This is a genomic window from Bacillus sp. MYb209, from assembly GCF_002975175.1.
Classification (GTDB): Bacteria; Bacillota; Bacilli; order Bacillales; family Bacillaceae_G; genus Bacillus_A.
This window is the reverse complement of sequence record NZ_PCNZ01000018.1, coordinates 1-57,671: the sequence shown is the minus strand read 5'-3', so window position 1 is coordinate 57,671 and position 57,671 is coordinate 1. Positions and strand designations below refer to the sequence as shown.

General features: G+C 32.4%; 45 protein-coding genes and 9 pseudogenes (1 of these 54 running past the window's edge). 39 read left to right on the top strand and 15 right to left on the bottom strand.

The window, feature by feature from the left end; all coding sequences use genetic code 11:
• The 3 genes and pseudogenes from CQZ94_RS21600 to CQZ94_RS21590 all read left to right on the top strand — a co-directional run.
• Positions 1-510, top strand: partial view of a GNAT family N-acetyltransferase gene (locus tag CQZ94_RS21600; RefSeq protein ID WP_105587017.1) — the 3' portion only. Its footprint begins 15 nt before the window's first position; 510 of the gene's 525 nt are visible here — the last part of the coding sequence; the start codon falls outside the window, past its left edge; it ends in the stop codon at positions 508-510.
• A gap of 89 nt (positions 511-599) precedes the next feature.
• Positions 600-689: pseudogene (locus tag CQZ94_RS21595) on the top strand (alpha/beta hydrolase); the annotation flags it as partial.
• 5 nt (positions 690-694) lie between these two features.
• Positions 695-1,114, top strand: a pseudogene (locus CQZ94_RS21590) (DinB family protein).
• Between the two features lie 58 nt (positions 1,115-1,172).
• Here the strand turns inward: CQZ94_RS21590 and CQZ94_RS21585 are convergent.
• From CQZ94_RS21585 to CQZ94_RS21575, 3 genes are all read right to left on the bottom strand, one after another.
• Positions 1,173-2,189 carry a D-alanyl-D-alanine carboxypeptidase family protein gene (locus CQZ94_RS21585; protein WP_105587016.1) on the bottom strand — a complete coding sequence of 339 codons (1,017 nt, stop codon included), beginning with the start codon at positions 2,187-2,189 and terminating at the stop codon, positions 1,173-1,175.
• Between the two features lie 181 nt (positions 2,190-2,370).
• Entirely contained in the window at positions 2,371-3,528 is a 1,158-nt protein-coding gene (locus CQZ94_RS21580; RefSeq protein WP_105587015.1) for a sensor histidine kinase, read from the bottom strand.
• Positions 3,518-4,213: a response regulator transcription factor gene (locus tag CQZ94_RS21575; protein ID WP_105587014.1), complete on the bottom strand. Its 696-nt coding sequence runs from the start codon at positions 4,211-4,213 to the stop codon at positions 3,518-3,520. The genes CQZ94_RS21580 and CQZ94_RS21575 overlap by 11 nt, the downstream gene beginning before the upstream one ends.
• Positions 4,214-4,410: 197 nt before the next feature.
• On the opposite strand from CQZ94_RS21575, the gene yqeK reads away from it, so the two are divergent.
• The 13 genes from yqeK (at position 4,411) to CQZ94_RS21515 (ending at position 16,499) form a co-directional block, all read left to right on the top strand.
• Positions 4,411-5,019, top strand: coding sequence for a bis(5'-nucleosyl)-tetraphosphatase (symmetrical) YqeK (gene yqeK, locus CQZ94_RS21570; RefSeq protein ID WP_105587013.1), 609 nt, complete (start codon positions 4,411-4,413; stop codon positions 5,017-5,019).
• A gap of 13 nt (positions 5,020-5,032) precedes the next feature.
• Positions 5,033-5,707, top strand: a complete 675-nt coding sequence (locus tag CQZ94_RS21565) for a DUF3885 domain-containing protein (RefSeq protein ID WP_105587012.1) — start codon at positions 5,033-5,035, stop codon at positions 5,705-5,707.
• Between the two features lie 24 nt (positions 5,708-5,731).
• The gene (gene mtnN, locus CQZ94_RS21560) at positions 5,732-6,442 is read left to right on the top strand and encodes a 5'-methylthioadenosine/S-adenosylhomocysteine nucleosidase (protein WP_142395895.1); all 711 of its coding nucleotides are present in this window, start codon (positions 5,732-5,734) and stop codon (positions 6,440-6,442) included.
• A 16-nt stretch (positions 6,443-6,458) separates the two neighbouring features.
• Complete coding sequence (locus CQZ94_RS21555) at positions 6,459-7,094, top strand: SDR family oxidoreductase (protein WP_105587010.1); 636 nt, start codon at positions 6,459-6,461, stop codon at positions 7,092-7,094.
• A 14-nt stretch (positions 7,095-7,108) separates the two neighbouring features.
• Positions 7,109-7,849 carry a class I SAM-dependent methyltransferase gene (locus tag CQZ94_RS21550; protein WP_105587009.1) on the top strand — a complete coding sequence of 247 codons (741 nt, stop codon included), beginning with the start codon at positions 7,109-7,111 and terminating at the stop codon, positions 7,847-7,849.
• A 27-nt stretch (positions 7,850-7,876) separates the two neighbouring features.
• On the top strand, positions 7,877-8,725 hold the full coding sequence (locus CQZ94_RS21545) for a GNAT family N-acetyltransferase (protein WP_105587008.1): 849 nt from the start codon (positions 7,877-7,879) through the stop codon (positions 8,723-8,725).
• A gap of 54 nt (positions 8,726-8,779) precedes the next feature.
• On the top strand, positions 8,780-8,935 hold the full coding sequence (locus CQZ94_RS31280; protein WP_181149534.1) for a hypothetical protein: 156 nt from the start codon (positions 8,780-8,782) through the stop codon (positions 8,933-8,935).
• 99 nt (positions 8,936-9,034) lie between these two features.
• Complete coding sequence (locus CQZ94_RS21540; protein ID WP_105587007.1) at positions 9,035-9,514, top strand: SRPBCC family protein; 480 nt, start codon at positions 9,035-9,037, stop codon at positions 9,512-9,514.
• 79 nt (positions 9,515-9,593) lie between these two features.
• On the top strand, positions 9,594-12,764 hold the full coding sequence (locus CQZ94_RS21535) for an ATP-binding cassette domain-containing protein (RefSeq protein ID WP_105587006.1): 3,171 nt from the start codon (positions 9,594-9,596) through the stop codon (positions 12,762-12,764).
• A 476-nt stretch (positions 12,765-13,240) separates the two neighbouring features.
• Entirely contained in the window at positions 13,241-13,582 is a 342-nt protein-coding gene (locus CQZ94_RS21530) for a PadR family transcriptional regulator (protein ID WP_105587005.1), read from the top strand.
• Positions 13,579-14,115: a hypothetical protein gene (locus tag CQZ94_RS21525; protein ID WP_105587004.1), complete on the top strand. Its 537-nt coding sequence runs from the start codon at positions 13,579-13,581 to the stop codon at positions 14,113-14,115. Before CQZ94_RS21530 ends, CQZ94_RS21525 begins: the two co-directional genes overlap by 4 nt.
• Positions 14,096-15,556 (top strand): serine hydrolase domain-containing protein, encoded by a 1,461-nt coding sequence (locus CQZ94_RS21520; RefSeq protein WP_105587053.1) that lies wholly within the window; start codon positions 14,096-14,098, stop codon positions 15,554-15,556. Before CQZ94_RS21525 ends, CQZ94_RS21520 begins: the two co-directional genes overlap by 20 nt.
• A 130-nt stretch (positions 15,557-15,686) precedes the next feature.
• The gene (locus CQZ94_RS21515) at positions 15,687-16,499 is read left to right on the top strand and encodes a MerR family transcriptional regulator (protein WP_105587003.1); all 813 of its coding nucleotides are present in this window, start codon (positions 15,687-15,689) and stop codon (positions 16,497-16,499) included.
• A gap of 103 nt (positions 16,500-16,602) precedes the next feature.
• Here CQZ94_RS21515 and CQZ94_RS21510 read toward each other — a convergent pair whose 3' ends face one another.
• Positions 16,603-17,319, bottom strand: a complete 717-nt coding sequence (locus CQZ94_RS21510) for an SDR family oxidoreductase (RefSeq protein ID WP_105587002.1) — start codon at positions 17,317-17,319, stop codon at positions 16,603-16,605.
• 192 nt (positions 17,320-17,511) lie between these two features.
• Between CQZ94_RS21510 and CQZ94_RS21505 the strand changes: the two genes are divergently transcribed.
• The 5 genes from CQZ94_RS21505 (at position 17,512) to CQZ94_RS21485 (ending at position 21,420) form a co-directional block, all read left to right on the top strand.
• The gene (locus CQZ94_RS21505; RefSeq protein ID WP_105587001.1) at positions 17,512-17,847 is read left to right on the top strand and encodes a winged helix-turn-helix transcriptional regulator; all 336 of its coding nucleotides are present in this window, start codon (positions 17,512-17,514) and stop codon (positions 17,845-17,847) included.
• A gap of 298 nt (positions 17,848-18,145) precedes the next feature.
• Positions 18,146-18,898 carry a class I SAM-dependent methyltransferase gene (locus CQZ94_RS21500; protein ID WP_105587000.1) on the top strand — a complete coding sequence of 251 codons (753 nt, stop codon included), beginning with the start codon at positions 18,146-18,148 and terminating at the stop codon, positions 18,896-18,898.
• Positions 18,899-19,058: 160 nt separating this feature from the next.
• Positions 19,059-19,901, top strand: coding sequence for an alpha/beta fold hydrolase (locus CQZ94_RS21495; RefSeq protein ID WP_105586999.1), 843 nt, complete (start codon positions 19,059-19,061; stop codon positions 19,899-19,901).
• Between the two features lie 95 nt (positions 19,902-19,996).
• Positions 19,997-20,797 carry a VOC family protein gene (locus tag CQZ94_RS21490; protein WP_105586998.1) on the top strand — a complete coding sequence of 267 codons (801 nt, stop codon included), beginning with the start codon at positions 19,997-19,999 and terminating at the stop codon, positions 20,795-20,797.
• Positions 20,798-21,021: 224 nt separating this feature from the next.
• Positions 21,022-21,420: a DUF1259 domain-containing protein gene (locus tag CQZ94_RS21485; protein WP_105586997.1), complete on the top strand. Its 399-nt coding sequence runs from the start codon at positions 21,022-21,024 to the stop codon at positions 21,418-21,420.
• Between the two features lie 34 nt (positions 21,421-21,454).
• Here the strand turns inward: CQZ94_RS21485 and CQZ94_RS31275 are convergent, their stop codons facing one another.
• Complete coding sequence (locus tag CQZ94_RS31275; protein ID WP_181149531.1) at positions 21,455-21,673, bottom strand: hypothetical protein; 219 nt, start codon at positions 21,671-21,673, stop codon at positions 21,455-21,457.
• Between the two features lie 380 nt (positions 21,674-22,053).
• Complete coding sequence (locus CQZ94_RS21475; RefSeq protein WP_105586996.1) at positions 22,054-22,557, bottom strand: DUF3995 domain-containing protein; 504 nt, start codon at positions 22,555-22,557, stop codon at positions 22,054-22,056.
• A gap of 474 nt (positions 22,558-23,031) precedes the next feature.
• Here CQZ94_RS21475 and CQZ94_RS21470 point away from each other — a divergent pair, with 474 nt between their 5' ends.
• From CQZ94_RS21470 to CQZ94_RS21455, 4 genes are all read left to right on the top strand, one after another.
• Entirely contained in the window at positions 23,032-23,739 is a 708-nt protein-coding gene (locus CQZ94_RS21470; RefSeq protein ID WP_105586995.1) for a phosphotransferase family protein, read from the top strand.
• Positions 23,740-23,895: 156 nt separating this feature from the next.
• Positions 23,896-24,492, top strand: coding sequence for a TetR/AcrR family transcriptional regulator (locus CQZ94_RS21465; RefSeq protein WP_105586994.1), 597 nt, complete (start codon positions 23,896-23,898; stop codon positions 24,490-24,492).
• Positions 24,493-24,688: 196 nt separating this feature from the next.
• Positions 24,689-26,068 carry a dihydrolipoyl dehydrogenase gene (gene lpdA / locus CQZ94_RS21460; protein ID WP_105586993.1) on the top strand — a complete coding sequence of 460 codons (1,380 nt, stop codon included), beginning with the start codon at positions 24,689-24,691 and terminating at the stop codon, positions 26,066-26,068.
• A gap of 232 nt (positions 26,069-26,300) precedes the next feature.
• The gene (locus tag CQZ94_RS21455; protein ID WP_105586992.1) at positions 26,301-26,756 is read left to right on the top strand and encodes a cupin domain-containing protein; all 456 of its coding nucleotides are present in this window, start codon (positions 26,301-26,303) and stop codon (positions 26,754-26,756) included.
• 134 nt (positions 26,757-26,890) lie between these two features.
• Here CQZ94_RS21455 and CQZ94_RS21450 read toward each other — a convergent pair.
• The 3 genes and pseudogenes from CQZ94_RS21450 to CQZ94_RS21440 all read right to left on the bottom strand — a co-directional run.
• Positions 26,891-26,974 (bottom strand): annotated as a pseudogene (locus CQZ94_RS21450) (aminoglycoside phosphotransferase); the annotation flags it as partial.
• A 323-nt stretch (positions 26,975-27,297) separates the two neighbouring features.
• Positions 27,298-28,909, bottom strand: a pseudogene (locus CQZ94_RS21445) (M3 family oligoendopeptidase).
• Between the two features lie 17 nt (positions 28,910-28,926).
• A complete protein-coding gene (locus CQZ94_RS21440) occupies positions 28,927-29,865 on the bottom strand; it encodes a DMT family transporter (protein WP_105586991.1) in 939 nt (312 codons plus the stop codon).
• Positions 29,866-29,992: 127 nt separating this feature from the next.
• Between CQZ94_RS21440 and CQZ94_RS21435 the strand changes: the two genes are divergently transcribed.
• The 3 genes and pseudogenes from CQZ94_RS21435 to CQZ94_RS21420 all read left to right on the top strand — a co-directional run bounded on the left by CQZ94_RS21435 (position 29,993) and on the right by CQZ94_RS21420 (position 33,354).
• On the top strand, positions 29,993-31,363 hold the full coding sequence (locus CQZ94_RS21435) for an aminotransferase-like domain-containing protein (protein WP_105586990.1): 1,371 nt from the start codon (positions 29,993-29,995) through the stop codon (positions 31,361-31,363).
• A gap of 251 nt (positions 31,364-31,614) precedes the next feature.
• Positions 31,615-32,031 (top strand): annotated as a pseudogene (locus CQZ94_RS21430) (VOC family protein).
• Positions 32,032-32,475: 444 nt separating this feature from the next.
• Positions 32,476-33,354 carry an SDR family oxidoreductase gene (locus tag CQZ94_RS21420; protein WP_105586988.1) on the top strand — a complete coding sequence of 293 codons (879 nt, stop codon included), beginning with the start codon at positions 32,476-32,478 and terminating at the stop codon, positions 33,352-33,354.
• Between the two features lie 82 nt (positions 33,355-33,436).
• On the opposite strand, the gene CQZ94_RS21415 is transcribed toward CQZ94_RS21420, so the two are convergent.
• Positions 33,437-34,090: a CPBP family intramembrane glutamic endopeptidase gene (locus tag CQZ94_RS21415; RefSeq protein WP_105586987.1), complete on the bottom strand. Its 654-nt coding sequence runs from the start codon at positions 34,088-34,090 to the stop codon at positions 33,437-33,439.
• Between the two features lie 424 nt (positions 34,091-34,514).
• Between CQZ94_RS21415 and CQZ94_RS21410 the strand changes: the two genes are divergently transcribed.
• Positions 34,515-34,718, top strand: coding sequence for a hypothetical protein (locus tag CQZ94_RS21410; protein WP_002119629.1), 204 nt, complete (start codon positions 34,515-34,517; stop codon positions 34,716-34,718).
• Between the two features lie 35 nt (positions 34,719-34,753).
• Here the strand turns inward: CQZ94_RS21410 and CQZ94_RS21405 are convergent, their stop codons facing one another.
• Positions 34,754-34,996, bottom strand: a complete 243-nt coding sequence (locus CQZ94_RS21405; protein ID WP_105586986.1) for a hypothetical protein — start codon at positions 34,994-34,996, stop codon at positions 34,754-34,756.
• A gap of 118 nt (positions 34,997-35,114) precedes the next feature.
• On the opposite strand from CQZ94_RS21405, the gene CQZ94_RS21400 reads away from it, so the two are divergent.
• The 4 genes and pseudogenes from CQZ94_RS21400 to CQZ94_RS21390 all read left to right on the top strand — a co-directional run bounded on the left by CQZ94_RS21400 (position 35,115) and on the right by CQZ94_RS21390 (position 36,935).
• Complete coding sequence (locus CQZ94_RS21400) at positions 35,115-36,041, top strand: zinc-binding dehydrogenase (RefSeq protein ID WP_105586985.1); 927 nt, start codon at positions 35,115-35,117, stop codon at positions 36,039-36,041.
• Positions 36,042-36,123: 82 nt separating this feature from the next.
• Positions 36,124-36,273, top strand: a pseudogene (locus CQZ94_RS32585) (NmrA family NAD(P)-binding protein); the annotation flags it as partial.
• A pseudogene (locus CQZ94_RS32425) lies at positions 36,267-36,374 on the top strand (NAD-dependent epimerase/dehydratase family protein); the annotation flags it as partial. The pseudogenes CQZ94_RS32585 and CQZ94_RS32425, both read left to right, overlap by 7 nt.
• Positions 36,375-36,437: 63 nt before the next feature.
• Positions 36,438-36,935, top strand: coding sequence for a DUF421 domain-containing protein (locus CQZ94_RS21390; protein ID WP_105586983.1), 498 nt, complete (start codon positions 36,438-36,440; stop codon positions 36,933-36,935).
• 537 nt (positions 36,936-37,472) lie between these two features.
• Here CQZ94_RS21390 and pdxR read toward each other — a convergent pair.
• Positions 37,473-38,903, bottom strand: a pseudogene (gene pdxR / locus CQZ94_RS21380) (MocR-like pyridoxine biosynthesis transcription factor PdxR).
• A 148-nt stretch (positions 38,904-39,051) separates the two neighbouring features.
• On the opposite strand from pdxR, the gene CQZ94_RS21375 reads away from it, so the two are divergent.
• Positions 39,052-39,969: a DMT family transporter gene (locus tag CQZ94_RS21375; protein WP_105586982.1), complete on the top strand. Its 918-nt coding sequence runs from the start codon at positions 39,052-39,054 to the stop codon at positions 39,967-39,969.
• A 203-nt stretch (positions 39,970-40,172) separates the two neighbouring features.
• Here the strand turns inward: CQZ94_RS21375 and CQZ94_RS21370 are convergent, their stop codons facing one another.
• Both CQZ94_RS21370 and secY read right to left on the bottom strand, forming a co-directional pair.
• A complete protein-coding gene (locus tag CQZ94_RS21370) occupies positions 40,173-40,616 on the bottom strand; it encodes a carboxymuconolactone decarboxylase family protein (RefSeq protein ID WP_105586981.1) in 444 nt (147 codons plus the stop codon).
• A gap of 81 nt (positions 40,617-40,697) precedes the next feature.
• Entirely contained in the window at positions 40,698-42,002 is a 1,305-nt protein-coding gene (gene secY, locus CQZ94_RS21365) for a preprotein translocase subunit SecY (protein WP_105586980.1), read from the bottom strand.
• A gap of 280 nt (positions 42,003-42,282) precedes the next feature.
• On the opposite strand from secY, the pseudogene CQZ94_RS21360 reads away from it, so the two are divergent.
• The 5 genes and pseudogenes from CQZ94_RS21360 to CQZ94_RS21340 all read left to right on the top strand — a co-directional run.
• Positions 42,283-42,470 (top strand): annotated as a pseudogene (locus CQZ94_RS21360) (M4 family metallopeptidase); the annotation flags it as partial.
• A 487-nt stretch (positions 42,471-42,957) separates the two neighbouring features.
• Complete coding sequence (pulA, locus tag CQZ94_RS21355; RefSeq protein ID WP_142395894.1) at positions 42,958-45,528, top strand: type I pullulanase; 2,571 nt, start codon at positions 42,958-42,960, stop codon at positions 45,526-45,528.
• An 873-nt stretch (positions 45,529-46,401) separates the two neighbouring features.
• Positions 46,402-47,379, top strand: a complete 978-nt coding sequence (locus CQZ94_RS21350) for a SagB/ThcOx family dehydrogenase (RefSeq protein WP_142395893.1) — start codon at positions 46,402-46,404, stop codon at positions 47,377-47,379.
• A 32-nt stretch (positions 47,380-47,411) separates the two neighbouring features.
• On the top strand, positions 47,412-54,422 hold the full coding sequence (locus tag CQZ94_RS21345) for a non-ribosomal peptide synthetase (RefSeq protein ID WP_142395892.1): 7,011 nt from the start codon (positions 47,412-47,414) through the stop codon (positions 54,420-54,422).
• 55 nt (positions 54,423-54,477) lie between these two features.
• On the top strand, positions 54,478-55,932 hold the full coding sequence (locus CQZ94_RS21340) for a pyridoxal phosphate-dependent decarboxylase family protein (RefSeq protein WP_105586976.1): 1,455 nt from the start codon (positions 54,478-54,480) through the stop codon (positions 55,930-55,932).
• A 147-nt stretch (positions 55,933-56,079) separates the two neighbouring features.
• Here the strand turns inward: CQZ94_RS21340 and CQZ94_RS21335 are convergent, their stop codons facing one another.
• Positions 56,080-57,036 carry an alpha/beta hydrolase gene (locus tag CQZ94_RS21335; RefSeq protein ID WP_105586975.1) on the bottom strand — a complete coding sequence of 319 codons (957 nt, stop codon included), beginning with the start codon at positions 57,034-57,036 and terminating at the stop codon, positions 56,080-56,082.
• Positions 57,037-57,671 lie beyond the last annotated feature (635 nt).

Genomic DNA, 57,671 nt, shown 5'->3' with positions numbered 1-57,671 from the left:
TACTTTACTAGAAATGATTTCAAACAATTAATAAATTGGATTGATTCCGAAGAATTTTTAATACAATGGTCAGGAAATGCATTTACGTATCCGCTAGATGAACAGCAATTAGACAGTTATATAGAGAGTACAAATTATGAAAATGCAAATACACTTGCTTTTAAAGTAGTAGATGAAGAGACTAAAAAAGTTATTGGTCATATTTCTCTTGGGCAAATAGACTATATAAATATGTCTGCCAGGATTGGAAAAGTATTAGTCGGTGATACAAATATGAGAGGACGTTCTATAGGAAAGCAGATGATGAAGGCTGTACTAAATATTGCATTTAAAGAATTAAAACTGCATAGAGTTACTCTTGGTGTTTTTGATTTTAATACTTCAGCCATTACATGTTATGAAAAGATTGGATTTGCAAAAGAAGGATTGTTAAGAGAGGTCAGGAAAGTAGGAGATACGTATTGGAACTTATGGGAAATGAGCATGTTGGAATATGAATGGCAAGAATAAATAATAAATGTTTATTATAATTATATTATGTTAATTAAAATTAAAAGGGTTTGGTGGGAAATCATGAATAAAAAACAAAAATAATTACAATTGCAGAAAATAGCGGTCATTATATTCAAAAAGATGAGCCGCATTATGTAATAGATGCTGTGAATTGGATTATAAACGTCAGGGAGTGATAAATGTGCGGACTTTAGTTTAATACAATTGGCAAGTAAGAGATGATCGGTTTAAATGGTGTGATCAACTTACAGAGGAAGAATTACTTCGCAAACGTGTTGGAGGCGCTGGGAACATTTTAGAAACGCTATTCCATATTATAGATGTAGAGTATAATTGGATCGGTGATTTGCAAGGAAAAGAAGATAAAGAGCCAAAGTTTAAAGATTATAAATCACTTCAAAAAGTGAAAGCGTTATCTGATTTATATAAACAGAAATTAGATGATTTTGTGCAATCATGGACGGATAAAGATTATAGGTATGGTGAAGTGTTACGACATGTAATTGTGCATGAAATCCATCACATTGGTCAGCTATCTATATGGGCGAGAGAATTCAACCTTCAGCCCATTTCAGCGAATTTAATTGGAAGGGGATTATAAATACAGGGGGAGACTTACAAATGTATTTTTAGTTAATTGTTATATAAAAGAGGATCTCTTAATTGAAATCCTCTGATTTTTTTTGTCGTATATGTATAAACATTAAGATTGTAATGATGAAGAAAATCATAATCGTTTGTATAAATAAATTTTCAAACTGACGCAATGTTGTCCAAGATGTAACAGCGTCTTTAAAAGCTTGGAGTGCAGAATAGGAGGTAGGTTCAAAACCGTATTGAAGTAACTTTTTTGTTTCAATAAAAGAGGTGCTTTCTTCATTGGCTTCTAAAATTATAGAAATAAGTCTTTTATCTCCTTGTTTTGCTGTACCAACAAAACTATAATTACCGTTAGTTGAAAAACTAGTTTGTAAGCCATCAACACCTTTGAGCTTAATGTTTTCATCAAGGGAATAAATCATTTTATTTGTGTTGAAAACTTGAACATCTTTGAAGGTAAATCGGTAAGAGGGTAGTTTAGTAATAGTTAATACATCTGGATAATCTTTTATTAATTGCGCTGCTAATTTGGATGCGTCTACTGCAGTAGTAATGGAGTGTTTATTCTTATCTCCATTTATTCCAGTAGAATTTATAAATGGAGATTGCTGAGATAACTTAAGTTTTTCTGCTTTTTCATTCATTAACGTTGTAAAATTATCCTCATTTCCAGCAATGTGTTCTGCTAGTGCAAGTGCAGAACGATTGTTTCCTGTTAATAGTAATGCATGAAGTAGATCACGAACGGTTGTTTTATCCTTTGATGTTACTTGAATAGGGCTCGTTTCTGTTTGAAAAACTTCGTTACTTATTTTTACAGGTTCATCTAATTGTATTTTGCCGTCATGAAGTTGTTCCAATACGATATACTCCGTCATTAATTTAGTTAAAGTGGCTGAATGAATAGGCGTACTTTCATTTTTTTTATAAACAACTTCACCTGAAGTAGCATCTATTAAAATAGCTGATTTAGCTTGAGTAATTGGTCCATTTACATAAAGATAAAAATATAAAACGATAAGCGCAGTGATAAGAAAAGATAAAAATAAAATTGCTATTTTTTTAAAGAATTGCATAAACGATCCTCCTACTATTACATCAATATTACTATTGTAAAAAGGAATACTTAATTAGGAAGAAAGAAAAGGTAAAGAATTTCTAAAGAATTTCAAGGAATTATTAAATTTTGGACATTTATGGAAAACGAAAGGTTCAATTTCTTATATGCTAAGAAATTGAACCTTTCAATGTGTCGTATTAACATTTGTATGGAAGTAACTTCACAGTGAAAGTTGTTTTTTCATCATCACTATATACTTCAATCGTTCCTTTATGCAGTTCCACAATACTTTTTGCAATCGCTAATCCGAGTCCAGATCCACCCGTGTTTGTGGATCGTGATTTTTCGACGCGATAAAAACGTTCAAAAATATGAGGTAAATCAGTACTTGGAATAGGTTGTCCGTAATTTGTTATATCAACAGCAATCATATTATTGCTTTCGTAAGCAGTAATGTCAATATGATCTCCATCATTTCCATAAGTAATAGCGTTTATGATTAGATTTTCAAACACACGTACTAACTTATCTCCATCAGCTAGTACCATTAGTTTTTGAGGTGGGAAGGAAGGGCGACATTCAATATTAGCTTCTTGAAGCTGTATCCGAAATTGGACAGTTAATTGTCCTAGCAGTTCTACCATATCAATGGGAACAGAATTTAAACTTAACTCTTTGTTTTGAACACGTGTATACTCAAACAAGTCATTCATTAATGCGTTGAGACGAGTTACTTTATCGTAAATGACTTGTATGTAATGACGTAATTCAACTTCATCTCTATAATTATCATGATGGATTAAATTTACATATCCAACTATAGATGTAAGAGGCGTTCGTAAGTCATGTGATACATTCGTAATCAGTTCGCTTTTTGCTTGTTCCGCCTGTCTTTCTTCATCAATTGATACTTTTAACTGTTCAACAATTTGATTAACGCCAGTTGCTAATTCTTCTAAATAATGATGGTGTACAATAGAAACTTTATGATTAAAGTTTCCACTCGCAACATATCGAATTTCTTCAATCATTTTTTTAATACAAGTTTCATAGTAAAGCTTTCTTTCATGACGATAAAAAATGTAAAGGTAGGATGAGAAAATAGAAAATAAAAACAAATAAGAAACGATCATCATCCATAAAGATTCCTTTATCCCTCTATACTTTTCATAACCAAAAATTCGAATAAACTCTTTACCTAATTCGCTTAGAGTAAGTGAACTCTCAACTACACTCGTAACGAGACGATATATAATTAATTCGGTAATAGGGGTAAGTGTAATGGCTAATATAAGCCAAAAAATAATTTTCCATTTTGGAACATCTTTTAATATATCAAATGCTTCATTTCTCAATTTTATAGCCTACCCCCCAAACAGTATGAATAAATTTATCTCCATTCATTACAGTTTCAAGTTTATCTCGTAAATTACTAATGTGTACCATTACCGTTTTATTAGAACCATAACCATCTTCATTCCAAACGCGTTCAAATATTTCTTCAGAGCTAAATACTCTTCCAGTATTACTCGCGAGCAAATACAAAATATCAAATTCAATAGAGGTGAGCTTAATATATTCACCATTTACTTTTACAGTATGATTATGTTTATGTATTTCAACTGTACGAATACGAATAATACCATCTTCATTCTTTTGTGTAGCGGCGTTTTGGAAAGAGGATCTTCGTAACAAAGCTTTTACTCTAGCGACTAATTCTAATGGATTAAACGGTTTAATCATATAATCATCTGCGCCAGTCATAAGTCCTAATATTTTATCCATATCTTCAGCCTTAGCACTAAGCATAAGGATAGGTACAGTGTTATTTTCACGAACTTCTTGACAAACTTCTAATCCGTTACGTTTTGGCATCATAATATCCAAAATCATAAGGTCAACTGCATATGTAGAGACCATTTGTAATGCTTCATCACCATCATAAGCTTTATAGATGTTGTAACCTTCATTTCGCAAATAAACTGCAAGCAATTCTACGATATCTTTATCATCATCAATTATTAATATATTCTTATTCATTATAAAATTAGTTCCTTTCCTTACAATTAATCAACATTACTATAATAACAAACATTTAAGTATTTTGTAGTAAGGATTCCATATAAAATTTCATGTAACGTAATAAAAAGAAATAAAACCATTTATAACGAATACAAAATAAGAGGGATATTTAAATTCTATATTATAATGAAAGTTAGTTATAAGGAGAACTTGCGATGCTGTATAGTGATCTATATTCATTTACTTCAACTGGAAAAATAGAATATGATATAAAAGCTTTTCTTTTAAAATACAATAAAGAAATTACATATAAACATTCTATTCGTGTGGCAAATGAAGCACGGGAAATTGCGGAAATGTTTCATGAAAACGAAGAAAAAGCAGCGATTGCAGGGTATTTACATGACATTAGTGCAATCTTTCCGAACGAGGAGCGGATTGCAGTTGCTGAAGAATTTGGAATCGAAATACTACAAGAAGAACGGAAATTTCCAATGATTATTCATCAAAAATTATCGAGAGTAATTGCAAAAGAGATATTTAGAATAGTAGACGAAGAAGTTTTAAATGCAATCTGTTGCCACACTACTTTGCGTAAACATGCAACGAAGATGGATTTAGTATTATTTGTTGCTGATAAAATAGAATGGGATCAAATAGGAACACCATCATATTTAACTGAAATAAAAAAAGGATTAGAAAAATCTTTGGAACATGCTGCTTTTGTATATATTTCATATTTGTGGGAAAGAAAAGATACTTTAAAAGTCATACATCCGTGGCTAGAAGAAGCATATTGGCATTTAAAAGAAATTGTAGAGTAGAAAGGATATAAAAATGCAATTAAGAGAATATATGAATCAAACATTTCCAAGAGTTACATTTGTACCGTACATATACTTTCAGTGGGAAAATCATCTGCATTTTGATTTTGGAAAAGATAAATATCAAAATATAGAAGGAACCGACGATTTAAACATGGAATACTTCTCTCAACTATATACATGTAATAAATACTTATTTGAAGATATATTTTCAAAAGAAGATACCGTCTTTTTGGTCACAAATGTTTATCGATTTAAACAGGAAAATATAAAAAACCCGCAGAAAATAAATGTATATAATAGATTTATTAAAAAGAGGAATTTAAAGTTTCATATAAGACAAGAAACATTACCTTTTCTATTTGAATATGAAGAAGCCGACTTATATTGTACATATCAATTTTCTTTAAAATGTCTTGCGGAAGATATTAAATATGAACCGCTTATTGAAGCTGCTAATCATAAAGATTTCCCAGATCTACGTCCACGCCTAGGACGAAAAAAAGAAATTTCATATCCAGATGTATTTTTTATAAATGTAACAAAGGATATTATCATGTTTATTTATGATGATAGAGGATGTGAAGTAATCGCGAAGAATAAAGAAATGATACGGAATTTATATGAGAAGTATAAAGAGTGGATACCAGATTATGAACGAGAAAGTATAGCTGACTTATTTAAATGAAAATAGGAGGAAGTGAAGTGTGTAATGAAAAGGATAGCAATTGTATCTGCATGGGAACCAGAGCTTACGTATTTACATCAACATTATCCAAGTGAGCGTGTAGAAAAAAAAGCAGCTTGGGAATTTCATTTTCATTCTATTAATGAATTAGAAGTTATTTCAGTCGTAACTGGTGTCGGTAAAGTAAGTTGTGCTAGTTGTGTGCAACTATTAATAAGTGAATTCCAGCCAGACCAGTTATTTATGACAGGAATTTGCGGGAGCCTATCAGATAAAGTGAAAAATGGACACATCGTTGTAGCTCTTAATACTTTACAGCATGATGTTACAGCGGCTGGTTCAGGAGAAGATAGTTTTAATCTATATGATGGTAGAACAGCACCTATTGAAACAACTAAATCACTTGTAAAACGAATGAAGAAATTGCGTTCGTATGACCCAGTTCATTTTGGTACCTTTTTATCAGGAGATCAGCGTATTCGTAGTTCAGAAATGAGGTATTTACTGCATACTGTTTACGGTGCTTTAGCCGTTGATCAAGAAGTGGCAGCATTCGCTTATGTATGTCGTATAAATAAAAAACCATTTCTATGTTTAAAGGCTGCTTCAGATCAAGCGAATGATAAAACGAAAGTAGAACAAAAGATTTTTAAAATGTTAGCATGTGAGCGAGCATGTGAGCATTTAATTACTTTTTTACGTGTTTATGAGATTACTGTAGTTAACAATGGATAGTTAGAGGGTTCTAATAATGGAAAATACAAATAAAATAGCGATTCTTGGTGCGAATGGAAAAGCCGGACAATTCCTAGTAAATCAAGCGTTAGAAAAGGGCTATCAAGTACGAATATTAACGAGAAATTCTAAAAATATGACGATAACTAATGAAAATATAGAGACTATCAGTGGAGATGCCCGTGATTTTTCAGCCATACAGGAATTACTTCAGGGGTGTAAAGCTGTGATTAATGCGGTAGGTCAGCCGAGAAATGAACCTTATATTTTTAGTACAGTTACGAAGCATATTTTAAAAGTAATAAAGGAATATGAAATGAAGCGCTATATTCTTATTTCCGGAGGCTCCTTAAATGTAAAAGGAGATCAGAAGGGAATTATAAATAAAATAGGGGCTAATTTGTTTCGATTTTTTCTTCCAAAGATGATGCAGGATAAATATAAAGAATTGCAAAGTATACAAAGTAGTGATGTAGATTGGACAATTGTTAGATTACCATTTGTTATAGAGGGGAATAGTATTGGAAATATAAAAGAAAGTTTAATAGATATGCCAGGAATCAAAATTAAGAATGGAGATATTGCACCGTTTGTTATAAAACAAATAAATAGTGAGACATATGTAGGGAAATGTCCACTTATTTCAAATTGAGAGGTGAATTACAATTGCTTACGTATTATGGTGAACTTTGTACAAAGATATATGAAAGTGATAAATCAATTGCGAGTGGAAAAGAATTGGATTTTTATCTTTCTTTTGCAAAAGACAAAAACATACAAGTGTTAGAACCAATGTGTGGAAATGGTAGAATGTTAATTCCTTTTATGCAAAATGGTGTGAATATAGAAGGATTCGATATTTCGAAAGATATGCTTAAAGTTTGTAAAAATAAAGCAGAAAAATTAAACTTAAAACCGGTTGTGTCACAAGGAAGAATAGAAGAATACTATAGTGATAAAAAATACGATCTTATTATGATTCCTATAGGTTCATTTTCACTTTTACCAGATAATTTAGTAGACATTAGTCTTCGAAATATGAAAAACAACTTAAAGGAAAATGGAAAATTACTTCTTACTGTTGTACAAGGCGGAAGTGAAACAGAACAAATTCTAGATTGGATAGAGACAAATAGAAAAGAAATTAACAATGAATTAATTGTTGAGTATAGAAAAGTATCATATGATGAGGCGCAAAAGCTTTTAAATATGAAATTGAAATATGAAATCATTCATGATGAGAAAATAGTAGAAACTGAGGTTATGGATTTTCCTATAAGACTATATGAATTAAAAGAATTTGAAAATATACTTATTGCTAATGGATTTAGTCAAATTGTTGTTCATGAAATAAAGGATGGATATGGTGAAGGGAATTCATTTCATGTGTTTGAATGTAGTATATAACTAGTCAAAGCGGAGGATTATACTTATATGATTCAATACAAAAGATGTAGTGAAGTGAGTATAGATTTAGTGTACGAAGCTTTTAAGGATGGATTTTCAGATTATATTATTAAAATGGATGTTTCAAAAGAAGATTTTATAAAAAGGTTTTTTGGGCCAGAAGGCAATTTGTTAGAACACTCCTTTCTTGCTTTAGATGGTGATAAATCTGTTGGTGTAATACTTGGTGGTATAAAAGTTTATGAAAGTATAAAAACAATGCGCTGCGGAACGTTAGCGACCCATCCTAATTATCGCGGTGTTGGTATTAGTCAAAAGTTGTTTGAACTGCATAAAGAAGAGGCGATTCAAAATGGATGTAAACAACTTTTTCTTGAAGTAATTGTTGGAAATGATCGAGCAATTAATTTCTATAAAAAACTAGGTTATGGAAAAATATATGATCTTTCTTATTATAATTTAATAGAATTATCAAAAATGAAAGTTGGAAAATCGAAAAATATAGAAATAAAACAAATTGATTTCCAAGAGTTTAAAAGTAAATATAAAGATTGCTTTAGCTTTCATATTAATTGGCAAAACGACTTTGATTATATTGAAAAAACAAATAATATATTTTACGGTGCATATGTCGATAATAATTTAAAAGGATCTGTATGTGTAAATGAACATGGGAAAATTAGCTTTATATTTGTAGATAAAGAATACAGAAATAATGGTATTGCGACGAAATTATTACATGTAGCAAGTGAAGAATTGAAGTTATTAAGTTTATCTATTAGTTTTCCTAATAATGGGTTACTTCAGGGGTATTTGAAGAAATGTGGGTTTGAAAAAAACTCTTTAGCACAATATGAAATGTACCATTTATTATGAAAGTAGCAGAAAGAATTCTTTCTGCTTTTTATTTTGTCAGGAGGAGAATATAATATGGAATCTGTAAAACAGGTAGCATTAACATGTATTATTCATGATCCAAATGCGAGTTTATTATCTACAATAAAAGAACTAAAAGAGGAATTGCTAAATTTAAATTATAACCAGAAATATATAACAATCAATTTTGGAGCTAAAAAAACTTTTTGAATTAATTGGGAGGTAATAGAGATTTCTTTTTCAAATGAAATCATGTAAAATGAAAGCAGAACATATATTCGTTTCAGGTGAAAAGGAGGCTAATTAATAATGTTAGCTGTAATAAATAAACAAAGTAATGAATACGTAGTACAATTTGATCGTCATCTTCCATATTCGATAGAAGGAGTTTGGTCTGTATTAACAGATAATAATAAGTTAAAAAAGTGGATGTCTAACTTACAAATAGAAGACCTTAGGACAGGTGGAATTATAAAGTTTGATATGATGGATGGTACATTTATAAATATTGATATCTTAGAATGTCAAATAAATTCAGTTTTAGAATTCACATGGGATAAAGATCGTGTCCGATTTGAAATACATAAAGAGGAAAATGGTTCACTTTTATTACTTAAAGAATTTATTCATGAATTAACAGATCATACACCGAAAGATATAGCGGGTTGGCATATTTGTTTAGATCTTTTTTCTTCTGTTTTAGAGGGAGCAGAAAAAGAATTTTCAAAAGATGAGTGGGAATATTGGTTTGATAAATATAAGGTTAAGATCGATGAGTTAAAAGGATAGTAATGATATAATTGATATTTATTGTATAATTATTATCTTATAAAAACGATTTTTAAGAACGATAAGAATAGAGGTTAATATGAAAGTAAATCAATTAATTGCAAACAATATAAACAAATTAGACGCAGAAATATCAGTAAACAAATCATTTGGAATTGCCGGTTTGTCTGGATCTGGTAAAACAACTTTTTGTCAAACAATTGGTGAGGAATCAAAAAAGCGTCTTGTTTCATTATTACCAAAAGCTGAATATCAGTATTTATTTCCCAATATTATGGAGACCAATTTCAGTGCAGTTAAGATTGAAGAGATGCCTTTAGTTCTCTTTTTAGGGAAATCATCAATTTCTTCCAACCCGCGTTCTACAATTGGTACCCATACGGGCGTATTTAAAGAGATTCGTGAGAAACTTGCTGAAAAATTCAATCTTTCCCCAGAGGTCTTTTCATTTAATAATCCATTAGGGTGGTGTCCTGGTTGTAAAGGCCGAGGCACAACTAAAAATATTGAGTGTAAAAAATGTGAGGGCAGACGTTATAGTCAAGAGGTTGAACAATATACAATTGAATTGTTTGATAAACCACATACTATTTCTGATATTAATGATTTAAGTGTTGAATTTATTCTTTCATTAGCAGAAGTTTTAAATATTAGTGAAGCGAAGCAACATATTCTTCAAAACCTTATCAATATGAATATTGGTTACTTAACTTTAAATCGAATAATGGGTACATTGTCAGGTGGAGAAGTAACACGACTTTACTTGGCGGAATTTATGGCAGTAAGTGAAAATACTGTAATTATTATTGATGAAATTTCAGTAGGGCTCGATCATCAAACGTTATTGAAAATTTTAGAAGAGATTAAACAATTAGGGTGTAAGAATCAAATTTGGCTCATTGATCATTCAGATACAGTGCTGGATACAACTGATGAACAATTGTTCTTTGGGCCAGGTAGCGGGAAATATGGCGGAAAAATTGTTGAAGAATCACCAAGGCCAGAGCCAATACTTTGGGAACGGAATCAGAAAATACCAATAGAATATTATTCGTTCCATGATTTATATTGCCGCAATATTCAAATGGATGAGTTCCAAATCCCTAAAAATAGACTTGTAACTGTTACGGGTGAATCCGGTTGTGGTAAATCTACACTTGTCAATGAATGTATAGCTAAAGATTTCTTGAAACGATATCCAAAAGATAAACTTGTTATGGTAGGTCAAGATCGAAATCAATCAATTACAAGTCGATCAACCGTTGCGACTTTTCTTGATATTAAAAAGAAACTTACTAAATATAGTGAAGATATAGATGATATTTTTGAACGCTCGATTGAGGATATCATTGATGAACTTCCTAATGAAGATATCGCTTATAAACGCTTGAGCCTACTAATCAAATTAGGGCTTGGCTATTTAACATTAGAACGAAAAACACAAACTTTATCAACAGGTGAGTTTCAATGTATACATTTAGTTTCGGAGTTATTTGCAAACTCAAGAAACCCACATACACTATTTATTTTTGACGAGCCTTCAAAAGGTTTATCACAAAATATTTTAAATCAATTTATTGATAGTGTTAGGGGTATTTTACAAGATGATTCAGTCTCAATCGTAATGATTGAACATAACGCTTATATGCTAGAAAGCTCTGACTTTATCGTTGATTTTGGTAAAAGACAGCTTGCATCTGTAGAACATCTTGATATTGTGAGTCATGATGAGTATTATCGTCAAAAAAATGATATAGATAAAGTTGGTCCATTGCAAATTTCTTCTACTCTTAATCAACAAAATGGAATTCACTATTTAGAAGAAAATCATATTGCTTATTTTAAAAATGCAGAAAACATCTATAAGGGTGGTATTTTAAAAAGTTTATCTTCAATGGCACGATTAATTTACGGTGAATTCGAATCTGAAACTATTGCACCGGTTGTTGCTATTGATCTTGAAAGACATTTGTATAGTCAGTATAGTTTCCTGTATGAGATTGGTGGATTGATTAATCATATTGTCGCTGCTCATCCGACTAATAAAGATACGAGAAGTTTTGATTTCTATTCACAGGATAATCATTGCCCATCTTGTTCAGGACGCCTTAAGATTGAAATCTTTGATAAAGAGATTACGATCCAAGATAAAAATGTTCCATTTTGGGATGGTTTATTCTATCCAGAAATCATGAAAGTATTAAAGTTTTATCAGTATGAAAAAATAGAATTTCTATTTGAAGAAATTAAAAATGAGCTTGGTCATGATTTGTCAAAGAGCTACAATGATATGTCAGAAGAAGAAAAACATACATTTTGGTACGGATATTTTGAAAAATCATTTTATGATAAAAAAGGGAAGACACGTAGAACGTGGGTAGGATTTAATACGATCATTGGTGGATATATTGTTATTTCAAAAGCAGCTATTAAAGAAGATATTAAGACTTCTAAAGAAATGATGACATGTCCAATTTGTGAGGGAACGGTTTTAAATCATCATAAACCGCTTAAATTTGAAAACTCAGATATTCGCGAAATAATCAATCAGCCTATAACTGAAGTGTTGAAAACAGTTGGTGATTTACCAGCACTCGTTAAATTGAAATCTATTGTTGGTGGCGATATAAGATTGACAGAAGATGTTTCTTTATTGCCAAGAAAAGTACAAGTTGCACTGAAAATGTTCGAATTAGAACAAGCAAGCTTTTCAAATTATGAAATGGTGTTACAAAATGTTTTACCATTTTGGGATGAAATAAAAGGAAATATAGAATCAATTAGCGTCAACAATCAAGTAACTATTTGTGATTTTCCGCATGTTTATGAAACGAGAGAAATCATTATAGATAAGTATTTCACAAATGGTAAATATAAAAAACTAACATATGTATACGAAGCATTTGGTTACAAAAAATTAGTTACCCAAATTAATAAAATTAAAAAAAGCAACCCATGTCCATTCTGTAATGGAAAGAAAGTTATAACCGAAGATAATCTGCATGATGGCGTATTTAAATTAACAATTCCATGTGTAACTTGTAATGCAAGTGGTATCAATGATGAAGGACTTAAAGAAATTGTTGATGACATAGACGTGCAAACATGGTTGACTGGAAAAGTAAGTGATGTTGTGGATGAAAGCTTACGAACGGAGGATGTTGCAGACATTCTAATATTTAATCGAATTCGTGAGTTGAATAAACGAGAAATGATGGCGGTTTATGAATGTCTGGAGAAAAATAGTTAAATTAAAGAAGCTAGTCATCAGTTAGTGATAAAAAACTCATTTGCAAAAATCTGCAAATGAGTTTTTGTTTTGAAAAAGAACTTGTTTGTTTTAAAATGTTGATTTAGTGAGACAAAAGATAAAAAAATCTACTCGTAATACTAAAAAAATCATTCTTAAATTAACAAAAGATTAGTTGAAGCATATAGCAGGTGGGCATATATGTTTAAAAAATTTTTTACTAAGCCTTAGTTGGAAACTATTACGCTACCCTAAATCGGTGAGGTGGAGTGTTAATAGTTTAATAATAATAATTTATTATATAATTATTATTGTATAAAAATAATTTTTCAGGATGATAAATACAACACTAGGTATGATTGTGAATGAAAAGAATCCGAATGTTTTTTGGAGTAAGAATTAGATTTTTTCTGATTTTTTAAATTTAACAGAAATATATACTTGAATGAAGTATATATTTCTGTTAAATTTACCCTATGGATAGAACAAGTTTAATTAAAGGTCATTTGGAAATGTGTGTATTGTCTATTTTGTCTACAAAGAAAAGTTATGGCTATGAAATTATGAAAGAGCTTGAAGTGCACAATTTAAAATTGAAAGGAGTAGGAAGTATTTATCCAATTTTAACTAAGTTAAAAAATCAAGAGTGGGTTAATACTTATCAAGAAGTAACAGATAGTGGTAAGGTTAGGATTTATTATGAAATTAATGAAAATGGAAAGGTACGTCTCGAGAAAAAAATTAATGAGTGGTTAGAATTGCAATCTGATATTCAAGCATTATTAAAAATCGGTTTGAAAGGAGACCTTTTGAAATGAGGAATGAATTAAACGGTAAAGAACAGCAATTTTTAACTGAAGTACTTAAGGAATTAAAGCAATACGATATAAATATAGAAGAAAGGGAAAATATTAAACAACAAATATTAGAACATATTCAAGAATGTCGTGAACATGGTGAGGATAGTATAAATGATCTAGGAACGCCTCAATTATTTGTTCAAGATTTTTTGGAGATTAATGAAATTGATCTGCGAGTAAAAATGAAGCAACTTCAAAATGTAAACGAAAAATCTAGTACATTTAGCTTAAGTGGTATATTCATCGCAGTTATTACTTACCTCATCTCTCAAACTACACTTTCAATATTTTTAACTGAATCATTTAATCCAACTAATAGTAATAATACATTTAATTATAATCTTTTATATCGAATAGCAGAGAATCAGTGGTGGAATTCTGTATTAATAATGATTAGTTTATCTATTTCTGTATTAATACCTATAATCTTAGTAGTTTATAAAAAAAAAAAGTTATCCGATGCAAATTATGATGAAAATATCAAAATATAAATTGTTTCTAATTTGTATCGTTTGTAGTGTATTCATGTTATGCAGTGCATATCCGAAAGTTTACGCTCAGCAAAATGTTAAAGTTACTTTAGATAAGTATATTGAAAAATTCATAAAGGAACAGAACATTCCTGGAGCTTCTGTTGCAATTATACATAATAAAGATGTATTTTTCACAAAAACGTGGGGGATTACTGGAGAGTCTGAAAAAAAGGTAACTAGTAAAACACCATTTGCAATTGGCTCAATAAGTAAATCTTTAACAGCTTTAGCTATTGTAAAGTTAATAGAAGATAAAAAAATTAAATTAGAGGATTCAGTTCAACAACATCTCCCTTGGTTTAAAGTAAAAGATACTCAATTAACCTCAGATATAACAATCCAACACCTACTAACTCATACGAGTGGAATAAGCACATATGAAGGCTTAGCATTATCAGATAAACAATCAAAAATTTCTACAGCATTAAAAGAAAATGTAATGAAACTTTCAAATGTAAAATTAACTGCTCCGCCAGGGCAAAAGTATCAATATAGTAATGCAAATTATATCGTTCTTGGTGCTATTATTGAGGAAGTCACAAAAGAAACCTATTCTTCATATATGGAAAAGTATATTTTTAAACCTTTAAAAATGAATGGTGCAGCGGCAAATAATGATAGTGCATATAAAAAAGGATATTTAACAGGCTACCAATCTTGGTTTGGCATACCAAGAAAAAGTGTAGTGTCCTATGACAATGCTGGAGCACCATATGGTTATATTACTGCAAATTTAGAAGATATGATTCAATTTATTATGTTTTTGAATCACAAAGAGCATACGCAATTTTTAAATAAAGATAGTATGGATCTTTATTTATCACCACTATATAAAGTAGATTCAGAAAAATATTATGGATTTGGACTGAGGACAACAAATATAAATGGAAACGAAAAGATGGTTTGGCATTCAGGGTCAACTCCGGATTCACATGCAGAAATATTTATTTTAAATGAAACTGGCTGGGGTGGTGTGATTTTAACGAATAAAAATCATATTTTAGAAGAAACAGCACTGCCAGCACTGAAAAAAGGTATTATTAATATTTTGAATGGTGAAGAAGCTGTTGGTATACCCAAAAATATACCAATAGTTCAACTTGTTATGTCAATAGTAATTTTCACACTTTTCATTACAGCAATTATGTTAATAATAAAGTATAAATGTAAGAAAATCCGTGAAAAAATGGCTTGGTTTTTTCTAGGGAGTTTGTTACTAATAGTATCTATTATTTTAATTCCACTTCTTATTTATAGTACAAATTCACCGTGGCAGACAATTAAAATGTTTGCTGCAGATGTAGCTTTACTCACTAGTATTATAGTTATGTTATTGACCGTAAATGGATTAATATCAATATGTATTGCGTTGAAAAGTAAATTGGTAAATAAAGCATAAGGGTTTTTAATTATGTAAATATAATATATTAAATAATCACTTAAATTGTTATAAATAGTTGACTCTCACATAATGTCATTGTTTAAGCTTAAGTTGAGCTTCGAATAATTGTAATAAATAGGAGGAACTAATGTTCAAAATAGGGGATTTTTCAAAACTTTCTTCCATTAGCATACGTATGCTGAGACATTACGATAAAGTGGAATTATTACAACCTGAAAAAGTAGATGAACAAAATGGCTATCGCTATTATTCCGCTGCACAATTAAAGAAAGTAAATCAAATTCAAACGTTAAAAGATATGGGATTTAATATTGCTGCTATTAAAGAAATAGTAGAGAGTGAAAATATTGAAGTAATAAAATCGCAATTTGTAAATCGTAGTGCTCAAATAAAGGAAGACATGCACAACCTCAAAAAACAATTACGTTTCCTCGAAGATTTACTGAAAACGATGAGAGAGGATGTTGTTGAGATGAACTATTATGTTTCGTTAAAAGAAATTCCAGAAAGAAAAGTAGCAAGCTTTAGAAAGGTTATTCCATCTTATAATTGCGAAGGAGATTTATGGAGTATTTTAATGCAAGAAATTAATGCGAAAAATATTAATATAGCTAATCCGAGTTATAGTATTGCTATCTTCCATGATCATGAATACAAAGAAAATGATGTAGATGTAGAAATACAGCTACATATTTTAGGGGAGCATGAAAATACAAAAAATGTGTATTTTAAAAAGATAGAGCGATCCCACGTTGCTTCTATAACTGTTAACGGAAGTTATGAACAAATGACAGCTGTAAATGAGGCTGCGGCAAAATGGATTGAAACGGAAGGTTATGAACTAGCAGGACCGATGTTTAATATATATCATGTTAGTCCAGCGATGGAATCGGATCCTACTAAGTGGGTTACAGAGGTTTGTTACCCTATTGAAAAATAGGTAATATGGAAATTAAATAGTGAGATGTAATAAATATAGATATAAGGGGTAATATAGCTTCCTTAATACAAGTTAATATAGGATGGCATTAAATTCCTATAAATCAATGATATGTGTATCCTCCATCGGGAAATAATACATTACCTGTAGTAAAACTATTTTGCATTAAATACATGACAGTATGTGCAATTTCATCATTACATCCAGCACGCTGCACAAGAGAAAGAGATTTATAACCTTCATAAGCAGCTAGTCTTTTTTCGTTTTGTTCATTCTCTCTTTGTATCGCTCCAGGAGAAACAACATTAACTCTAATCGGAGCTAATTCAACAGCTAAAGCTTTCCCTAAGCTTTCAATAGCACCATTACAAGCGCCATAGGCAGCCCCGCCTTTAAGCGGTCTTTGACTAAATGCACCAGACATTAACACGATAGATCCTGAGTTTGAGAGAAAAGGAAGCGCATATTTAACTGCATAATATTGTGGCCAAAACTTTCCAATAAAGCTACTTTCAGCGATTTCGTCAGTAGCAGTTATTGGCCCAAGTGTGTAAGAGGCTCCTGGTGTGAATAAATGATCAAAATTCCCGACTTCCTTGAAAAAATCTTGTAATTGATTTTTATTTTGATTATCCAATACATAAGTTTGAAGGCGATTGTTATTTATTAATTCTCGAGCATCCTTTAATTTTCCCTCCGATCGCCCTGCAATAATAACATGTGCACCTTGTTCAATTGCTTGTTTTGCTGTAGCTAATCCAATACCAGAACTTCCACCAATAATAACGATGCGTTTATTTTTTAATGCAGTAAAAGACATGATTGAGTCTCCCCTTAATATAAGATTTATAATAAAACTGTGTGCTTTTATTATTCTTTAAAATATAACTATTGAAAAGTACGCATTTCATATGTACTTAGTCGCAAATTTCGTACTAATGAAGGGATGTATGGGGAAATTACATGGAAAATTATTTACTATGATTTATGATGTGATGGGAGAGGTGAGAGAATGGATTTACAAGAACCGAAATTAAAAGGAATAATAGCGACATTACAAATAATTGGTAGTAAATGGAAACCGCTTATTTTATTTATTTTGCTAACAGATGGAACGAAACGTTTTGGTGAATTAAAGCGACTAATACCAGATATATCTCAAGGGACATTAGCGAAGCAACTTCGTGAATTAGAACAAGATCAACTAATAAAACGTGAAATTTATCAAGAAATACCACCTAAAGTGGAATACAGCTTAACAGAACATGGAAAAACGGTAAGTGTTGTGTTAGATAGTATGTGTGGTTGGGGAAGAGGCCATTTAGAATTTATTAATAAAAATAAATAGATTATAAAATTATTATGTAAACTAAATTTAGTACTTGGAATTAGTTGTTTTAATAATTTGTATTTTAAGATATATAATTAAATAGTGTTACAGGGTATAATAGAGATAATCTTTCAAATGAGGTGAAGTCGATGTATTACCGTTTTGTTCGAAGTAACTAGTTTCTCGGGCTGGAAAAAACGCGTACCAGCTATCAAGGGAAAAGTATGCCCTTTTTTGAAAAAATCAACTTTGAATTTATTACGGGAATCATCATAATTCGAAATTTAATCCTTTTTTGAAAGGTGGAAATTACAAAATGAATGAATTAGAGTATAAAAATTTTTATAATAAAGTGGGACGAGCAAACGGGTGGGACTTTAGTAAACTGAAGTGTGAAACTGTAGGTGACACTTGGGACTTTTATGGCGAAGTGCAAGAAAGATGTAAATCATCGGATATTTTACTTGATGTTGGCACAGGTGGAGGAGAGAATATATTAAAAATAGCATCTTCAGCTGCATCACTGATTGGAATAGATAATTCTAATGGAATGATCAAAACAGCACATTCTAATTTGAATAAAGCAGGTGTACAAAACGTTGAATTTCTTCAAATGGATTCTGAAGCTTTAACGTTTCCGCATGCTCATTTTGATATTTCTTCAAGTTGTCATGCGCCGTTTGTAGCATCAGAATTAGCAAAAGTAATGAGAAAAGGTGCTTTTTTCTTAACACAACAAGTTAGCGAACATGATAAATTAAATCTCAAAGAAGCATTTGGAAGAGGACAATGCTTAGGCGAAAGAGATGGGACTTTAAAAGAAAAGTATATGAGTGAACTTATTAGTGCAGGCTTTGAGCTTGTGCAAGTACGTGAATATGATGTTACTGATTATTACAGTACGCCTGAAGACCTCATTTTCTTATTAAAACATACGCCTATTATTCCTAGATTTGGAGAAGAGGAAGAGGATTTTAATATTTTACAAAAGTTCATTGACGCTAATAGTTCTGAAAAAGGGATTCGTACGAATTCAAAAAGGTTAATGATAATTGCTGTTAAATCTTAATTACAAATTACATTTATATTTAAAGCTGATTTTCTTTCAAGAGAATCAGCTTTTTTCGTAGAAAAGAATAATTTAGTTCATGTAAGGCAGGAAACGTTTGATAATAACAGAAATAAGTACAGTAATAAATCTGAAAATCAAAATATGGAGGATAATTATTATGAAACGTTACTTCATTAACAATGACTGGATAAATGTACATATTACTGAATGGGGGAATAATGACAAGCCTGTTATTTTTTGTCTACATGGATTAGGTAGTACGAGTTTAAGTTTTATAGAAATTGCAGAGGAATTAAAAGAAGATTATAGATTTATTTCTATTGATGCACCAGGACACGGTAAAACATCTCCATTTGAACGAACGGAAGATTATGAGATGCAGAATTTAGCGCATTGGCTAAATGAAATTGTAAATGCACTTGAAATTGAACATTTTTATTTTCTTTCTCATTCTTGGGGGAGTTTCGTCGCGTTATTTTATTTATTAAATAATCCAGAAAAAGTATTAGGAAGTATTCTTATTGATGGAGGATATCAAACAAAAAGACTTCAAGAAGAAACGCTTCAAGAGGAAATCGCGCATTATGAAAAGGACTTTGATGAATATGTTTTTAATAATTGGGACGAATTTTTTAAAAGTGAAAAAGAAGCTTATACTAGGTGGTCTCCATTATTAGAACTTGCAGTAAAGGACCTTGGGATTGAAATGAATAATAAAATATGTTGGCATGCGAGAGGGACAACAGCTAGAAATATAATAAGAGGTATGCATAGGGATGAAACGATAGATATATACGAGAAATTGCCATCCTATATTGTATTACTTCGAGCTACAATTCCACAAATATGGGATGAGTATAGAGATAAGACAGTAAATATTTTTAAAGAGAAAACTGACAGTGTAGTTAAATTAATTCCTGATACTACAAACATGTTGCATTGGGATAAACCAGAAGTTGTTATAGAGGAAATAAAAAAACGATTCATACTAAAGTTGTAGTTTCTATATGGAAAATCCATCCTTCAGTTTGATTTCATCTATTTATAATTGTAATACAATACGAATAGATAATATGAAATAGAGGGGAATGTAAAGTGATTACACATATATCAGATATAAAATTACAAACGGTTTCTATAGAAGGGGTAAAACAAGTTTATAAGGATATATTATCTTTACCAATAAAAAAAGAAACAGCATCATTTATTCAATTTGAAGTAACACCATACACAACAATTAGTTTCCAGGAAGTATATGAACCAATTGCACCCGCACATTTCGCTTTTGAGATTCCATATTCAAAATTTCATGAAACAGCAAGATGGCTTGAAGGGTCTGGATTACTCATTGCGAAATGGAAAGATGGTCATACAATTGATGAGGAGAGCGGTCTTTTCAATTTATACTTTAGAGATGGCGATGGAAATCTTCTTGAAATTATCGCACATAGCTATGTTGAGGAAAATGTATTAGTTCCACATTCACCGTTAAACATATTATGCGTAAGGGAAATTGGTCTTCCAGTTAAAAGTGTACCCGTATTTACGGAATGGTTGAAATTAAATCTAGACTTGAAAACGAAGGAAGATAGGGATATTTTCAACTTTGTTATTGGTGGGACTGCATATATTGTTGCAACTTGTTGGCAGCGAGCTTGGATTCCAATTGCACTGAAAGCTTTACCACCGAAAGTACATGTATCTTTCGGAACACCGGATTGCACATTTTTAGAAGAAATTCAAAATAACTTTAAGAATAATAGTGTTCCATTTGAATGTAAACATAATGAAGTATCATTTCTTCAGCAGGGATATTCATTTTCTGTTGTGTATACGCCAGAGTTTCATTCTGATATTCCAAGTAAATTAAACTTACCACTTTCTATTATAGGATAGAAAGTGGTAAGTTTAATTTGATTTAAAAAGCTACATTTTATGCATCGTTGACTACTGATAATGAATATTATATACATCATTTAAACGCTGGTAACAATTCATATGATCAAGAATAATTGTGCTAACAGATTTCGTTAGTTTACCATCATCTTTTTTGTAACTGAATAGATTCATTACTGTTTCAGATCTATGTATTAATTCATAACCTAACAGTAAAAGGGGGGATGATTGAAGGTATGGCGATTAATGATGAATCAATTTGTCAACAGTTTGCAAGAATTATCGGCGGCCAAAAAGGATTCGCCGGTGGGAAATGCGTGGCAACAATAAATCGGGATGAAATACAAGCAACAATCTTGGGAAAACGTTTCAGAGTAACAACTTCTTTCTCATTCGAATCAAGAGATAATAAAACTGGACGGGCATTATGTCTAGGCCGGGTAGCACTCTTACAAAAGGAAGTCACTGAATTTGTTGCTACAATTATTAAACAAGGAATAATAGTTTCGTCTATACACAATGAGTGGTTATGTGATGATCCAAATTTGATTTACGTTAATATCGAAGACGTTGATGATCCACTAAATTTTGCAAGAAATGTCAGAAGAGCGTTAAGAAACTAACGAATTTCTTAAATTAAATGAGCGATTATGTTAATTAGAATATTTCAGATTGTTGAAGAGTATATTTGGAAAATAGGTTTAAGTTGATGATTTTATAAAATAAAAGAAGGCGTTCCATATTTGGAATGCCTTTTCTTGCGCTTAAGAGATATGGGATTGCTTTTTTAGAAGGTAACTTTCTTTGATAAGAACCTTGCATTGCAAATTTTTGTCCTTCTATAAGCTCGTGTTGTAGCTCCTCTAAACTACTCATTTTAAATAGCACCTTTGAATGATATAAAAAATGATATATCTTTAATGAAATTTCACTTAGTTTTCTACCATTTAGTCTAATACTTTCTTTTAATACAATCCATTTTCTATTCATAGGAAGGTATCTAGGACCTTGCTATACTGAGGAAGCACCTTCTTGAACAAGGAACACAACTTTTATAATTGTAGCCTTGAAATAAAGTTTGATTAAAAATACCTCACAAACCCATATTTTACAGTGAAAAAAGAATCCAGTTTAAAAAAGATTGATCAAAATGGATTCCACTTTTGAGATTGAATATTTATCTTTCATAAAAAAAGTTTAATTATTTTTGTGATCTTTCCTCCATGAAAGCGCCCGTTTCTTGAATAACTATAGGTTTACCTCATATTTATCCCGTCCTGCTTTATTTTTTTTCCATTATTGGAGGTATAAATATAAAGAAAAGCAAGAAGTCCATATAAGATTCCTCCTAACAAGAAAAACGGTTCAACAATTATTAATAGTAAAGAAAGTGATTCCGATTCCAACAAGCCTTGGATTATTCCTACACTACCCCGCAAACCCAAAACCACACACGCTCCCCATGCTAACGTGAGCAACAACCAGGATGGAAACCTTCGTCCCCATGCTTGAACAAGTGCAAGTGCAGTAAATGCAGCAATTATACATAGGACAATTGCAATCAGATTAATGATGAATAACACTTCGCTCATCGTCCTGCCTTCAAATCCTAAAGTTCCTCCTGCAGCCCAGTAAATGTGGATTAACCCGAATAGAGTCGACCAAACAAAAGCTGCATAACCAGTAAAAACCAACCACTTCTCGATTTTGTTCAAAGGATGACGATTATTATTGTTTTTGATTGTAATAACTCCTTTCATTATAAGGGATAACAGAAATCTTTTTGAATTACGTATAGTTTTATATATTGTTTCATTTTATAAGTTATTATTATTAAATCCAATGAAAATTTCACGAATATTATGATTATGTTCGTTAAATCAGTTACTACATTGTTTTAAAGCCGCAATAATCAATTCGATTTCATCAATAAACAATGAAATCGAATTGATTGAAAATCCAAGCTATCTATCAGAAGGGGAGAAAGAGAATAGAATAAGGAATTATCATATTGTACTAGAAAATAATACCTGTTATAAAATAAAAGTAAAATTTATGTCCGAATTATTAAAGAGCGCAAATATTAAGCTACTCTATAAAAGCTAAAATGCGAACGAATTCATTTCATAACAAAAGGGAATTGATGAGTGAGAAAAATAATGAAAGTATCGTTTGCAGTGAATTTAAAACATGGGGGTCAGGAGTATTACTATATCTTTTAAGGAGGAAAAAACTTGAATTTAGATGAGCCGATAGCCAAGGGGAATACTGCGAAGATATATCTTTATGAAAATAAAATTATTAAATTGTTTGAGGAATATCTTCCAGATACAGAATCTATTAATGAGGCAAAAAAACAAAAATACGCTTATTCATGCGGACTACCAGTTCCAAACGTATTTGAAGTGACAAAGGTACAAGATAGACAGGCTATTATTATGGAATATGTAAAAGGGGACAGTATTGGTAATCTCCTGCTTAATAATCTAAATGAGGCAGAGTATTACATAAGTATTTGTGTTAATGAGCAGAAAAAGATTCATGCTATATGTGTGAATACAGATGAAATAGAATCAATGAGACAAAAGTTAGAGCGTCAAATTAAATCTGTACATAAATTGGATGAAAACCAAAAGAAAAATGTATTAAAACAATTAGATTCAATCATATTTGAACCTAGATTATGTCATGGTGATTTGCATCCGTTTAATTTAATTTTAAGTAATGATAATGTGAAAATTATAGATTGGGTTGATGCTAGTTCAGGTGATATTCGTGCAGATGTGTTTCGGACATACTTATTATATTCACAGAATTCAGTGGAATTAGCTGAAATGTATTTACATGTATATTGCAAAAATACAGGTTTATCAAGAGATGAAATTTTCCAGTGGGCTCCTATTATTAGTGCGGCTAGATTGGCAGAGAATAAATTCCTGTAAATAAAAGATGTTTTCATGTATTTATTCTGCCTCCTATTAGGATAATGATTCATTTATTTTGTACTCATTGGTTTTCACCATTAATTTTTCTTGCTAATTCTTTTCGATTTGTCATATACTTAAAAGAGACCAAACGTTTTCTTTTAGGAGGACACTATGCGTAAAGGTGAATTAACAAAAAGAATGATTCTTGATCGTTCCTCTGCTCTGTTTAATGTAAAAGGGTATAGTGGTTCTTCAATTTCTGATATTATGCAAGAGACTGGGCTAGAGAAGGGTGGCATCTATCGTCACTTTAAAAATAAAGATGATTTAGCTATTCAAGCCTTCCAGCACGCAACTTCACAAATGGGAGTGCGTTATGTCGAAGAGATAAAAAAAGCATCCAATACGTTTGATAAGTTAAAAGCTTTTATTTCAGTTTTTACATCGCTCGTTCATAATGATCCTCTTCCTGGAGGTTGCCCAATCATGAATGTAACGTTAGAAGCAGATGATTCCCATCCTCTCATGGCAGAACAAGCACAGATAGCAATGAATCAATTACTCGGAATGATTGAAAACATTATTACAAATGGAATTGAGTTAGGAGAGTTAAAATCAGATACTCAGGCAAAGCAGATTGCTATTGTCTGGATTTCTTCTCTTGAAGGGGCACTTGCCTTATCACGCTTGTATCAAGATACAGTCTATCTTGATACAGTATCTTCTCAGCTTCTTGCGGAGTTAAAAAAACAAATTACGGCCAAGTGAGCCGTAATTTTTATTACAAAAAAGAGACCGTTCGGTTTCTTTTTTTGGGGGGTGATCACTTAATAGAAATTCTATGATGAAACTATGAAAAAACAGATGAGAAAAGAATGGTACTTTTACAAAATTGAAAAATGTGTAGAGTATGAACGAATTTGGCATACTGTTTTCCAATTTTTTGAGGAGTGTGAAAAGGGATATGAGAGAGATTGAAACAATCGTAATTGGCTCTGGACCTGGAGGATATGTTGCTGCAATCAGAGCTTCACAATTAGGGCAACAAGTGGCAATTATAGAAAGAGAAAACCTTGGAGGTGTATGTGCTAACGTCGGCTGCATTCCATCAAAGGCACTTATTTCTGTAGGTCATCGCTATGAGAAAACAAAGCATTCAGAAGATATGGGTATTTTTTCTTCCGGTGTAAATGTTGACTTCACAAAAGTGCAAGAATTTAAAAACAGCGTTGTAAAAAGATTAGTAGATGGTGTAGAAGGTTTATTAAAAAGCAATAAAGTAGATGTGATAAAAGGTGAAGCCTATTTCATAGATGCTAACACTTTACGGGTAACCAATAAAGATGCAGTTCAAACATATACATTTAAAAATGTAATTATAGCTACTGGCTCGCGCCCAGTTGAAATTCCAACATTTGAATTTACAAAACGTGTGATTAATTCTACAGGTGCACTTAATTTAACTGAAGTTCCAAGTAAATTGGTTGTAATCGGTGGCGGTTACATTGGTACTGAATTAGGCTCTGCTTACGCTTCCCTTGGTTCTGTAGTAACAATTATTGAAGGAGGTAAAGACATTTTAACTGGCTTCGATAAACAAATGACTCAAATTGTGAAAGAAGACCTTATAAACAAAGGTGTTACAGTAGTAGTAGATGCATCCGCTAAAGGTGTTGAAGAAGCTGAAAACGGTGTAATTGTTACCTACGAAATTGGCGGTGAAGAAAAGAAAGTTGACGCTGATTATGTATTAATAACAGTTGGTCGTCGCCCTAATACTGAAAATATGGGTTTTGAAAAAATCGGCATTGAATTTTTTGACTGCGGTTTATTAAAAGTTGATCAACAATGCCGTACTAACCTTCCGAACATTTTTGCTATCGGTGATATCATTGCTGGTCCGCAGCTTGCACATAAAGCATTTTATGAAGGAAAGGTAGCGGCTGAAGCTATCGCCGGTCAGATCTCATTTGTTGATTACTTGGCAATTCCAGCAGTTTGCTTCACCCATCCTGAATTAGCAACAGTTGGTTATACTGAAGAGCGAGCAAAGGCGGAAAGCGTGGAAGTGAAAGTGGTTAAGTTCCCATTCTCAGCAAACGGTCGTGCACTTGTATTAAATGAAGAAAAAGGGTTTGTGAGGCTATTGGTGCGCAAAGAAGATGGTGTATTAGTAGGTGCTCAAATGGTGGGAAATGGTGCATCAGAAATAATTGCCGAAATGTGCTTAGCAATCGAATCAGGCATGACAGTTGAGGACATTGCTTTAACACCTCATGCTCATCCAACTTTAAGTGAGCTTGTGATGGAAGCTGCTGAGGCCTTAATTTACAAATTAAAATAGATACTAATTAATAAAAATTTTATTGCTTCGCTTTTTAGAAATTCTAAATAAAATATAGAGACAGATGAAGATGTAACAAACAATCTTTAATAATAAGCTTCTAACAATGGCTAATTGAGCCGTTTTTTTACCGCAAAAAAGAGACCGTTTGGTTTCTTTCGGTGAGAGGATTTATTCATTTATTAGAGATTACAAAGTGAAATCATGAAAAATAAATGAGAGGAGAATACAAATGAGTCAATTTGTTAATTCAACAATAGAAGGTAAAAATTTTAGTGCTGTTCAAGTAGGAAAGTGGGAGGATCTGCTCCAATATAAAAATGGAAATCCATTTAAAGCCCCTGGAAAAGTCTTTCTTAAAGATGACTTACAATGTACAGGGATGGAAGTTTCACTTAATGTTTTTCCTCCAGGTATTTCAATGCCTTTTTATCATAAGCATAGAGAAAATGAAGAGCTATATATCTTTGTCAAGGGACAAGGAGAATTCAAGATTGATGATGAAATCCTTGAAATCAAAGAGGGCACTGTCATTAGGGTAGCTCAAGAAGGGGAAAGAATTTGGCGTAACAGTTCAAGCGAACCTCTCTATTTTATTTGTATTCAAGCTAGGGCGAATACTTTGGAAGAAAGCAATATTGAGGATGGCATTAGGCTAGATAAATCCGTTGAATGGATTGGAAAATAGGGGCCACTGTACGGTTAAATATTGTCTCGTTACTTATATATTGTCTTTTGGAGAAAATTTAATTATAGAAAAGTGCCCCCAGATTGTTAGACTATATCTAACAATTCGGGGCACTTCATAGGAAACTGGCTGTGTTATATGTTAATTAAGGAATGGTTTTTTTCAATCTTTATTCTATAAAGATTCATTATCCGTACTTGTTCCTCAGTTAATTTTTGAATCGCTTTCGATAGTTTATGATTCAGTAGCTTGGAAAGTTAAGTGAATATATGACAAAATAAGATAGCTGAAAAAATATGAAAATAAAAGTTACATATATTATTTAAGGGTTTTTGCGGATATTTAATGCTATAAATCACAAGAAATATCAAAATAAAGAAATGGATACCTCTTATAATTTTATTGAGGAGTGAAATAAATAAATGAATGAACATATACAGCTAATGATTGATTGGATTGAAGATAATATAAAAAAGGAGTTTTCATTAGATGAATTATCTCATTAAAAAATGCACCTATAAGGACAGATGCATTTTTTTATTTATATTTGTTCAAGTAATTCCAATTCCTCTTCTACAAATGCCATTAATTCTTTTATTGTCTCACTAGAAAAATCAAAACGAATGCCCGCTGCTTCATATACTTCTGTTAAAGATTTAGAGTTACCTAGAGATAATGCTTTTTTATAATTTTGTAGTGCTTGTTTAGGATTCTCTTTATATTGTTTATACATTTGCAATGCACCAAGTTGCGCGATTGCATATTCGATATAATAGAATGGTATTTCGAAAATGTGTAGTACAGGTAACCAGCCAGTTGCTATCCAATTTTCATAACCTGTAATATTTACCACGTTCGATTGGTAAGTGTTATGTAATTCTAAATGTTTTTCATTTCTTTCTTTAGCAGTATGATTAGGATTTTCATACATCCAATGTTGGAATTGATCAACGATAAGCATTTGTGGTAAATACTTAACAATATCTTTAAAGAAATCTAATTTTGCTTTTATAAATTCTTCTGTATTCTCATAAAATGTATCCCAATACTCCATCGAAAATAATTCCATTGTCATGCTAGCTAGCTCAGCTGATTCTGAAGGGATTTCTAAATATTTTTGTAGCGCTAGCTGCTTCATACATTCATTATGAATACTATGGCCCATTTCATGGAGGAAAGTAGTAACATCATAATGTGTATGATTGAGATTCATAAAAATAAAAGATAATTGAGAAGCAGGTAAGTGTTCGCAAAAACCACCAGCTGCTTTTCCTTTACGACTTTCTAAATCTAAGCAATCATTTTTATGCATACGGCTCAATAATGCAGAAAATTCAGGGTCTAGTTTGTGTAAAATATGAGAACTTTTTTCGATTAAATCACTTTCGTCTTCAATAGGTTTTAATACTTTTTGATTTGGTGCGGCTGCTTTTAGATCCCACGGACGAAGTGTATCTACTTGAAGTTCAGCTTTTTTCTCATTAAATATATTATCAATAAGTGGTACAACGTATTTACGAACAGATTCTGCAAGTTCATAGCAATCTTCAGCTGTATAATCAAAACGTTCATATTTTTTAAACATATAATCACGATAATTATCTAATTGAATGTTTTTTGCCTTTTGGTGACGGATTGCAATTAATTCATTTAAAATATGTTGTAAATTATTTTCAACAGATAAGAATTTTTCAGAAATGAGCGTTTTTGCTTTTTTTCGTATATCACGATTCGGATTTTGTCGGTTACTAATTTGTCTTCTTTTACTTCTAAATCAATGTTCTTTTCACAAAATAATGTTTGCGCATTCTTTATTTTTTATCTAGTAAGCTATAAGTTTTTGGATCAAGTTGCATTCGAAATGGTGACTCTAAATATTTATTATCAAATGAATTTTGATAACGTTTCAAAAGAGGCCTTACATATTGTTGATCATATTCAAACGTATCTTTTATTTCTTTGTTATCTGTATTACATTGAAAGTTAATATAGTGTGATCTTAATTGTTCTTCGATTTCCCATATTAATTTCGACTGTATTTTCAGCCGATTTTCTAAATCTTCTCCTGAAGAAATGTGTTTACTTAATAAAGTAGACAATTCGTTTTCTAGCTCATGTATATTACGGATATCGATCGTATTAGAGTTCTGCATTATTTACCCCTCACTTTTTATTTACTTAAGGAGGTATTCTTCTTTTTCGCTATGATTCCTTTTTTACCCAAAAAGTTTGTACCTATTACTCCAAGAACAATCATAAGTGTACCGATAATATGATAGTAGGCAATTTGCTCGTGTAAGAATACAACGCCTGCGATAATGGTAATAAGTGTAGATAAGTTACTAAAAACACTTATTTTAGCTGCTTCAATATAAGATAATGAATAATTTAATAACAATGCTGTCAGTAAGGATGATAGTAATCCTAAATATAAAATGGAGATAAGAAATGTGCTGTTCGTAAATGGCTTAAAGTATACAGTTATTGTGCCTTTGTTTATATGGCTGGCGATAGCGATTAAATTAAAACTAATAAAACCAATTGCTGTCATTGTGTAGGTTAAATCCATTAACTTGAATTTCTTTGTCATTTTTCGAGCTAATACATTGTAGCAAGCAGATGATAATGCCGATAACAAAATGAGAATAACGCCGATGAAACTAGTTTCATGAGCCCCTATACCATTCATGATAAATATATATATGACACCGACGACAGAAATAAATACAGATGTTTTTTGCCATGTATTGGTATACTCTTTTAAAAAATATGAAGCGAGTATCATTGTAAATATAGGGATAGCAGCCTGTATAATTCCAGCTTCAGATGAACTCGTATATACTAGACCAAATGCTTGGAAAGCAAAGAACAGTGCTGGATAAAATATTGCAAGTGGTAAAAGGGTAAGTATGTTTTTGAATGATATATTTAACTTTACAAAACCGAAAATAATCGGAATGCTTGCTGCTATGAAAGCAACTGTAAAACGATGAGCCAGAGTATCAAGAGGGCTCGTAATGGTTAGTGCTAGTTTCACAAACATAAAGGAGAATCCAATAATAAATGAATAGAGTAATGCTGATAAATATGCTTTTGTTGTATTTTTCATAATTTCACCTCATAGTAGTTAATTTCTTACTGGCCAGTATACGTACATAGTAATCTTTCTGATCTAGTGCTACAATGTGAACAAATACAAACTGTACCGGTACAAATTAAATATTGGGGTGGTAATGATGTATAAGTATTTACATGTTTTAAACGATTTAGAAAGTATGATTCAAAATGGAGAGATAAAAGAAGGAAAGAAATTACCGTCTATACGGTCACTCGTTACGCAATATGAATGTAATAAGGCGACTGTAATACGAGCGCTGCATGAATTAGAAAAGCGCCATATTATTTATTCTGTACCTCAAAGTGGATACTATGTTGTTAAGAAATCTGGGAGTTACATAGAAAATAACGAGATGATTGATTTTGCTTCCTCAGCGCCAGATCCAGATGTTTTTCCATACTTAGATTTTCAACATTGTATTAATAAAGCGATTGATACATATAAGAATGATTTGTTTATATACGGAACACCGAAAGGGTTACCATCTTTAATTTCGGTTGTGCAAAAACAATTAGCAAACTATCAAGTTTTCACTAATGAAGAAAACATATTTATAACGTCAGGTGTCCAGCAAGCACTTGCTATACTAACTTCTATACCATTTCCGAATGGACATAGTACGATTCTAATTGAACAGCCAAGTTACCATTTATATATAGAATATATAGAAACATATAACATTCCTGTAATTGGAATAAAGCGTACACATGAAGGGATAGATTTAAATGAACTAGAGAGGATATTCCGAACAGAAAAAATTAAATTCTTTTATACAATACCGAGATTTCATCATCCACTTGGAACTTCGTATTCTAAAAAAGAGAAAGAGAAGATTATTCAACTTGCGAAGAAATATAATGTATTTATAGTGGAAGACGACTATTTAGCAGATTTAGAAACTGATTCAAAAGTAGATCCATTTTATAGCCAAGATAATTGTAATCATGTTATATATTTAAAAAGTTATTCGAAGATTATCTTTCCAGGCTTACGAGTTGGTGTTGCAGTCATCCCGCAATCTATTGCAGATGCCTTTTATAAGTATAAGAAGATATTAGATATCGATAGTCCTATGATTTCGCAAGCTGCTTTAGAAATTTACATTAAGAGCGGGATGTTTGAGCGACATAAGTATAAAATTAAAGCTTCGTACTACAATAGGTCAAAGAAATTAGCAGAAGTAGTAGAAGGTATTCAAAATGAAAATCCGCATTTGTTTATTTATAGAGCAGTAGATCCCATTGGAATACACACATGTCTACAGTTGAAAAGAAACATAGTTACGGACACCTTTATAAAAAATTTAAGCAAGAGTCAAATAAGCATAGATTCTATTGATAAAAATTATTTGAGTAATTTTCATAAAGGGATCTTGTTAAAGTTGAATGTATCTAATGTAAAAGAAGACAAGATTGAAGAAGGGATTTGTAAGGTGATTGAGGAGATAAAACGAATGAACCGTGTGGATTTTCAGTTTAAAAAAGAATAATGTTTATTAAGAGGTTTAATATGCAAGGAAAAATAATTGCCTTGTTTGTTTGTATGTACTGCTCTGGTTGAGTCACAATAATATTGTTTAATTACAAAAAATCGTTACATTCATGATATGCCATTAAAAGTTCATTTTCTTGAATATGAATAAGTGAAGGGGTTATTTATATGTGAATGAAAGGTAATTCAGAGGGTGTTATTTCATTTAGTATGAGGAAGTATTACTCAACATTATGGAGGAGATCGATTATGAGCGATACATAGACATTACGAGGGCTAACCACAGTTAGTTTTTGGACAGATGATCTAGCAGCTGCGAAGAAGTGGTACGCTGAGCTATTAGGAAGCGTACCATACTTTGAACGTCCAGGATATGCCGAATTTCGCATTGGCGACTACCAACACGAGCTAGGTTTAATCGATAGTCGTTATGTGCCAGCTGGTTCAGTGACTGGCCCAGCTGGCGCTATAGTATACTGGCATGTTGATGATGTAACAGCGACTTTCAATAAGCTACTGGCTATGGGAGCGAAAGAGTATGAGGCACCTACAGAGCGCGGCGTGGGATTCATCACCGCTTCCGTAGTTGATCCCTTCGGAAACATATTAGGCATTATGTACAATCAGCACTATTTAGATGTGCTGATTTCCAGTAGAAAAACGTGAACCTCGCTGTTGCACAACGAGGTATAAGGTGCAATACTAATCAAATTTAATTAATATTATTTTAACCCCTTCTTAAAATCAGAACGGGGTTATGCTTATTTTAGGTTCTAAAATTAAATAACTGTACTGTCATTTTACAGTTGAAGTAATTAAAGTGATTAAAATTATTACATATAATAATAATAAAGTAGCGAATGTATATCGGATGTTATTGTAAATCAAAAAACAACCCCATTTCAGGTGAGGAAATATACGAAGGCGCGATTAAAGCTAAGGAAATCGCTATATCAAATATGCAAGTCGAGTTTCAATTTAATAGTGGAGTTTGTGGTAAATTTACTTTAAAATTTATTACTCTAGATGGGAAAAGTTTTATGAAGAATTATGATAGTTAGAGTGTGCCAAAAATAATTAAACTTGATCATAACAAATAAGGAGAATCACATGAAACCATTACAAGGTAAAATAGCAGTTGTAGCAGGGGCAACAAGAGGTGCTGGAAGAGGAATTGCGATGATGCTTGGTGAAGCCGGCGCAACTGTATATGTAACAGGAAGAAGTACAAAAGGGAATTTATCCTGTATGGGGAGAACTGAAACGATTGAAGAAACTGCAGAGCTTGTTACAAAGCAAGGCGGAATCGGAATCGCAGTTCGTGTTGACCATACAATAGAAGAAGATATTAAAGCTTTATTTACAAAGATTCAAGAAGAACAAAATGGACAGCTTGATATTTTAGTAAACGATGTTTGGGGCGGCGATCCTTTAACGGAATGGGAGAAACCTTTCTGGGAACACAACTTACATAACGGACTACTCATGCAACAAAGAGCTGTGCATTCTCATATAATGACAAGCCATTACGGTGTACCATTAATGGTAAATAATAAAAAGGGACTTGTAATTGAAATTACAGATGGTGTCGACTATAAATACCGAGGCAATTTATACTATAGTTTAACAAAAATCTCAACAATTCATTTAGCAGAAGCAATGGCTAAAGATTTAGAACAACATAATATTACAGCAGTAGCAGTTAGTCCAGGATTCCTTCGTTCAGAGGCGATGTTAGATATATTTGGTGTAACAGAGGAGAATTGGCAAGAAGGAGCTAAACAAGATCCTCATTTTATCGCATCAGAAACTCCTTTCTTCGTTGGAAGAGCAATTGCAGCTTTGGCGGGCGATCCAAATGTTCATGAAAAAACTGGACGAGCGCTAAGTTCATGGGAATTAGGAAGAGAGTATGGATTTACAGATATGGATGGAAGACGACCAGATTGGGGAAAATATTTTGAAGAAAATGTTTTAAATCAAAATTAATATTTTTAGAGCACTCAATAGCTGAGTGCTCTTGTTCTTTATACAGTACGCAAATAATAAAGTCCTCTTAAAAATAAAATAGTTATTTAAAAAGCATTGGTACAAATGAAATACAGTCAAAAATAAAGTGACAAATCCAACTTACCCAAATACTTTTTGAATTTTTCCATATATAATTTAGTGCTAATCTAACTGGGATTATAGTTATTAATAACTGCAGGGGCACAAAACCATAAGCTGGAATATGCCACAAAGCGAACAACACACTACATAGTAATGATGCCGTGCCGAATTTTAATCCTAATTTTTGTAATGCGATAATTATATTAGTGCAAATCAACTCTTCACCCATTAACATAAAGGGTACACGGAATAAAATCATAGAAATACTTATTACTTCAGCAACGGAATTTTTAGTTGCAGGTTCAAAAATGTAACTGTATATTAAGCTGGAACCAATACCTACGATAATTGTTAAAGGCAAACCCCAAAGTAATGTCTTAAAATTAAAATGTTTAAATTGCTCTAACGATATTTTTCCTAAAAAATAGTATCCTATAATTCCACATAATACAAGATTCCATAAAGCTTCAAGAATCATTCCTAATACTTCAGGTATAGTATCTCCTAAAACTGCGAAAAGCTGATATACAATCCCGGAAATAATTAATAATCCTAAAGCCAAAAGAGATTTTGAATCAATTTTCTTCTCTGTTTCCATAATCTTTGTTTCCACAACAAACCCTTCTTTCTTGTTTTTGTTAATTATGAATATATAATAGCACATTGCTCTCCAAAATAATGGTGATTGAGACGGGCATAATAATCTTATTTTTTCAAATCAGTAAGTCCGAGATTAGGAGATTCCTTGCAAGAGTCATTTACACCAAAACCTATTATTGATATCGTGATTGAATAAAAGAATTTTGAAAATGGTGTGAAATAAAGCAATTATTAAACAAAAATAATAATCGCCCATCAAATTTGTGAGTAGGCAATTATTGTATTTCTAAGAACTAAATTAAACAACTTTATTATCTCTGCACATATCCTACATAAAACATTTTTAAAATTCTATTAAAAAAACAGGAAAACATTACCAAATAGATGATATCCTATAAAGTATAGTTTTTATTTTGTATGGGAGGGTGATGGAGTCTATGGCGGTACGTATAGTCGATGATTTACAACAATTATCTTTGTTACTTATGTTTTTGAGTACATTAATATTTTACAGATACTTAAAGAAGATTAAACGAGAGAGAAAACTGACTTTTTTCGAATGGACAATGTATTTTGTCACTCAATTCGCGACTTCCATTTGGGCAATTACTTATTTTATTAAATTCTTGTCTGAATCGTAAGTTACATTAAACCATTTTAGTTTATTAGGTTATTGTTATCTATTAGGGATATAAATATAGTCCGTGTCTAAATCAATGACGACATCGCTCTTAATGTCTTCTTGTAATGACTTTGGAATGTTTTCAAAATGATATCGTACACAAAATAAACTTACAAGATCCTCATTAGATAACTCTTCATTTTTCACGTTAAAATACATTGTTTTTAACTCGCTAATAGAACAGTTATGGCCAATAACATACTCATTAATTCCATATCCATCAAATTCAATTATCATATTATCACTGTTGAGTGCTAGCCAACATTATAGCTTTAATTTTGGATGAACCTTTCATATTGATTATTATAGCTTAAAGTTTAGTGTGAATATATTTTTATAAAGTGAGAGGATTTCAATGGAACAATATAAATTAGTTTTAGAAGGCTCTAAACAGTTGAAATGGGAAACGGGTGAAATTAGGCCCATACAGGATGATGAAATTATCGTTAAAACAATCGCAGGTGCAATAAGTATTGGGGCAGAGTTACCACAGTATAAAGAATCGGACATTTCAGATGTTAATCCTTTATATCCGAGAGAAACTGGATATGAAAGTTATGGTGAAGTTATTCAAGTTGGGAATAAAGTAACAAATTTAAACGTAGGCGATAAAGTAGTTTCTTTTTATGGGCATCAAACGATAGGAATAGTTAAGGGACATAAAGTAATTCGAGTACCTAGTTATATAAAGCCTAAAGTTGCCTTATTATCCATTCTGTCATGTGATGCTGCTAAAGGAGTATTAAAACTAAACCCACGGCAAGATAAAAAGGTACTTATAACTGGAATGGGAGTTATGGGGTTACTCGCTTGTTATTTCTTAAAATACTATGTAGGCGTGGGTCATGTGGATGTTGTTGAACCTAATAGAAATAGAAGAAAATTTGCAAAGAAATTTGGTGCAAAAAACATATATGATTCAGAAGAGCAAATAATAGAAACATATAATTACGGTCTCGAATGCTCTGCTACAAATAGCGGATTCGGTACATTGCAAAAAGCTCTTAATAGTAATGGTGTAATATGTATACTTTCAGATGGTAATAAAGTAGAACTAACATTAACCGCCGATTTTTATCGGAAAGAATTGCAAATCATTGGGTCAAGTGACGGATATGATTATCAAAAACATGCAGATTGGTTTTTTAGAAAAATAGAACAAATACCATTTATAGAAGAAATTTTTCAACATGAAATACATTATACTGCATTCATACAATGTTTTGAGGAATTGAGTCAAGGGATAATTAATCCTTTAAAAGTATACGTTTCATATGAATAATGAAAAAACTAACCAAATATTTGTCACATACCTTATATATGTTTTGTCTCAATTATGATATTTAAAATAAGAAGGAACACATATGAAAATTTTTGAAGCAGGTGTAACTGGTGTAATAGGACGTTCTTTATTGCTAATGTTAATAAGAGAAGGTCATACGGTGTGTGAAATGATTCGTAATGAATCGCAAGTAGAAGCAATAAAGAAAGTTGGTGCTATACCAGTAATAGCTGGGAAAGAGGTGCTTCAAATAATAAAGCACGTAAAGAGTATGGATGGATACCTTTACATCCTTCATGGTCTGAAGGGTTTAAAAATTTGATGGGTGTGTGAAATGTCATAAAAATCCTTTAATGGCAATACTAGTAACATTCACAATTAAAGGATTGGACTGTAATGAATATACTTTTTGAAAGCATTATTTTAATCCTCACTGGAATTATTGTTTTAAAATTAACAGGTAGTAAATCTGTTAGCCAAATGACTAGAGCTGAAATTATTATCGTTGTTTCTATAGGTCGTATTATTGTAGAACCTGTATTAAGTAGGAAAGTAGTCCCATCTATTTTTGCTGCCATTATATTTTCAATCATGCTACTTATTATTCATTTCTTAGAATTGAAATCACGAAAGGTGGAGCAGTTTTTAAATGGAAATAGTATTGTAATTGTTGAAAACGGAGAGATTTTGAAAAATAATTTGATGCGGGCAAAAATGTCGGAACAACAACTATTTATGCAATTAAGAGAAAAAGGAATTCAGGATATAACGAGTTTACAGCAAGTAACCGCTGAACCGAATGGGCGTATTGGATACCAACTAACTACCAAGGCACAACCGATCACTTCTGAAATGTTAGAAAAGCTATTAGAACAATACAATCTGAAAAAATAGTTATAGACTGAAAAAGTCCCTTCAGGGTTACTGAAGGGACTTTCCATTTAATATTCAATTAATGACGAGATAATCTCTCCAAAACATTTATTTAAAAACTATTCACGATTAGTCTTAATTTCGATTTCTAGTATAATGTGTTCCTCTTATTACAATAGTATTTGTATTTTCGTCCTGTCCACGCTTAAGGTTTCTTGTAAGCTTAGCCATAATGAGTTGGGATTCTACATCATCTGCACCTTCGATTTTATATAAAAATTTCTTTGCATTTTCACCTGTAAGTATTTTTTATAAGCTTATCATACCAATAAATAAGGACCTTAGCGTCTTTTTTAACATCATATGAAAAAAATATATCTTGATTTTGATTGTTACCTTTATCGAACATTGCTACTCCATTCCTTTCGATTATAATTATTCATACTTTAGTGGGTGGTAAATAACTTTCTATTGTTAGTTTTTATTGTCGTATTCATTAGTATATAAATTCGTAATATCTAACCAAAATCCTTCACCATGATACAATAGGGAAATTTATTAAATAAAGTTCCCTATTGTATCATTTAATTTCTCTAAACCAATCAGCATATCTTTTTCATTTAACATTGAATAACTAATTCGCAAGTGATTATATTGTGTTTCATGGTTTAATAGACAAGCTGTTCCGGGTAAAAAAGAAACATCTACCTCATTTGCTTTTTGTAATAATGTAAAAGGATCGATTGACCGAGGGAGTGTAACTCATAAGTTAAATCCACCATTAGGTATTATAAATTCTAATTCTTTTAATGGAGATAATATATCAATTGTTAAATCACGTCTAATTTGTAAAGCTGTACGTAATTTTTCTGAATGATTTTTCATTCGTTCCGCCCGTAAAAAAGGAAGTAGTGCTTTCTGCGTTAATAAAGGGCTACCAATATCCATCGAAGCTTTCACTGCATATAACCATTCAAAAATAGGACCTTCAGCTGCAAGCGCCGCGATGCGAAGACCTGGTGCTAACGTTTTACTAAATCCTTTTAAATATATAACATGACCATTTGTATCAAAGCTTTTTATGGAGGGAGGTACTATAGCATCCTCAAAATAAATTTCTCCGAAAGAGTCATCCTCAATAATAAAGAAGTTATATAACTCTGCTAGTTCTACAAGTTCTATTCTTCGTTCTTTATTCATCAAAGTACCTGTCGGGTTCTGAAAAGTAGGATTCACATATAACAAGACAGGATTTTTCCTTTGACAAATATCATCGATTAAGTCTGAGCGAATTCCATTGTTATCAAGACTAACAGGGACAATTTGAACTCCTTTATTAACAAATACATCAAGCGCCGCTCCATAACATGGACTTTCTACTAGTACTATATCTCCAGGCTTTAATAATGTTTGGGCGATTAAATCGATTCCTTGCTGGGCCCCACTTGTAATTAATAATTGGGAAGAATCTATAACTAATTGTTGATGCTCTTTTAAATAGTTTGTTATTTCAATTCGGAGTTCGTTATCACCTTGAACAGGTCCATAAGTTGCCAGTATCATTTGATCTTTATTAAGTAATTTGTGCATTTCATCTGAAAGAAATGGATTTGGTAATAATCGTGGATACAGAATTGCTTGTGAAAAATCATAATATTTACGGTGTTGATTTATTACATATTGTGAACGCATAACGTTAATGGATTTCGTTTGTTGCCATTGATACGGAGTCTGTTTGGAATTCCCCCGCGCCTGTTTGTGTATATAGGCACCTTTTCCTTGCTCAATGCGTATATAACCTTTCGTTTCTAATTGTTTATACGCTTTACGAACGGTTAATAAGCTAATTTGCAAATCATCGGCCATAGAACGTAAAGAAGGGAGGTAATCACCATATAAAAGCATCCCGCTTTGAACTCTCTCAACAATTTGCATATATATTTGTTGATAATAGGGTATGTTGGATTCTTTACGTAGTACGATCTTCATAGATTCACCTTTTTTTCTTTTTAATTCAATTAAAGCGAAAAATAAGCAAGTAATCAACTACATATTTGTATAACTGTTATACACGTAGATACACTGTTATACACCATATCCTCTATACTCATTTCAAGAGTAAAAAGGAGGAAATAAAATGGTCATTTTTAATTATGTTTTAGTATGTATCATCTTTGGAACAACATTTTTAACGATAAAAATCGGAATTGAAGCAGGTGCACCGCCTTTATTTTCAGCTGGAATTCGCTTCTTTTTGGCCGGTCTTATTCTCATTACTATTTTTAGGTTAAAGAAAAAGCGTGTTATGCCTTATTTATTATCAAAGCGTATTATGTATTCTGGCTTTTGTTTAACATTTATGACATTCGCAACGTTATATTGGGCAGAACAGCACATTTCCTCTGGATTAGCAGCAGTGCTTTCTGCAACAGCCCCCATGATGATTTTATTACTACAATCAAAGAGAAATAAAACAAAGTTACAACGTGAACAATTTTTTGCTTTAGTTATAGCACTTACAGGAGTTTTGTTTATATCTTTACCTGGCATGCATCAAGAACTTACTTTCATATGGAGTATTGCATGCCTTGTCATAATAGTTGGGCAACTATTTTACGGAATAGGTTCTATTTATTCAAAAGAAATACTTTCAGATTTACCGGACGTATCACCATTTCTCATTAACGGTATTCAAATGTTTTATGGGGGAATCCTGCTATTAATTGTATCTATTGTAATGGAACAGCCTAATCTAACAGTCTTAACATCTTGGAAAGTACAATGGCCAATTTTATATCTTATATTTGTAGGGTCTATTGGTGGACACGGTTTATATTACTGGCTTTTATCAAAAACAAATCCTGTATTTCCATCAACGTGGTTGTATGTGTCTCCATTAATTGCTGTTATTGTAGGGTATTTTGTATTAGGAGAACCATTAAATCCTACAATGGGAATTGGTGCTTGTTTATGCTTAATTGGTGCATTTTTAGCAAATCGTACTACACTTGGAGTTTATTTCAAGCAAGGAAGGTTGTTAAAAAAAGAGATGTAGTTAAAGTTTAATGATGTGGAAAACAGCGAAAAACGTATTCAAACTTTAGAAGAAAAAATAGTTAATTAAAAGAAAATGATTAACACATTAGAGATAGTAAAATTTAAAACACAGTTGGGGAAATAACCAACTGTGTTTTTATATAGGGTGTATTTAATTTTACACTTAACTAAATCGATCGCATATTGTTTGGTGGATGAGTGTTATTTTTTTATTACGGTATTACCCATCGCAATAGAAATGCGATTCCAACTGTTTATTTGATTAATGATTAACACAAAATCAACATATTGTTTTTCGTCATAGTATTCACGTACTCGGTTGTATAGATTTTCAGGAACTCTTTTAGTAGGAATGAGAGTAATATGTTCTGATAGTTCCAGAGCAACTTTTTCTTCAGGAGTATAAAAATCACAATCATCCCAAGCATTTAAGCAATAAATTCTTTGCTCGGTTTCACCTAATTTTCGAGCGTCAGAAGTATGCATATCGATACAATAAGCACAACCATTAATTTGAGAGACTCTAATTTTTATAAGTTCTCTAACAGCACGATTAATTGAGGATTTCTTCGTGTATTTCTCCATATCCATCATGATTTTCATACCATCAGGCGAAATATCATAGTAGGCAATTCTTTGACTCATAAGACAAAACCTCCATTATTATAAGTTTTTATAATAAAAACACACTAGGTCGCTATTGGGAATTCTAGTGTGTTTTCGTAATTAATTTACTTTTTTAATAAACCCTTTATAATGACGTTTCACAAGCTGACTTTCAAGCGTCTTCATTGTTTCTAATGCTACACCTACAATGATTAGTAAGCTTGTACCACCGATTTGAGCAGAAGGTGGTAATGTTGCAATTTTCGTGAATACGAGCGGTAATATTGAAATTGCGCCTAAGAAAATGGCACCGATAAATGTTAATCGGTATAAAATTTTTGTAACATATTGTTCAGTTGATTTTCCTGGGCGAATACCAGGAACGTATCCGTTTTGCTTTTTTAAGTTATCAGCCATTTGTTCAGGATTTACTTGAACGAATGCATAGAAATATGTGAAAGCAACGATAAGACCTACATAAAGTGTCATTCCAAATGGATGTGCAAAATCAAGATTCGCAATTATCCATTTAGATACGCTTGAATCAGGGAAGAGCTGCGCAATTGTACGCGGCGTCATTAAAAAGGCAGAAGCAAAGATAACAGGAATTACACCTGCACTATTTACTTTAAGAGGTAAATGAGTATTTTTTGCTCCTTGATATTGATTGTTTCCTGAAACAGCTTTTGCATATTGAATCGGTATTTTTCGAACAGCTTGTTGGATGTAAATAACACCAACAACAATCGCTAAAACAACAAGTCCAATTAAGACAATTTTTATGATGTGCATAAATAATTGATCGCCTGCGTTTTGGAATTGTTGTAAATAAATTTGATTTGCAACATTCGGAATCGCTGCAACAAGTCCTGCGAAGATAATCATTGAGATTCCATTACCAACGCCGTTAGCGGTGATTTGTTCACCTAACCAAAGTAAAAATGCAGTACCAGCAGTTAATACTGTCGCAATAAATAAGTATGTAGTCCAGCTTGGATCCGTTATTAATTGTCCGCCTGCTATATTATTAAAGCCATAAGACATCCCAATGGCTTGTATGAATGCGAGAATGATTGTAAAGTATCGAGTAAATTGAGCTGATTTCTTGCGGCCCATTTCTCCTTGCTTTGCCCATTCTGTAAATTTAGGTACAACGTCCATTTGTAGTAATTGTACAATGATAGAAGCTGTAATATATGGTGTGATACCTACAGCAAAGATTGAGAAGTGTTGCAGTGCTCCTCCGCCAAATACGTTCAGCATGCCTAAAACGTTGGCTTGATCTTGTACTTTTAATACCTCTGCGTTAGTATGAGGTACTGGAATAAACGTGCCAATTCGAAAAACAATTAACATCGCTAATGTAAATAGAATTTTATTTCTTATCTCAGCTACTCTCATAAAGTTTGAAATCGTACGAAACATCATGTCGCCTCCTGTATTTTTATCAGTTCAATAAAACCGATTATTATATCCCGATGAATAAACCACAAACCTCCTTCCGCATTAAATTCATTTGACAAATGGAATTTCATACATTTTGTAGTTTTCACGGATATATAAATACATGAGTTTTATAAGCGATAGATTATCTTCGTATTCCTTCAATACCCATAATATAACTAATAAATAAAGAAATGTACATACATATGCATGTGAATTAGAAGAAAAGAGTGACTTTTTACATTTTTTTAACGTTGAATTTGTCAAAGGAATTGGTGAAGATAAAATGTTTGATATTTTCTATTGTGCAAATACAGATGAATTAAACATGACTTCTAATTTCAAGGAATTGAAATCAGCATGTATACGAGTGGCAACTAATAAATATGGGAGAATACAACTGAAGTTCAAGCAGTTCAAAAGGCATTTGATACAGCAAAAATTAAGTAAGTTAGAAATATAATTCTTATTCATATATTAATACGTTACAAAAAACAGCTAATATCATATTAAGATATTAGCTGTTTTTTGTAACGTAGCAAGGCATTAGTGAAAATAAACTTATTAAGCAATATTCACGCTGTCTATCTTCAATAAGTTGCGACAAATATATAAGATTTAAAGTATATAAAAACAGAAAATTAATAATATATTGACCTCTTAATAGTAAGTGCTATAAAATGAAAGCGATAACAAGCGATTGCTTTAAAATGATTTCCCTGATCTTTTAGTATTTACAAATATAATAAGGTATAAACAAATCTATTTTTTTAACCTTTAATGCAAACGTTTTCGTATTGAAAAGATCATTGAAATACATACGTAAGAATAGCCAATATGGAGGTGAAGTAAAAGAGATTCCCAGATTAAATTAAACCGTGTTTCGTAGTATGAGCATAATAAATTGTTCGTAATATTTAAAGAAAGGGTGTATGTGGTGCAAATTACAAAAAAAATAATTAACAAATCGTTTTTATTACTTACCATAATCGTTATGTTATCATCTGTTTTTTCTTTTCAGAGTGTGAAGGCAGTTTCAAATTCGAAAATAACCGAAATTATCATTCATTACAAAGAGAAGTCTGGAAATACAAAAGACTGGAATCTTTGGATATGGGGTGAGAATTCGAATGGTAAATCGTATGATTTTACTGGAGAAGATGAGTTTGGGAAATATGTTAAGGTGAAATTAGAAGGTGACTATAATCGCGTAGGATTTATAGTTCGTACGAATGAATGGGAAAAAGATGGTGGGGATCGCTGGATTGAAAATATAAAGGACGGTCGTGCTGAAGTGTGGATTCTTTCGGGTGATGAAAAAGTATACAATTCTAAACCTTCCTCTAACCTGTCTATTCAGAAGGCTACCATTGATAGTTTTAATGAAATTATTGTAACTACCAATGTCCCATTCAATATTAAGGAACAGAAAATTGAAATTGAAGGCGTTAAAATTAAGGGAATTAGTCCTTATGATACAAATGGTGGAGATATTACTAATAAGGTTAAAATAATTACGGAACAGAAACTTGATTTAAAACAAACATACAAAATTAAAATGGAAAATTACGTTGAAGCTAATACTGAAATTGGAAAAGTAATTCGTAGCGAGGAATTTGATAATTTATTTTATTATGGTGGTAATGATTTAGGAAATATATATACCCCACGAGAAACAAAGTTCCGTGTATGGGCTCCTACTGCGAGTGAGGCAAAGTTGGTTACATATAAAAAATGGAATGATGAAAAAGGTACTGAAATAGACATGGAACAAGGTGAAAAAGGAACTTGGATAGCAGAACTTAAAGGAAACCAAAAGGGGCTCTTTTATACATATAAGGTGAAAATCGGTGATAAGTGGACTGAGGCGGTTGATCCGTATGTGCGTGCTGCTTCTGTAAATGGGGATAAAGGTGTAGTCGTTGATTTAAAAGAAACAAATCCGAAAAATTGGAAAGTACACAAAAAACCGAAGTTCAAAAGCCCGGAAGATGCTATTATTTATGAATTGCATGTACGCGATTTTTCCATTCAACCTGAAAGTGGTATTAAGCATAAAGGGAAATATTTAGGGGCAACAGAAAAAGGAACAAAAGGACCTGAAGGTGTAAAAACAGGACTTGATCATATTAAAGATCTTGGTGTTACTCACGTCCAGTTTTTACCGATATTTGATTATGCTTCAGTAAATGAAGAGACTTTAAATGAACCACAATATAACTGGGGATATGACCCGAAAAATTTCAATGTCCCAGAGGGCTCATATTCTACAAATCCATATGAGCCGACAGTTCGAATAACTGAATTAAAACAAATGATTCAAACACTGCATGATAATAATCTTCGTGTTGTGATGGATGTAGTATATAACCATATGTATAACGCTGCTGAATCTAATTTTCATAAGTTAGTTCCAGGTTATTATTATCGTTACAATGAAGACGGAACACTTGCAAATGGAACTGGAGTAGGAAATGATACCGCTTCAGAACGAAAAATGATGAGGAAATTTATGGTGGATTCCGTCACATACTGGGCAAAAGAATACAATTTAGATGGGTTCCGTTTTGATTTAATGGGTATTCATGATTTTGAAACGATGAATGAGATACGTAAAGGTATTAATCAAATTGATCCTTCTATTATTCTGCATGGAGAAGGCTGGGATTTAAATACGCCTCTTGCAGCTGAGTTGAAAGCAAATCAAAAAAATGCAGAGAAAATGAAAGGGATTGCTCATTTTAACGATAATATACGTGATGGATTGAAAGGCAGTGTATTTGAGGATAAAGATAATGGTTTTGTAAATGGAAAGCAAAACATGGAGGACCGTATTAAAAAAGGTATTACGGCAGGTATTGACTACGATACAAATTCGGCTACCTATCAAGATCCGGAGCAGGTGCTAACTTATGTGGAAGCACATGACAATCATACATTATGGGATAAACTTGAGTTGACTAATCCAGGTGAAAGCGAAGAAGTGCGAAAACAAATGCACAAATTGTCTTCTTCGATTTTATTAACATCACAAGGTATTCCATTTTTACATGCAGGACAAGAGTTTATGCGCACAAAATATGGTGATCATAACAGTTACAAATCTCCTGATTCAATTAACCAGATGGACTGGTTGCGCCGTGCAGCATTTAATAATGAAGTAGATTATATGAAGGGCTTAATAGATTTACGCAAAAAGTACTCAGCTTTTCGAATGACATCTGCAGAGCAAATTAAAAAACATGTATCTTTTATTGATGCGCCCAAAAATGTTGTAGCTTATGCAATAGATGGAAAGGACAATGGGAATAATAGCGAATACTTTATGGTGGCTCACAATGCAAATAGAGAAGCCGTTGACATAACGCTTCCATCGAAAGGTCCTTGGAAAGTACTAGTAGACGGTAAGCAGGCGGGAAGTAAAACACTTTATGTAGTCCATGAAAATAAAATTAAGGTTCCTGCATTAAGTTCATTTGTTTTAAAATCAGAAAAGCCGATTAAATAAAAGCAAATAATGTGAAAGTATATACTGAATTGAGCAAATTGAATAAGGATTGCAAATGTAAAAAGCGAAGTGAAGGTTGTTTTCACTTCGCTTTTAAAGTTAATGTAATATAATTTCACATACTGTAATTATATTACAATTTAATAAGGGAAATAAACAAGAGATTATTGCTATTGTAACAGTAGGGGGAGAAAATATCTTTGCATTTATTTATAAAATTATCTGAAATACATTCTTAATTTATATAATTTTTATTATACATTCGAACATTTAACGAGCTAGATGTTCGAGTTGTATTAATTCCTACAAATCGTTTAAAAAATAGCAAAGGCGTAAAAGTATATGGAATTAAAATAGAGAAAAGGCACCTTAAATGGTGTCTTTTCTCTATTTTAAATACGATATGTTAGTAACTCACTTGTATGTAATAGTATGTTACATTTTTACACTAACTTCTAAAGAAAAATTTTAAATTCTTTTCTTAATCTATATGTAATAAATCTCATTAGAAAATTTTATCGCTATAACAATTAAAACTTTCTCAATATTATTTTGTTTAATAACTATATCCATCTGCTTTCCAATCCATTACAATAATTTCACATTGTAAATACACGAATATTCTCAATGTTCTAAATGGTTTATACCTTATAGGATTACTATGGGAAAGGATGTGAAATATCTAATTAAAAATCATTTTTTATGATGAAATAAAAAATTTTAATGAAGAAAAAGTTATTTCATTATTCTCAGGCTTCGTTGAAATACATGTATTTATAATCACTATGAGACAAGGGGCGGAATCTAAAAATTATTTTTTGTAGATTAGAAAACTGTATTTTAAAAATAAGTTAAACGTTTATGGAGGGTTATATGAGCGAGCAAATTTATTACTGGTCTCCTATTAAGCATTGGGAGAAGTTGCATAATGAAGTTTTGATAGGGGAAACGAGATTTACAGGCGTTCTGTCTGAGTGGTTTCCTGAGTTTTATTTTTTAACTCAAAAAGGTGTGAAAATTAGTGAACTAGTAGAGCGCTTTTCGTTAGGAAATGTAGAAGAGACACAAAAAACAATAGAGCTTATGATAAAAAATCGTGTGTTAGTAAGTAACATATTACACTCAAGAGAAGTATTTTCCACACAAGAAAAGATTTTTCCGAATCCATATAGCAACCAGATTCGCTTTTCTAAAGAAGATTTAGATAAGTATATGAGTGAACAATTGAATCGAACACACCATGCTGTGCGGTCAACCGAAATTCAACTTGAAACAACAAATGAGCTACCCGCTATAATCAAGGAGCGTAGGTCTTGTCGCCAATTTGATATGAAAAAACATATTAGTTTTTTAGAATTTTCCCAATTCATATCAACTCTAAAACAGGTTGGGGAAGAAAAAATATACTATCATTACGCAAGTGCAGGCGGCCTCTACCCTATTGATATCTTTGTTTATATAAAACCAAAACGTATAGAAGGTATGAAAGCTGGTTTTTATTATTATAACCCATCAAAAAATAGTCTTGTGGTTGTAAACAATATTGATCAAGTAATCAAAAGTGATCATGAGTTAATTAACCAGGATTTATTTACTCAGTCTGCCTTTTCAGTTTATTTAGTCTATAATGCTAACGCTTCCATCCCGAAATACGGTTCAGATGGATATTTATTTGCTTGTATTGAGTCAGGCATCATCACTGCTACTTTAAATATGGTGGCTGAGACATTAAATTTAGGAGTTTGTTCGGTTGGTCATATGAAATTCGAGGAGATTGAGCGTTTTTTAAGTTTGGATAACCATCAAGTATTTCTCCATGGAATTGAAGTTGGCTTGAAAATTAACGAATAGATGAAATGAATATTAGGGGGATAAAGATAAAAATGCACATTAAAGATCGAAGTTCGATTCATGAGAATAAAGGGGTAGAGGCGTTTTGGAAGGAGCAATTATCTTCCGAGGTTCTCGATTTTTCTGTATTTAATAGCGGTTACCAACTAAATAAAGAAAATCCTTGCGAGTACGTTCAAGTCATAATGAATGTAGAGTTTAGTAAAAGTATACAAAAAGTAAGTAAGTCTCAAGATGTATTATTATTTAGCTGGTTACAGGCCGCGTTAAGGATTTGTTTGGCACACTATACAGATCAAGAAAGGATTACTATTGGTATTCCTGTAATTGAAAAGAATCTTGAACAAAGCGAGAATCTTAATAAGTTGATTCCTTTAGGAAGTGAAATCCATCCGCATCACAGCTTTAAACAAGTAGTAAATCAGATTGAACAATCGACTTTATTCGGGTATGACAATCAGAGTTATCCACTCTCTGAATTATTAGCGAAACACCATTTAACTCCTTTTCAAATTGTTATTGGGATGGAAGGATTACATAATAAAAATTCGATAGAAAAATACGCAGAGAACAATTTAGCCATATGGATACGAAGAAAATGGAATGAAATACATAATGAATTTGAATTTCAAATTTCTTTCAAGTCTCATTCATTCTCTTCTTTGCAACAGTTTGCAAATTCGTACCTTTATGTTTTAAAGCAAGTGTCAAGAAATTCGAATTTGGCTGTGAAAGATATTTGTATCATTTCAGAAGAAGAGAAAGAGTTGCTAGAAGAATTGAATCAAGGTCAGACGGACATAGAATTGTCTCAATCATTTCAAGATTTGTTTGAAGAACAAGTGTTAAAAACCCCAGATCAAATTGCTGTTGTTTGTAATGATCAATCTTTGACATATAGAGAATTGAATAAGAAAGCAAATCAATTAGCTTCTATTCTTCAAAGTAAAGGTGTATCGAAAGAAAGTATTATTGGGGTTATGGTAGATCGGTCATTAGAAATGATCATTGGCATGATGGGAATTTTAAAAGCAGGAGCAGCGTATTTACCAATCGATCCTAACTATCCAAATGAACGAATTGAATATATGTTACAAGATAGTCAAGCAAAATGTTTACTGAGCAAGCGAACAGAAGTAGAATTGCCGCAATTTGCGGGTGAAGTACTGTATCTTGATGAGGGACATCTCTTCCAAGGTGAAGAAAGTAATTTAGTTCGACAAGGTGAGCCTAATGATTTGGCGTATGTTATTTACACATCAGGATCAACAGGAAATCCAAAAGGCGTAATGGTGGAACAGAAATCTCTTGTCCATTTTTTAAGCGTTATGAGAGAAAAAGTAAAAGATAATCAGTCGTTCTTGTTTCTTGCTAGTGTTTCTTTTGATATTTCCTTGTTAGAAATATGTCTTCCTTTAACGCAAGGTTCGAAAGTAGTCATTGCTACAGAGGACCAGTTTGCAACAAAAGAATTGGCTCATTTGGTCAAAGAACATAAGGTGGAATTATGGGAATCAACCCCATCAAGAATGGAAGTGATTTTGAGTGATTCAGAAGGGGCAAATTTTCTAAAAGATTTAAAGTCTATTTTGTTAGCAGGAGAAGCATTTTCTATAGATTTGGTTGAAAAAATTCGATGTATCAGCGAAGCGACAATTTTAAATATTTATGGTCCTACAGAAACAACCATTTGTGCAACAGTAAAGGATTTGAGCTCTGCCAAAGAAGTTACGATTGGAAATCCCAATCCGAATTATCATTCCTATATATTGAATAAGTATGGTCAATTAAAACCATTTGGAATTCCGGGTGAACTCTGCATTGCTGGCGTGGCGGTAGCGCGAGGGTATCTTGGTAAACCTAAACTGACAGATGAAAAGTTTGTACCGAGTCCTTTTACGGCAGGAGAAATGATGTATCATACGGGTGATCTCGTTCGTTGGTTGCCTAATGGAGAACTTGAATATCTAGGTCGAATGGATCATCAAGTAAAAATTCGGGGGTATCGGATTGAATTAAGAGAAATCGAAACTCAGTTAAGGGAATATCCAGAGATAAACCAAGCTATCGTTGTTGATCAGGTATATGGAAACAGGAAATTATTAGCTGCTTACTATGTATCGGATAATAAGGTCCCTTTTGTTGAGCTTAGAAAATATTTAAGCAATACATTACCTGAGTTTATGATTCCTGAAAAAATGATTCAGGTGGAAGAGATTCCGTTGAATCCAAATGGGAAAGTAGATCGAAAAAGGTTATTGGATATAACGCAAACGGATTATGTATCAATTCCATACGTTGCCCCGCGCAATGAAATTGAACAAAAATTGGTGCACGCATGGGAAAAAGTTATGGAAATTGAGGGAATCGGTATTCATGATAATTTTTTTGCTTTAAAAGGAGAATCGATTAAAGCGCTACAGGTAATTAATTTATTAAGAAAAGATTGTTTGAAAATAAGTACAACAAATTTTTTTAAACATCCTACAATTGCTCAACTTAGTTCTCGTGTAGAGGTAGAGCATAAAGAGAAAAACTTAGAAAATATACCAACTCGTGTTAAAGATTTGTCTAAACCATTTCCTTTAACAGAGGTTCAGACAGCGTATATGTTAGGACGGAACTCACAGTTTGAATTAAGTGGTATTTCACCTCAAACATATTTTGAATATGAAACAAAATTGGATATCAATCGTCTTTCAAAAAGTTTTCAAAAGGTAATTCATCGTCATCCAATGTTGCGAGCTGTAATTTTACCAGAGGGAAAACAGCAAATATTACAAAGCGTTCCTGATTACGAGATTGAAATAGAGAGCCTTATAGATTTAGATGATGAGAAACAAAATGCTCGCTTGCAAGAAGAACGTTCTCGAATGACTAACCATGTATTCCCTTTGGGACAATGGCCTTTGTTTGAATTAAAAGCCTTTCTATTAAAAGAAGACACGTATTTGTTATGTTTTCGATACGATGCTTTATTAATGGACGGAGCAAGCATGAACATTGTTGGACATGATTTGTTTCATTATTATTACAAACCAGAGCAAAGATTAGAATCTCTATCTTTTGATTTTCAAGATTACATGTTTATCTATGATGAAATGGAACAAAGCGAAGAATATAAAACAGCAAAAGATTATTGGACAAGTAAGCTTCCTGACTTTCCGTTTGCGCCTTCTTTGTTGTTAAAAAAGGATCCGGCAGAGATTGCTACTCCTAAATTCCAATCACTTACTAAGATTCTGGACAATGAGAAATGGACAAAGCTACGAAAATTAGCACAAGAGAAAGAAGTAACTCCTTCCGCTCTGCTTTGTACAATATATGGTGATGTGTTGGCATATTGGAGTAATCAACGTCGATTGGCAATTAATTTGACTGTATTTAACCGTTATCCTGTTCATGAAGAAGTAGAACAAATTGTGGGAGATTTCACTTCACTCATCTTGTTGGATGTTGATGTGAATCCAGATCAATCTTTCTTTACTAGAGTAAAACAAACGCAATCTACTTTATTAGATGGCCTTGAACATCGGCATTACGATGGAGTTAACTTTATTCGAGATTTTACTCGATATCACCAAATGACCCCAAAAGCAGTCATGCCAATTGTTTTCACCTCGATGCTAGCAGGTGCGGGTGCTTTTGCTTGGGAGCAGCTTGGTTCACTTCGTCATATTCATGCACGGACACCACAAGTGTATTTGGATAATGTGGTAATTGAAAAAAATGGAGAGTTATTAATTAGCTGGAACTATGTAGAAGAATTGTTTGATGTTGATGTGATAGAAGCAATGTTTTCCCAATTTGTTGACTTATTGGACCAATTGGTGAAACAAAGTGACATAACATCTTTGCAGATGAAAGAATCAGACCATGCTTTAATTGAGCAATACAATGAGACAACAGAAAAAATACCGTCGACTACTTTATATCAATTATTTACAGACCAAGTAAAACGTACACCGGATGAAGTAGCAGTGGTATTTGAACAAGATTGGTTAACATACTCGGAGCTTCATAAGCGCTCCAATCAAGTTGCGCACTTCTTAAAAGAACAAGGAATTGGTCTAGGTGACAAAGTTGGTCTTTTAGCACAAAGACGAGTTGAGACAATTGCTAATATGATAGGTATTTTAAAAGCAGGTGCCGCGTATGTACCGATTGATCCTGACCATCCTTTAGATCGCCAAACATATATTTTAGAAAATAGCTCATGCAAACTTTTATTAGAAGCTAGTCTTTATGAAGAAAGCCATTTGTCATTATATACAACAGAAGATATGCCTGCCATTGCTGGTCCGGAAGATCTTGCCTATATAATCTACACTTCAGGAAGTACTGGAAAACCGAAAGGAGTAATTATTACTCATCAAGCGGTTGCAAATACCATTCAAGATATTAATCAAAAATATCAGGTAAATGAAGATGATCGTATTATTGGTATCTCTTCTATGTGTTTTGACCTATCTGTATACGATATTTTCGGAACGTTAAGCACAGGTGCAATGTTGGTAATGATTCGTGATCCAAGAGACATGCAAGAATTAATCCGTACCGTCGAACGTAGAGGAATTACAATTTGGAATACAGTACCTGCAATCATGGATTTGGCATTGGAGCAAGTAGGTTCTCATTTTGAACATTCTTCCTTGCGTTTAGTTTTACATAGTGGAGATTGGATTCCACTTTCTTTACCAGAAAAAATAAAACGACATTTTCCGATTGCAGAAGTAGTTTCACTAGGAGGAGCAACAGAAGCATCAATATGGTCAATTTATTATCCAGTCAAACAGGTGGAATCACATTGGAACAGTATTCCATATGGGATGCCTTTGGCAAATCAAACGTATTATGTGTTGAACTATGAAAAGAAAATGTGCCCTGTTGGTGTAATTGGTGATTTATATATTGGAGGAGTGGGCCTTGCAAAAGGATATTTAAATGATGAACAGAAAACGAATGAAGCATTTGTGTCACATCCGGATTTTGGTCTTATTTACAAGACAGGAGACTGTGGCAAAATGCATCCTGAGGGATATATTGAATTTTTAGGACGCCAAGATTATCAAGTCAAAATTCAAGGATATCGAGTAGAGTTAGAAGAAATCGCCCATTGTCTTCTCACTTACAAACAAGTCGAACATGCTGTGGTGATTGATCAAACAGATGAGAATGGTATAAAATTTTTAGTCGCATATGTGGTAACTGAGCAAAATATTAGTACAACAGAACTACGAAAACATTTGCGAGACCACTTGCCAGATTACATGATTCCTTCTTATTTTGTTTATTTGGAACAACTGCCCTTGACTCAAAACGGGAAATTAGATAGAAAAGTGCTCCCTGCTCCAGAGAAACAAAAGAATGAAGTATTTATTGCTCCAAAAACTGAAATGGAAAAAATATTAACTAGTGTATGGCAAGAAGTACTCAAAGTAGAGCGAATTGGAGTAAATGATCATTTCTTTGCCTTAGGTGGAGATTCGATAAAAGCGATTCAAGTTTCCGTCAGACTGTATAGACAAGGATTTGAGCTAGAGCCAAAAAATCTATTTTCATTTCCTGTATTAGGAGACATGGTTCAATTTGTTAAAAAGCTAGATCATCTTTCAAGTTCACAAACAAGTGATGTAAACAAAATGAACGATAATAAAGCTACATTACTAAATGTTAAAGATAAACAACTTAATCAACATACACTTACCAAAATACAAGAAAAAATGCCGGATATAAAAATAGAACGTATTTACCCATTGGCACCTTTCCAGGAAGTTATTTATGAACATGCTGCGACTGAACCTGATACAAATGCATATTTTGAACAAATAATTTGGACACTTGAGGGGGAGCTGGATATTAATCTCTTTATTCAGTGTTTCCAACAATTAGTTGATCGTCATGATTCCTTAAGAACGATAATTGTGCAGGATGAACAAGCACAACCTTGGCAAGCTGTTCTACATGATGTTCAAATGATTTCAGAGATAAAAAGCTTGATTCAGATGACGAAACAAGAGCAGCAAGAATTCCTAGACCAGTGGATGAATGAAAATTTAAGTCAAGGATTCAAAAATGATGAACTCATGAACCGTCTCTGTATATTCCAACTAGGTAATAACGAGCATAAGGTGGTTTGGAGTTCCCATCATCTATTATGTGATGGTTGGAGCGTCAGTATTTTGATAGACGAATTATTCCATCTCTATGAAACAATAGATGCGGGAACTACGGCGAAGTTACCTATGGTAAAACCTTTTGAAACATTCATAGATTGGACTTTAGCACAAGATCATGAGAAAGCACGTCATTTTTGGCGGGATTATTTATCAGGATACAATCGAAAAATTAGTATTCCTAAAAAGAAAGTACCAACTCAAAGTGAAGGGTTAAACTTCACATTTATGGATTTAACATTAGATAAGGGTTTGACTAATCAGTTACGGACATTTGTAAATAAAAACAATATAACCATGAATACGGCATTACTAGTAGTATGGGGAATATTACTTGGCAAATACAACGGAATGAGAGAAGTAGTATTACCTAATCTAGTATCAGTTAGACCTCCCGAAGTAGAAGGGATTGAAAATATGTTCGGTCTGTTCACAAATGTTTTACCTATTCGACTAGCATGGACAGAAACGCAATCTTTTGTGGACTTCCTGCAAAAAGTACAACTAGAAACATTGAAATGTAATGAGTATGCATACTATTCATATGTTGAGATACAAAAACAAAGTGAATTAAAAAATCAGTTGACCGATCATCTTTGGGTTTTTGAAAACTACCCAACTAACCAAGCTATCTTTTCTACAAAAGAAAATAGAAATTTTGCCATCACAGATTACCAAGTTGTTGATGAGCCGCATGTAAAGCATGGAATTATGTGCTTCCCTGAAGAGAAACTTACAATAAAGTTTGGATATGATCAAACCGTATATGAAGCGGAGAAAATACAGGAAATATTGAATCACATCCATCAGTTAATCAACATGATTCTTCAAAATCCAACACAGGCAATTGGTGATTACAAATTATAAAAAATGAAAAGGCGAGCAAGAACTCGCCTTTTTAACTAGAATAGGGGTAAACCAAATGACGAAAAACTTGCAGTTATCAGCCGACGAGATGCGTCAGTTAGGATATCAAGCGGTTGATTTGATTGTTGACCATATGAATCATTTAAAAAGTAAACCAGTATCGGAAACGATTGATAGTACTATTTTTAAAGACAAGCTAATTGAAACGATTCCAGAAAACGGCTCCAATCCGAAAGAGTTACTAGATTTTCTTAATAGCAATGTGTTTAATCAAATTACTCATGTGGATCATCCTCATTTTATGGCTTTCGTGCCAGGCCCTAATAATTATGTTGGCGTAGTAGCAGATTTTTTAGCAAGTGGATTTAATGTATTTCCTACAGCTTGGATAGTAGGTGCTGGTGCTGAACAAATCGAATTAACGACAATTAACTGGTTAAAATCAATGCTAGGATTCCCTGATTCAGCTGAAGGGATATTTGTAAGTGGAGGTTCCATGGCTAATTTGACTGCACTTACTGTAGCGAGACAAGTCAAGCTGAATAATGACATAGAAAATGCAGTTGTGTATTTCTCTAACCAAACTCATTTTTCTGTAGATCGAGCACTTAAAGTATTAGGGTTTAAACATCATCAAATTTGCCGAATTGAAACAGATGAAGATTTAAGAATTTCAGTTAGTACTTTAAAAAAGCAAATAAAAGAAGATCGATTAAAAGGGAAAAAACCATTCTGTGTTATTGCTAATGCAGGGACAACGAATTGCGGAGCGGTTGATTCCCTCAATGAATTGGCTGATCTCTGTAGTGATGAAGATGTATGGCTGCACGCGGACGGGGCTTATGGGGCTGCAGCAATTCTCAGTGAAAAAGGAAGGGGGGTGTTAAGCGGAATACATCGTGCCGATTCTTTGACGTTAGACCCGCACAAATGGCTTTTTCAGCCTTATGATGTTGGTTGTGTACTTATTCGAAATAGCCAATATTTAAGTAAAACGTTCCGTATGATCCCAGAGTATATTAAGGATACGGAAACTAATATAGAAGAGAAAGTGAATTTTGGGGAGCGTGGAATTGAACTTTCTCGTAGATTTAGGGCATTAAAAGTATGGCTTTCTTTTAAAGTATTTGGAGTCACAGCTTTTCGCGAGGCAATTGATCATGGCATTATGTTGGCTGAACAAGTTGAAGAGTTTTTAAGGAAAGAAAAAGATTGGGAAGTGGTAACACCTGCCCAGTTAGGAATTGTTACTTTTCGTTATATTCCTTGTGAGCTAACATCTACAGATACAATTCATGAAATAAACAAAAAACTGGTGGAAGAAATTAATCAAAGAGGATTTGCTATGCTAAGTACGACTAAATTAAAAGAAAAAGTAGTAATTCGACTTTGCTCTATCAACCCGAGGACAACAATAGAAGAAATACTTCAAATCATGATGAACATAAAAGCATTGGCAGAGGAAATAAACACATCGTCTAAACATCTTATATCTGTTTCTCAGTCTTAATATATCGGGTTTGAGCAATTTAAAGTCATTTTTTAGGTAAACTTTTCATATGAATAGCCGATTCTTATTTAGAATCGGCTATTCTGTTTGAAAGGCAAAAACACTCACAAACAGTACACATTTGTGAGTGTTTCTCTTGTGAAAAGATTAAACTTCTATCTTAGCGATTTTTTCAAAACAAGTCTTTACTGCTTGTACCATTTCATTCACAGCGTAAATAGATACATCCGCATTTGGATTTAATCCTTCAAACCAGTGATAGGCCTTAGGATATAAATGAAATTCGACATCAACACCAGCTTGTGCTAGTTTGCTTACATAGGTTAATGTTTCACTGCGGAATGGATCTAATTGACCAACGAATGTGTAGGTATATGGTAAATTACTATAATCCTCTGCTCGAGAAGGGGCTGCATAGGCAGGTATTTGATCCGTTCCATACATTTCTCCTAAATACATTTTCCAGCCAGCTTCATTTGTCTTTTGATTCCAAACAAATCCTTCTTTAATTTCATTCGTCGAAGGTGTATTATTTCGGTCATCAATCATTGGATAGAGTGGCATTTGGAAACAAATTGAAGGGTATTTTCGATCTCGGGCTAATAATGACAGTGCTGCTGTTAGTCCACCACCAGCGCTCGCTCCGGCAACACCAATTCGATTCGAATCAATTTTTAATGACTTTGCATTATCAGCAATCCATTTTAAAGCTGAATAACAATCCTCCATTGGTGCTGGATAAGGATGTTCAGGAGCTAAGCGGTAGTCTACAGATACGACCACACAGCCAGCTTCTTTTGCAAACCTCATACAAGTATCATCGTTATCATCTATAGACCCTAAGATATAACCACCACCATGTATCCATAATAAGACAGGTAAAGATTCATGATTTGATTTTGGACGATAAATTCTTAATGGTAACGGATTAGCATCTGGTCCAACAATGACTTCATCTGTTAACGAAAGGGATTCATCAACAACGGTAGGTGGTCTCATTTGAGCTATTCCTTCTCTGATTGCTTGCAAGTTCTCTGGGCGTAAATCAAGATCTGGAAACATTTCTAACCCTTGTAATAACTCTGGATTTACTCTTGTTTTCATTTTAGCACCTCTATTTGTAATTGTTTTCAAATAAATGAAGTGTATTCTAAGTAGTTTAATTGTGAAAAAACATCACAAATAAATTGTAAATTGGATATGTTATGATAGTCAACAGAATATTCGGAAATTAAAACCTTTCTCAAGAAGGAGTTTCATGCAAATAGTAATACAAGTGTAATTTAGGAGAACAGTGTTTTCATGTCTTCGTATTTATTTACATTTAGTTTTCCAATTGAACCAAGTGATGAACTGTTCATGATATATTGCAAGTGATACCTGTTCGAATTTATGCTCGGGTAGGATTAACACATTTGTATTCCTTAAAAGAATTTTGGTATATAATTCAGAGAAATACTCATGCGCAGGCATTAATATAAGAGTACAGTACAAATTAAAATAACTGTTAAAAAAGAAATTCCTCTTATTTGGCTAGAAAAGGAGTAGAATCTTTTTTCCTTTTCTAGACTCATGAAGAAGTATGAAAATCAGAATTTATAATTCCAAAGCCAGCTTAAAGTGATTGCAATAATTATTTTGGATAGTAATCTTAAAAAAATAAACAAAAAGAGAAGAACTCACCTAATCTGTACCCTTTGTAAAGGACATTTTGAAAAAAGTTAGGCAACATCAAGAAG

What these genes read in the sequence shown, in the direction of transcription:
- CQZ94_RS21420 (WP_105586988.1), top strand. Translation starts at nt 32,476, where the DNA reads ATGAAACCATTACAAGGTAAAATAGCAGTTGTAGCAGGGGCAACAAGA.
- CQZ94_RS21440 (WP_105586991.1), bottom strand. Translation starts at nt 29,865, where the DNA reads ATGAAAAATACAACAAAAGCATATTTATCAGCATTACTCTATTCATTT.
- CQZ94_RS21350 (WP_142395893.1), top strand. Translation starts at nt 46,402, where the DNA reads ATGAGCGAGCAAATTTATTACTGGTCTCCTATTAAGCATTGGGAGAAG.
- CQZ94_RS21540 (WP_105587007.1), top strand. Translation starts at nt 9,035, where the DNA reads ATGTTAGCTGTAATAAATAAACAAAGTAATGAATACGTAGTACAATTT.
- CQZ94_RS21585 (WP_105587016.1), bottom strand. Translation starts at nt 2,189, where the DNA reads ATGCAATTCTTTAAAAAAATAGCAATTTTATTTTTATCTTTTCTTATC.
- CQZ94_RS21335 (WP_105586975.1), bottom strand. Translation starts at nt 57,036, where the DNA reads ATGAAAACAAGAGTAAATCCAGAGTTATTACAAGGGTTAGAAATGTTT.
- yqeK (WP_105587013.1), top strand. Translation starts at nt 4,411, where the DNA reads ATGCTGTATAGTGATCTATATTCATTTACTTCAACTGGAAAAATAGAA.
- CQZ94_RS31280 (WP_181149534.1), top strand. Translation starts at nt 8,780, where the DNA reads ATGGAATCTGTAAAACAGGTAGCATTAACATGTATTATTCATGATCCA.
- CQZ94_RS21515 (WP_105587003.1), top strand. Translation starts at nt 15,687, where the DNA reads ATGTTCAAAATAGGGGATTTTTCAAAACTTTCTTCCATTAGCATACGT.
- CQZ94_RS21455 (WP_105586992.1), top strand. Translation starts at nt 26,301, where the DNA reads ATGAGTCAATTTGTTAATTCAACAATAGAAGGTAAAAATTTTAGTGCT.
- CQZ94_RS21475 (WP_105586996.1), bottom strand. Translation starts at nt 22,557, where the DNA reads ATGAAAGGAGTTATTACAATCAAAAACAATAATAATCGTCATCCTTTG.
- CQZ94_RS21345 (WP_142395892.1), top strand. Translation starts at nt 47,412, where the DNA reads ATGCACATTAAAGATCGAAGTTCGATTCATGAGAATAAAGGGGTAGAG.
- CQZ94_RS21405 (WP_105586986.1), bottom strand. Translation starts at nt 34,996, where the DNA reads ATGATAATTGAATTTGATGGATATGGAATTAATGAGTATGTTATTGGC.
- CQZ94_RS21375 (WP_105586982.1), top strand. Translation starts at nt 39,052, where the DNA reads ATGGTCATTTTTAATTATGTTTTAGTATGTATCATCTTTGGAACAACA.
- CQZ94_RS21565 (WP_105587012.1), top strand. Translation starts at nt 5,033, where the DNA reads ATGCAATTAAGAGAATATATGAATCAAACATTTCCAAGAGTTACATTT.
- CQZ94_RS21400 (WP_105586985.1), top strand. Translation starts at nt 35,115, where the DNA reads ATGGAACAATATAAATTAGTTTTAGAAGGCTCTAAACAGTTGAAATGG.
- CQZ94_RS21390 (WP_105586983.1), top strand. Translation starts at nt 36,438, where the DNA reads ATGAATATACTTTTTGAAAGCATTATTTTAATCCTCACTGGAATTATT.
- CQZ94_RS31275 (WP_181149531.1), bottom strand. Translation starts at nt 21,673, where the DNA reads ATGAGTAGTTTAGAGGAGCTACAACACGAGCTTATAGAAGGACAAAAA.
- mtnN (WP_142395895.1), top strand. Translation starts at nt 5,732, where the DNA reads ATGAAAAGGATAGCAATTGTATCTGCATGGGAACCAGAGCTTACGTAT.
- CQZ94_RS21340 (WP_105586976.1), top strand. Translation starts at nt 54,478, where the DNA reads ATGACGAAAAACTTGCAGTTATCAGCCGACGAGATGCGTCAGTTAGGA.
- CQZ94_RS21465 (WP_105586994.1), top strand. Translation starts at nt 23,896, where the DNA reads ATGCGTAAAGGTGAATTAACAAAAAGAATGATTCTTGATCGTTCCTCT.
- CQZ94_RS21525 (WP_105587004.1), top strand. Translation starts at nt 13,579, where the DNA reads ATGAGGAATGAATTAAACGGTAAAGAACAGCAATTTTTAACTGAAGTA.
- CQZ94_RS21495 (WP_105586999.1), top strand. Translation starts at nt 19,059, where the DNA reads ATGAAACGTTACTTCATTAACAATGACTGGATAAATGTACATATTACT.
- CQZ94_RS21435 (WP_105586990.1), top strand. Translation starts at nt 29,993, where the DNA reads ATGTATAAGTATTTACATGTTTTAAACGATTTAGAAAGTATGATTCAA.
- CQZ94_RS21555 (WP_105587010.1), top strand. Translation starts at nt 6,459, where the DNA reads ATGGAAAATACAAATAAAATAGCGATTCTTGGTGCGAATGGAAAAGCC.
- CQZ94_RS21575 (WP_105587014.1), bottom strand. Translation starts at nt 4,213, where the DNA reads ATGAATAAGAATATATTAATAATTGATGATGATAAAGATATCGTAGAA.
- CQZ94_RS21520 (WP_105587053.1), top strand. Translation starts at nt 14,096, where the DNA reads ATGAAAATATCAAAATATAAATTGTTTCTAATTTGTATCGTTTGTAGT.
- CQZ94_RS21370 (WP_105586981.1), bottom strand. Translation starts at nt 40,616, where the DNA reads ATGAGTCAAAGAATTGCCTACTATGATATTTCGCCTGATGGTATGAAA.
- CQZ94_RS21535 (WP_105587006.1), top strand. Translation starts at nt 9,594, where the DNA reads ATGAAAGTAAATCAATTAATTGCAAACAATATAAACAAATTAGACGCA.
- CQZ94_RS21410 (WP_002119629.1), top strand. Translation starts at nt 34,515, where the DNA reads ATGGCGGTACGTATAGTCGATGATTTACAACAATTATCTTTGTTACTT.
- CQZ94_RS21505 (WP_105587001.1), top strand. Translation starts at nt 17,512, where the DNA reads ATGGATTTACAAGAACCGAAATTAAAAGGAATAATAGCGACATTACAA.
- CQZ94_RS21530 (WP_105587005.1), top strand. Translation starts at nt 13,241, where the DNA reads ATGGATAGAACAAGTTTAATTAAAGGTCATTTGGAAATGTGTGTATTG.
- CQZ94_RS21545 (WP_105587008.1), top strand. Translation starts at nt 7,877, where the DNA reads ATGATTCAATACAAAAGATGTAGTGAAGTGAGTATAGATTTAGTGTAC.
- CQZ94_RS21500 (WP_105587000.1), top strand. Translation starts at nt 18,146, where the DNA reads ATGAATGAATTAGAGTATAAAAATTTTTATAATAAAGTGGGACGAGCA.
- CQZ94_RS21510 (WP_105587002.1), bottom strand. Translation starts at nt 17,319, where the DNA reads ATGTCTTTTACTGCATTAAAAAATAAACGCATCGTTATTATTGGTGGA.
- secY (WP_105586980.1), bottom strand. Translation starts at nt 42,002, where the DNA reads ATGTTTCGTACGATTTCAAACTTTATGAGAGTAGCTGAGATAAGAAAT.
- lpdA (WP_105586993.1), top strand. Translation starts at nt 24,689, where the DNA reads ATGAGAGAGATTGAAACAATCGTAATTGGCTCTGGACCTGGAGGATAT.
- CQZ94_RS21485 (WP_105586997.1), top strand. Translation starts at nt 21,022, where the DNA reads ATGATTGAAGGTATGGCGATTAATGATGAATCAATTTGTCAACAGTTT.